Raw genomic sequence first — 57671 nt, forward strand, 5'->3', positions numbered from 1 at the left:
GTTAGAGGGTTTGGCTTTTGGTTTATTTGTATTTGTGCCTGCGTATTTAGTTGAAATTATGATTTCCATAATGCAAGGTGAATTTGAAAATCTTGAATTGTATGTAAGTTCTTATTCTGTTAACGGTACCATTGGCAACCAGACAGGCTTTCTTTTCTTTGCAATCTGTATTGTTGGAAATATTATCAATGTAATTATGGAAGAAGGCATTTTTAGAGGATTATTTCAAAAAATATTGGAAAAGAAATATTCCTTTATTATATCTTCCATTATTGCCGCAGGTCTGTTTGGATTATGGCATATCATGGCTCCCATCAGAAGTTATTATGACGGAACAATGAGTTATAAAGGTTTTGTTTTAAACTCTATATTACTGGTTGTTACATCAAGTTTAGTAGGCTTCGAATTTGCGCTGATGACAAAATTGACTCGCAGCTTGTATATGGCAATGGGACATCATTTCATAAACAATACGATTGTTAATATTCTCCATGTTGTGTCAAGTACAGGTATCGATAAATTTATGGTTGTAAGGATAAGCATTGCGCAGACTCTATCATTTGTAATTATATTGATTTGTTATATTGTTGCTCAACAAAAAGAACATCCGATAGGCAGCTAAAATAACAAAGAAAGCTCGGGGTAATCAAGGGGCGGCAACCTACAATACTGCCGCCCCTGTAAATTATAAATGTAGTCGAGATAAACGGCTCTACAAGCCGCCATTGACAGTTACCATCTGTTTTACTTTATGGCAGTCAAGATGTGGAAGCCTAAAAATGCTTACCCCCATTAGAAAATTTTTAAATCCGACGCTCCCCCCATACATTCGATAAACCTCACTGGCGATTTCGCGCATTTTATTTCGCATAGCAACAGGCTCTATACACTCGCATTTTGTTCCAAAGCCCAGCAAGTAGTTAATTGCAAGTTCGCTGATTGGCATATGTACCTGTGCAATATAATCGTTTTCATTCTCTCTTGTAAGGCAATCCTCTCCAAAACGAGAAATGATTTTGTCAAGAATATCCCCATGAACACGCAGCTTTATAGGCACAAGAGTATTGTCACTGAAACGCGCTTGTTTCATCTGTTCCGATGGAAATTGACGCAACTCAAAAAACTGTTCGTTAATCGTGATATTCTTCATCCGCAAAATTTTGAATGTACGAAAATCCTGCCTTATGAGACAAAAGCCCTGTAAATACCAGTCCTCACCCTTTAGCAATAAACAATAGGGTTCTATTGTTCGGCTTGTATCAGAATTTTTATTATCTTTATACTCAAACTGTAAAAGGAATTGTTGCTCCATTGCCTTTTGAATCAGTTGAATTCTTTTAAGAACACTTTCGGAGTAAAGCCAAGGAGAAAAATCAATTTTAATTTGATTTGCTTTGAAGTTTAGTTGCTCTTGTTTTTCTGGGGGAACCATCCCCTTGACCTTTGCTAAAGCTGTTGTAATTTCTTTGCTGGGCAGATTGCTTTGAATACTGCCCAACGCCATCAACAGGGCTGTAATTTCATTCATAGAAAACAAGTTTTTTTCGATCTTATAGGATTTTAGGATACTGACACCGTTCCCCGGCCCAGATAGCGCAACAATAGGAATACCTGCTTGATTGATGGAATCTAAATCTCTATAAATTGTGCGTGGAGATACCTCAAACATATTTGCCAATTCCTCGGCTTTGATTTTATCGCGCTCCAACAGTATCATAATAATTGCAATGAGCCTATCAATTTTCATAATTCAAATCCATTCGATTTTTTATTTCAATTATAAATTCTTGACATATAACTGTCAAGAATTTTATGCTATGATGGGCAAAAACAAAAAGGAGCGTAAACATGAAAAAATTTGAAGCACAAGTCAGCTTAATGACAGGAAAAAGCGATAAGGAAATATGGGATATCTGGACAGATATTGCGAATTGGACAAAATGGGATGATTCCACAAAAGTTGAAATCGACGGGGCGTTTCAAGTAGGCAGTACCATTCGCTGTCATACAGAGGGAGATGATGAGCCACGCTGCATGACCATTGTTTCTGTAAAGGAAAATGAGGAGTTTACAGACCAGACGGTTTTACCTTTTGGAAAAATCACGACCTCTCACATCATCAAATCCTTTGAAGGCAATATTCAAGTGACACATAAAATAGTGGCTGAGATGAATGATGATATGGCGGCTATGTTCGGAACGGAAATCTTCCCTCATATACAATCCGGCATTTTTGAGGCATTAAATCGTCTCGTTAACCTATAAAAAATCGGCGTTGGGACACTTGCCGTTCCCAACGCCTTTCTACAATAAGGGGAGAAATCATGGATACACCCGATACCACATAAGACAGCGGCTTGCCGCCATCCTGTTTAAGTTCCGTTTTGATGGATAGAAAGTATAAGAAAACGCTTTCATTTTTGGAAAAATAAATGTATAATAAAACAATGGAAAATCGGAATTTAATGGAGGATGTTTCAGATGGACAAAATAGATACGAAAGGACTTATATTAAGAATTTTTATACCCGCAATCGTTTTAAGTTTGATTTATTTGTTATTGGGAAATTTTTGCAACATACCGCACATACTACTATTTTGTATCTTGGGAACGCTTATATTGGTGCCAATGGAGTTAGGCATGATTTTATCTGCAAGCAAAAGGGAAAATGGAGCGTACTCACTTAAAAGTGCATTTGTTGGGCAAGAAAAATTACCGCTATGGAATATACTAATAATTGCACTTGTTTTCTTTGTAGTGACAGGATTGCTGTCGGTATTTGTTGCACCCTTAGAAAATCAGATTTTTGATAAGATGAGATCCACTTTACTTAGTAATTTACCGATCGGTTTTGATTGGACAAATTATGAATATATAAAATTGTTTTCCAAACCAATACTGATTTTAACCTGCATATATTATGGCATTTTTAATGGGCTAATTGCACCAATAACAGAAGAATTGTTTTTCAGAGGATATTTAACTTCACATTATAAAAAGCAATTCTCACTTCTCCCAATACTTATAGGAGTTTTGTTTTCACTCTATCATTTTTGGTTGCCTTTTAATAATATATTTCGTATATTAGCGTTTGCACCAGTTGCATATGTGGCATATAAGAAAAAGAATTTGTATATAAGTATATGTTTTCATTGTTTATGCAACCTATTCTCGGTAGTTGGTTTTGTAGTGACGGTATTGTGATAAGCTCCGATTTATAAAATCAAAGCCAGCTAAAAACTGAATAACTGCTGTACATGCAGAACGGCGCGCCAAGACAGGAAATCGAGGAAAGGGTTTCCTGTCTTTTTACGCCCGTTTTGGCTATCCCCAGCTTTACAGCAGAAGAAAATAGAGCCGCAAAGCTGGCGCAATCCCAGCCCCGCAAGCCGGTGGAAAACGGCAAAAGCCAGCACAGCGCAGCCCGCCACTTTCTTAGAGCAGGATTCTACATAGCCATACTCCGAGCGTTAGAAGCGTCGCTGGCATTTGGTAAGGCTGCCTTAAATGAGCGGAGATGAAACTCCCCTGACCTTGTCCTAACAAGCGTCCGCAATTGCCATTCATTTGAATGATGTTATAATAGTGGACTTGCCGCTGTTCATATAGTATATTAGCCATTCTTGAAAGGGGGTTAATTATGAAAAACAACAAAAAATCCAAGAGCATTTGTAGTAGTGTTTTTAAAAGCGGCGAAAGCACGACTACCACAAGCCAATTCACACAAAAATGGATTGAGCTTATCAATAAAATTGAAAAGAATAAAGGAATAGCCGCAGTACGGCAATAATAACAAGCCTCCTCTTTTATAGTATAACATAAATGAGGCGGCCTGTTCCTATCTCCAAGGAAATATGAACATGAAAGTAGCTATTTACTGCCGCTTATCCGAAGAAGATAGAAACAAGCAATTTGAAACCGACGACAGCAACAGCATACAGAATCAAAAAACGATGCTGCTGCAATACGCTATGGAACAGGGATGGGAACTTTACAACATTTACAGCGACGACGACTATACCGGGTCAGATCGACGGCGTCCAGAATTTAACCGTTTGCTAAAAGACGCTGAACAGCGCAGATTTGACATTATTTTATGTAAGACGCAATCGCGGTTTACCCGCGAATTGGAGCTTGTCGAAAAGTACATACACGGACTTTTTCCTATTTGGGGTATTCGCTTTATCAGCATTGTTGACAACGCAGATACCGCAAACAAGGGAAATAAAAAATCCCGTCAAATCAACGGGCTTGTCAATGAATGGTACTTAGAGGATATGTCCGAAAATATCCGCAGCGTTTTAACCAACAGACGGAAAAACGGATTTCATATCGGCGCATTTGCTCTATACGGTTATAAGAAAGATCCCGACCAAAAGGGGCATTTAATAATTGACGAGGAAGCCGCCGCCGTTGTCAGAGAGGTTTTTACCTTGTTTTCACAGGGTTATGGAAAGACAGCAATCGCCCGTATGCTCAATGATAGGGGCATACCAAATCCAACAGAATATAAGCGTCTGCGTGGTCTGCGATACCAACAGCCGAAAACGAAAAACAGCACTCTTTGGAAATACTTTTCTATTTCCAATATGTTGGTAAATGAAATCTATATCGGCAATATGGTACAAGGAAGGTATGGCAGCGTTTCCTATAAAACAAAGCAAAATAAGCCGCGCCCCAAAAGCGAATGGTATATTGTTAAGGGGACGCACGAACCAATTATTGACCGCGAGTTATGGAACAGAGTGCAAGCATTAGTCGCAGAGAGGGCAAAACCCTTTGACGCTGGCACAATCGGTTTATTTGCAAGAAAAGCCCGTTGCGCCAACTGCGGCTATACAATGCGCTCATCTAAAACTGCGCCGGGGCGTGGAAGCAAGCACTATTTACAATGCTCAAATCGCCATGCAGCGAAAGACGCTTGTATTGGTTCTTTTATTTCTGTCGATAAATTGGAGAGGCTTGTCATTGATGAGTTAAACCGACTATCGGCTGAATACCTTGATAGGGATGCATTGGAACAAAATATTGAGTTTTGCGGAAATTTGCAAGGGCAAAAAAAACGTCTGCTCTCTGACCTTACCATTTATCAAAAAAAGATTGATGAATATTCAAAGGGTATTCGGGAGCTTTACATGGATAAGGTAAAGGGCTTGATTTCCGAAAGTGATTATGTGGATATGTCAAAAGGCTTTATCACAGAGCGCGACCGTATAGAACGTGTGATTGCTGACGGAAAAAAGCGGTTAGCTGAAATCGAAGAAAAACAAGCGGCGGGCGACAATCGCCGCGAACTGATTGAACAATACACCAACCCGGAACATCTTACCCGCGAAATTGTGGAAACGCTGATTGATTATATATCTGTCGGCAAGCGCATTCCGGGAACAAGGGACGTTCCGATTGAAATTCACTGGAACTTTTAAGGCTTGTTTGAAAACAGCCCCTGATCAAAAAGTTGTTCTTATATGATTGCAGCAGAGCAGAAAGCCCGCAAAACGTATGACAATATCCTGCGTCTTGCGGATGACCCCGATGTACGCGATCCGATCAAATTCCTGCGCGAGCGCGAAATTGTACACTTCCAGCGTTTCGGCGACGCTCTGCGCATCACCCAGGAGAACACGAACGCAAAGAACTTCTATGCGTTTAACCCGAGCTTTGATAAAGCCTGCAACCCGCCCGACAAGCTGTTCTCGCCGCCATGTACTGCGTCTGGAGAGGGGAAAACCGTTGTTAACGCGGCCGAATCGGCCTGTGCGTCCACAGCCTGCCGCGACCGCGCCCCGTCAAATGCCCGCGGCCGGTGCGCAGCCCCCGTCTGCGGACGTACAAACACGGCGCAGGCGAACACCTGCGCACGCGCCGCTGCACCCGCCTGCGGCTGTATGTCAACTGCTGCGGCTGCAAATACATGCGACTGCCCCGCTACAGCAGTTGCGGATAACTGCCAGGCCGAGCCCGCCTGCGGCTGCGCCGCTGCAAAGCCTGCACCTGCCTGCGGCTGCGCCGCTGCAAAGCCTGCGCCCGCCTGCGGCTGCGCCGCTGCAAAACCTGCGCCTGCCTGCGATTGTCCGGATACGGCGCCGGCCGCCGCACCGATTTTCCAATCGTGTGAGCCGGAGCCGATCGGCTTCAAAAACTGCGGCTGCGCTCCAATCGCTGCTCCGTATGTAGTGCCCAAGCGCAGCAAACACAGCGATTGCGGCTGCGGCTGACGGTCCGTGCGCTCAATCACGCAAAAAGAGCCTTTGCAAGCGCAAAGGCTCTTTTTATTTGCTGGTTTATGACACTTATTCCGCCGTATGACCTACTGATTCAAGAAGCGCGTTGGCGAGCGCCTCCAGCTCGACTGCTTTATCAGCGTGCAGCGATGAGGCCATCGAAAGCCGTTCGTTGAGAACAGTCATGTCCTTCATTTCCTCGTCGATGAACTTCTGCATCAAATCGCCCGATTTGCAGGCCCAGGAACCATTTTCGATCAGGGCGAAGGTCCTGTTTTGCAGGTTCAGCGCCTTCATATCAATCAGGAAGTTGTGCATAACCGGATAAATGCCCAGATTATACGTCACAGAAGCAAGCACGATGTGACTGTACTTAAACGCCTCGGAGATCAGGGTGGAGACATGCGTATTGGAGACATCGTAAAGGGCCACCTTGGTCAAACCTTTGTCGCACAGCCGTGCGGCCAGAGCCTGCGCAGCGTCCTGAGTGTTTCCATACATGGAGGCGTATGCGATCATAACGCCCTGCTCCTCCGGCGCGTAGCGGCTCCAGTGGTCGTATTTATCGATCAGATAAGTCAGATTATTGCGCCAGACCGGACCATGCAGGGGGCAGAACACCTTGATCTTGTCCAGGATGCCGCCGGCTTTTTTCAAAAGCAATTGGACATGCGGCCCGTACTTTCCAACAATATTGGTAAAATAGCGGCGGGCGTCGTCGAGCCAGTCGCGGTCAAAATCGACCTCGTCGTTAAAAAGCTTTCCATCGAGCGCGCCGAACGAACCGAACGCATCAGCGGAAAAGAGGACGCCGTTTGTCAGATCAAACGTCACCATCGCCTCGGGCCAATGCACCATCGGCGCAGCCACAAAGGTGACGGTATGCTTACCAAAGCACTGCGTATCGCCTTCCTTGACCTCAATCAGCTCATGGTCGTCGATCCTGAAACCAAACTGCCGCATCAGCATAAACGCCTTCTCCGTGCTGATCACCTTGACCTTTGGCCAGCGAAGCAGGATTTCCTCGATGGACGCGCCGTGGTCCGGCTCCATATGGTTGATCAGCAGATAATCGAGCGGGCGGCCGTCGAGCAGGTGCTCGACATTTTCAAGGAGCTGCCGGCAGGCCGACCAATCGACGGTGTCAAAAAGCACGGTGCTTTCATCGAGCAGGAGATAGGCGTTATATGAAACGCCGCGCGGGATGGGATGAATATTTTCAAACAGATGGAGCCGGTGGTCGTTTGCTCCGACCCAGTAAAGATCCTCTGTCACATTACGGACGCAATACATAATTGATTCCTCCTTATGATGGCGGCGCACAGATTCTTACGCCTCGATAAACTGCTCCTTACCTTCCGCGCATTCCGGACAGACCCAATCCTCCGGCAGCTTTTCAAAGAGTGTTCCCGGCGCGGCGTCGCTGTCCGGGTCGCCAAATTCCGGATTGTATTCGTAGCCGCAGCCGCCGCAGACATATGTTTTGCCAATAGGGGCCGGCTTAGGCGGAGTCGGACGCTTCATCTTAACCATCGGGGGCGCGGGCTGTTTCTCGCCCCGGTCAAGCGCGGCCGTCAGCAGCGGCAGAATTTCCGTCAGATCGCCGACGATCCCGTAGTCGCAGTTTTTAAAGATCGGTGCATTGGCGTTTTTATTGATCGCCACAATTGTCGAAGCGTCCTTAATTCCCTTGAGGTGCTGTGTGGCGCCTGAGATACCGCAGGCTATGTAAAGGTTCCCTGTAAATTTCTGGCCGGACATTCCGACATAACGGCCAAGCGGAACGTACTTGAGCGTCTCCGCGACCGGACGGGACGAACCGATTGCCGCGCCCGCCTGGGCGGCCAGCGCCTCTATCAGCTTCATGTTCTTCTTGTCGCCGATGCCTTTGCCCGCCGAAACGACGCGTTCCGCCTGAGCGATAGGAGTATCGAGCGGGATACCGACCGTGAAATCGTGGCCGTCCTTTTCGAGCGCTGCGACAAGCGCCGCAACCCGGTCGGAGGCGTCGCCCTCCTTAAAGATCATCGTCTTGCGCAGACCCGTGACCGGCGCGGGCTTTTTACGCAGCTTGCCGCCATCGGAGGACTCCTTCGGAGGCTTTCCAAGCAGGTGCGATGCGATGACCACGCGCTGAATTTCGTTGGTGCCCTCATAAATGGTGGTGATCTTAGCGTCGCGATAGGCGCGTTCGACCTCCATACCCTTGAGATAGCCGCTGCCGCCGAAAATCTGCAGCGCGTCGTTTGTAACCTCCAGCGCGATATCGGAGGCGTACATTTTGGCCATCGCCGATTCCATACCATAGGGGACATGGTGTTCCTTCAGCTCGGCCGAGCTGTAGATGAGCATACGCGCGCAGCGCAGCTTGGTGGCCATGTCGGCGATCTTAAAGGAAAGCGCCTGCTGGAAAGCGATCGGCTTGCCAAACTGGATGCGCTCCTTGGCATATTCGACCGCGTGCTCAAACGCGCCCTGCGCGATGCCGAGCGCCTGGGCCGCAATACCGATGCGTCCGCCGTCGAGCGTCGCCATCGCAATTTTAAAGCCGTCCCCTTCCTTGCCGAGCAGGTTTTCCTTGGGGACCTTGACATCGTTGAAGATCAGCTCCGCGGTACTGGAGGAGCGGATACCCATCTTGTCGTAGTGATCGCCGAAGGTGAAGCCCTCCCAGCCCTTTTCCACAATAAAGGCCGAGATTCCGCGCGTGCCGATATCCGGCGTTGTCACGGCAAAAACGACATAGATATCCGACTTGGGCGCGTTGGTAATAAAGATCTTGCTGCCGTTGAGCAGATAATAATCGCCCTTGAGCACCGCGGTCGTCTCGGTGCCGCCCGCGTCCGAGCCGGCGTTCTGCTCCGTCAGGCCAAACGACCCGAGCTTTTCGCCGCGCGCCAGCGGGACAAGATACTTCTGCTTCTGCTCCTCCGTTCCAAAGGCGAAAATCGGCCAGGAGCCGAGCGAAACATGTGCGGAGAGGATGACGCCCGTACCGCCGTCGACACGGGAAAGCTCCTCAACCGCGATGGCGTAGCTTAAGACGTCAAGCCCCGCGCCGCCGTACTCCTTGGGATATGGGATGCCCATCAGCCCCATTTCGCCAAAGTGCTTGATCTGCTCGTCGGGAAACTCATTGTTCTGGTCCATGACAAAGGCAATCGGTTTGATTTCGTTTTCCGCAAACTCCCTTACCTTTGCACGCAGCGCCTCGTGCGCCTGGGTGGTTTGAAACAACATAGGGTCGGCCTCCTTTATCTTGCGCAATTTCGTGCTTTGATCATGTGGATATAAACAGCCCGTCACATACAGGACAATTTTCATCCACTTTTCGGCTGAAAAACAATCCCGGCGCCGGATCAATCCAGACCGCTGGAGAGAATGGACGCCAGACTGTGCGACTGCAATTCACGGTCTATCGCCTGCTGGATCGATTCAAGCTTCATATGGATACCGCATTTGCCGCCGTAGCGTTCCCGCCAAGGGCATTGATATCCCAGCGCCATACAAGCATTGACAAATTCAACGGAATCCATGGCGGACAAAAGATCGTAGAGTGTCTTTTCTTTCAGATCGACCACCAGACGGCATCCTCCGTCAGCGCCTCTGGTGATTAAAACGAAGCCCGCCTTTGACAGCTTACGCATAATTTTATATGCGAACGGCTGCGGGATCAATTCCCGCTGACAGAGCTGCGCCGCGCTTACCTGTTCCCCCTCGGACAACGCCCGTAAAATGCGCAGCGCATAATCAATCTCCCGCGTGATCAGCAGGTTCCATCCCTCCTTTTGGATACAATCTCTTGATAGCTTCACTCTACCATTCTAGATAGAAAATGTCAAGAATCCAGAGACAATCCTTACTACTTTTGGAGAATTATCTAGGAAAACCATGGAAATCTTGTGCAGAAAAGCATCTCTATAGCATAGGGCTTGAAAAAATATGGTCGAACCTACCAAAAACGACGGGGTCGCCTTGAGGGCGGCTCCATCGCCGCCGCAGAGTCGCCTGTGGCTCAGTTTATGGTTGCACAAACGGGCAATGCGACGCTGTGCGTAAAATAGCCGTCCTCCAGATAAGCTGTCTGTATCCCTCCATACTTCTCCACAATCTCCGTGACGACCGTCAATCCATGCCCATGCAGTACCACATCCCGCTTCGCGGTCCTTCCCGGCAAATCCCCATGGACCGTATTGCGGATAATCACAGAAAAGCTTCCATTGGCGCACTGAACGCCCACCCAGATCACACGAGCCATCCCCTCCGGCATCCGTTCACATGCTTCCACCGCGTTATCCAACAGATTGGCCAGCAGGCTGCACAGATCAACATCCTCATACGGCAGTTCGGACGGCACACAGGCCACCTCCTGCCGTACATCGATATTGAGCGCGCGTGCCCGCGCCAGCTTAACCGTTAAAATGGCATTGAGCAGCCGGTGCGGCGCATAGACCTGCAAAACGTCCGCCGTTTCGCCGCAGAGCCGTTCCAAAAGACGGGCCAGCTTCTCTGTTTCGCCCTGTGTCTGATAAAACCGCAGCAGCCCATAATTTTGCTGCACCTCATGGTTTCTGCGCGCCGTTGTCTCCAGATATTGGGCCAACAGATCCGCCTCCTCCTTCTGGACTGCCAACGCCGACTGCGCAGCCAGGCCCTCCCGCCAGACGCGGAGATTCTCCCCGATTAAAATCCCGGCAATGACAAAAATCAGCGCCAGTCCGCCCCATTCCAGGGGCCAGCCGGTGACAGCCGGCTCATAAAGCGGCGCGGCCGCACGCGCCAGCAGCGCACACCCAAACACACCTGTCCCACAGAGCAGGGCGCGCGCCCGCTGATTTCCCCGCCATGCGGCCGCTATACACAAAACAATCAAATAAACGGCCGCTGTCCACTGATAGAGATGCAGAAGCGCACTGTAAAGGCGCATGGCCGCCGTATCCCAAGCGCCGGGCAGCAGCGGGAAGCCTATCACCAGCGTACACACCGCCATCCCGGCTGAAAAAGCAGCGGTACGTATATGCAGCGGCGCTTTGCAGAGCTGTCCGGCGACCACTGTGAGCGCGAACAGCATCCCATACAGGCTCAATTTTTCAAAGAGATACCACCAGACACCAGTGATCCCCACCGCATGCGCCACAGGGTATCCGGCATAACCGAAATAACACAGGCAGAGCAGTGCAAATCCGGCCGAACCCGCCCGTCTGCCCTGGCGCAGCCCAAGCAGCAGACAGGCGGCGCCCACAAGCAGCGCGGCGGCGACGGCGGCGCTGTGCAGCGCCAGGCGCAGGGATCGCAGCAAGCCGACAGCTTTTGGCGTTCCAAAGGCAGGCGGATAGATCAACCCGCTGTAAAAGCTGTCAAAATTACTGACCGCAATGACAAGTTCAATCGCGCCTTTTGCCCGGATCGCCACCGGCGCGTCCGCAATAGCGGGGCTGTACCGCTCCGGGTCCGGCTCGCCTGACGAGTAGTACGCTTCTCCGTTTACCCACAGGCGGCAGGCGGAATATGCCTCCGGCATTTCAAGCAGCCAGTCGTTCCCGCCTTCCGTCAGAATGGTCAAACGGTAGGTCGCGCTGCCGCGCGGATCGGCCGCAGGATCGTCCAGTTCATATCCGCCGTACTGTCCGAGATAAAGCACCCGGTCGGGCGACAGACCGTCCAGTTCGTCCGGTGTGTGGTAGCCGCGGTAAAATTCCCACCCGTCGGCCAGGAAAAACAGTGGATACCGCTGCCGGTCGCCCGGCTTCATCCAAAGCACCCCTTGGCGGCCGCGCGGGCCGGGCCAGTTGTATTTATTATCGTACCGGCAGAGAAGCAAAAATCCGGTGAGGCTGCATGCCAGCAGCCCACAAAACAGCACGATGAATAAAACGCGTTGTTTTTTCAAGGCTTTTGCCGCCTCCTTCGCCGGCAAATCCAGCGGTAAAATACACCGCCCACCGCCGCTGCGGTGCAGACCAGTATGGCGATCGGCAATATGGGTTTTAAGCCGCCGCCTGATTCCCATTCCCCTACACTGTCTTGAGACGGCAGGGTTTTTAAAGCCTCCAAGCCGCTTTGTACCTGTGGATGGGAGGAGACGGACGCGTCCGCGCCAGACTCGTTGGGTTGCAGCCCTCCGGGCTTTGCCGGAGGGCTGCAAGCCGGATCACGCCCGTGATCCGGCTTTGCTGATGCAGACTGTGGCGCTTGCGCCTGGCCAGCAAGCTCTGCCGCGGGAAGCGCTTGTGAAGCCGCAGGCGCTCTGTCAGCCGATTCAGTCAGACGTATGCCGTTCAAATCTGAACCGTCGGCCCCACTGTCCTCCGATGGACGCGCGGGGCGGTCGCCCCGGCGGCTGTCGTCACGGTCGCCGCTGAGCGGCCTGCTTTGCGGCAGGCCATTTTCTCCGACCGAGACCTCCATCAGGTTTGTCCGCATGATCCGGCCGCCCATATCCACATCCACCTGAAACCAATAAGTTTTCCCGTTTTCCAATCGCCGGTCCAATTCGATGACACCGTTGTTCGCAATGGGCGACCACTCTCCCCAAGCTGTCCAGGTTTCGCCTCTGTCCTCAGAGCAGTAGACCTGCCCTTTCCATCCCCTTGGTACGGAACCATACAGTTCAAGCACATCCTGATTTGTATTGGCATAATGACAAGCGTGCCACAGATACGGCCGCCCCTCCTCCATCACCGTCAGGGTGATCTCCTCCTCCGGGCAGGCGAGCGGAACCCCCTCAAAAGGGGGCCGCGCTGCCGCTGCGACCTGATAAATACCGGGCTGTGTGATATCCTGGCCGCCGCTCCGCCAATCCACATGCAGGTCGGCATACGTATCGGGGACGTCCCCCCCTCCCTGCGCCGCCAATTCATAAGTCATGGTTTCCAGCAGAATCGGGTCTTCTCCATATGCGGGACGGAACAGCGGGAAATTGAGCGCGCTCCGATACAGGCGGGCGGTGCGCCTGATGATCCGGGCGTTTTCCGGAACTGGCGAGAGGGCGCTCGCGTCAGCCGTCAGCGTCCCGCCCGCCGTGACCGCCCCCGCCGTCACTGAAAGATACAGCCGGACATCGCCTGCGGCTTCAATCGCCTTTGCGCCGTCTTCCGTCCGGATATCGACCCTCTTAAGGAACAGATCGCCGCCGGACCGGACCGCCACCGCATCCGCCCCTCTTGCAATCACGGCGCCGTAACCCGCCGAAAACCCCGCCTGATCAGGATTTTCGCGCGAATCCCCCTCCAATTCCACGGCGCAGCCATCCGTCGTCTCCAACGTTACATCCATATTGAGCTTGAGCAGCCCGCCTGTCTGGATGGTAAACATTGGCGCGCCGCCGTCTCCGATAAACCGGTAGTTTCCAATGACAAGAAGCATCTTCCCTTTTGGGACAAGAATATTGCGGCCGCCCATATGCAGTGTTTTGCCCCTGTTCCCGGCTGCTGGGAACCCGCCTCCGGGCCAGACCACGTCGCCGGTCAGCGTATATTCCGGTTCATCGCTTTCCAGCCAGCCGAGCAGTCCCGCGAGCGCCCCGGCGTCGCCCTGCGGCATGTCGCCTGTGGGCGGCGGCTTTTGAATTCCTCCCAGATTCGTGGGGGGAAGGTTATCCGCCCCCGAATCCAGCACTGCCGCGGGGCCGGGCGCCGCCATGCCGGCCGCAGAGGACGTTTCTTTTGCAGCGGTCCGTTCCTGCGCCTGTACCGGCGCCAATATAGAAAGGATCAACAGAAATGCCGGCAGCAGAGCAGCCACCCTGCGTATGCGGCAATTTTTTATGGATTGATTCAAGGATATCTCCCCTTCAATGATTTTCAGGAGCAGGCAACCCCAATCAAGCGTTGCGATAAACAGCGAAAAAATCGTCGAACATACATCGGCGCCGCCTGGATCTCATTATAACGTGTTGGAAAGGGAACGGCCACTCTTACCAAAAAATTCTCTTTTGGCAAGGGGATTTTTTCCACGCTCGCTCGTATATATAACAAATTCTCTCATGAGCCAGGAGGCGTCCTATGTATCTGCTCCGTTTGTCGCAGCCGCAGCTGTCCGCATTTCTTCCATATATTCCATCCTATCTGCATCCATTTTTACTCACCGGGGAATGCCGGACAATCGGATGTGTTACGCGGGACGGGCTGCTCTGTGCGGCCGCTGTCGTAGAGCCGCCTTTTCCCAGTGAGGAGGACTGGCGTCTGAGCTGGTTTTTTGTTGACGGGCAGGCGCGCGGACAGGGTGCAGGTTCTCTCCTGCTGGCAGGCGCGCAGAAGCTTGCCGCCGAGGGCGGAGCCAAAACGCTGCGTATCCGCTTCACCCTGCCCTTTGCGCAGTCGGATGCCTTTGAGGACTTTTTACATCGACGCGGCTTTTACACCATTGGCATGACGGCTGTCACCTACCGTTCCACAGTCGGGGAGGTGCGCCGTTCCGCCTATTTGCCTCGTCTGGAGCGGATGGCGGGAAATGGGCTGCAGATTCTTCCACTGGCTGCTCTGACTGATGCGCAGGCCGGTCTGATTGATGAAGCGATGAATACATTAAACAATCCCCTGAGCGGCCTTCTCTTGGATGAAGCTACCCTCCTGGACGTTTCTGTGGCCGCTTTCCATGGCGAAACGCTCGCCGGCTGCCTGCTGATGCGGGAGGAAGGCGGCGAGCTTGAGCTTTCCGACTGTATAACAGTCAGGCGCGATCTCGGCGTGATGGCGGCGATGGCAAGCCGCGCCCTCACGCTTGCCCTGCCCGGTTTTCCGGAGGAGCAGCCGATGCGCATCACCGCGATCAACTCCACCTCCGAAGGTCTGGTCAGACACTTTATCTCCAGCATTTCAACCGCTATGGAGCGTGAAAAAACAATGCTCTGTCATTTTCCCAAAACGGCAGAAATACTTCCCCAGGAGGCGAGCCAGTATGTATGAGTCCGAACGGCGGCGCACAGCGCCGTTTTCTTCCCCACATGTACAACAACCATTGGCAGGACGGGCCATGTCCGCGCGTATGGCCCGGACAGATGCCGTCCAGCGACCGGTCGAACCACCCAACCCGCCGATTGTTGAAAGCGCGCAGCCTGTTCTCCCGCTTGGCGGCGCGCCGGTCCAGGCCCGAATCTCCCCTGGCTCCAAGCCGGAGCGCATCGCGCGCCGCCGGGCACAGCGCGATGCGCAGCCGGCTGTACCGGACGGCGAAGCGATTGCCGCTATGGAGTATGAAGTGAATCACCCGATCACCCCGCCGCCCGAACCCACTTTCGGCGAGAATGAAAACAATCCGCCGCCCGAGGCCGCCCTTGGCGAACTCGACAACAATCCGACGCCTGCACTGGAGGCGGCGGAGCCCGCCGCGCGTCGGCCCGGCTTCTGGGACCGGGAATATGCGGAAGGCTCGGTGCTCGGCGGTATCCAGTCTTTCCGCAACCGTTACCTTTCCTTAGAAGGGGCGGCACGGGAGGATTACCGCGACGATATCGCCCACTTTATCGGCCGCGTTCCCACCCGTGACGAAGTGCAGGACAACCGCGCACGTGGCGTCACAGGATTTAACGCGCAGCGCCATCCGCTTTTGCGGCGTATGGGCGCGCGGGCGCTGCGTTCAAACGCCGCGACACGCCTTTTTAGCAGCCGTTGGTTTACAGGGGCGCACTGACAATATCCAAATATCCTTGAAGGGAGCCGTACAGAATGCAAAGCTATGTACAACGCGCTAAAAAACAAGCTGCGTCTCCGGACATTGTCCAGGCCGTCCGTTCTTCAGGCAGGCCCCGCGCCATCCCCCGGCCTGTCCGCGAAAAAATGGGCGCTTCGCTCGGCATGGATTTTTCCTCTGTAAAGATCTATGAAAGCCCGCTGGTCGGCCAACAAGGGGCGCAGGCCGCCGCGATGGGCAATGAAATCGCGTTCGCGCCCGGTAAGTTCAATATGGGTTCCTTTTCCGGCCAGGCGCTGCTTGGCCACGAGCTGGCGCATATCGGCCAGCAATCGCGCGGCGAGGTTTCGGGTAGCGGCCTTGTCCAGAACAGCGCCTTCGAGCGTCAGGCCGACGCGCAGGGCGTGATGGCCGCGCGCGGCGAAACCGCTATCCCCCAGGCGTCGGGCGCTCAGATTGCGCCGATGAGCGCCGCGCCGCTGGCAGGAGCCGCACTCCAGGCCAGCGCAACCGAGGAGTCCAAAAAGGAACGCAAGGCCCGTGAACGGCAAATCGGCGCATGGAAAAAAGATATGACGGCGCGGTTCGCACAACAGAAAGACTATTGGGTGGGCCGCGCTAAAGCCGATCCCGAAGATTCAATCGCCGGTTTCCGCGCAGGTTCATTCACCAACAGCGGTACCGATACCGCCGGGGCCAGAGTCGACGCGATAGCAAAGGCAGATCAGATGGGGCAAGCGATCAAGCAGCGCACCGACGCTTTTAAGGGGACGCATTCCCAATATGATATTGGCAGTACCACAAACCGCGATATGGTGCGTTTTCTGACCTCCCATGACCAGCGCAGCCAGGCGATCGCCAATGGCGACGCAACGCTGGGCGCCAGCGACGACGCGCTTTCGTCCGCTCTGGACGCAGAGCATGCTGTGAAAGGGGCAATGCGTGAGCAGGGCCGCGCGGCGCGCCAGGGGGACTCCGGCGCGGCGAACGGCTATGGGCAGCAGGCTGCGCAGGCGGGCTTACCGTTGGTTGGCATGGTCGGCCGGTCCGTAGCCGATCTTCAAGCGGAAATGGGCCAGTTTGAGGATGTGCACAACAAGCGTATCCTTTCCACCGACGACGCCGCCATGCGCTATGAGCAAACAGCGGAGCTTTATAAAAAAGCGCAGATCACCCGGGACATAGCCAGTATGCTGTTAAAGGCCGGTACCTCGCAGAATTTGCCCGAAGCGCAAGCCGCGCAGCTTCAGGAGCAGTACAACTACGCATCCGATATCTGCGAATATGTAAAGGGCCTGATGGCGTATTCTTCCAGAGGCGAGCGGGGCAAAAAGGATCCGGGCGACCGGGCGGCATTTCTTGACGTCCAAAACAGTTTTGGCGGAAAAGGGAACGAAAATTACGCCAATTTCATGGCGGGACAGGCGGAAATACGCCGCCGCCGCGCCGCCGGCAATTGACTGGCCCATACGGTATAAAGAGCCGCCCATACGGAATAGGAGGGGCGGCTCTTTTCCGTTCAGTCAAAGGCAAGGTCGGCATATTCCCGCAAATCCTCCCGGACGACGACAATCTCATTTTTACGCAGCTCCCCCACCGCTGACCGGACAAGATGCCTCATACAGATCGGCGCGTCCTCCTCGGCGGCAAGAAACGCCGCGTGCAGGACAATATTTTTAATCCCGCCGCCTGACACCCTAAACCGTTCGGCCAGAAAGGCAAAGTCGACGTCATCCGCGACAGGGGCGGCCGCCGGCAGCATTCCGCGGTAAAGGCGTTCGCGCATCTCCTTCTCTGGGAAGGGAAAGTGAACGACAAACCCGATACGCCGCATGAATGCCGGATCGATATTCTGGAGCAGGTTGGTCGCCATAATGGCAACGCCGTCGTGATCCTCCACCTGCTGGAGCAGATAGGCGGTTTCCATGTTGGCGTTTCGGTCGTTTGAATCCTTGACTTCCGAAGCGCGTTTTCCAAACAGCGCGTCGCACTCGTCAAAAAACAGGATGCTGTTCGATTTACGCGCCTCGGTAAAGACCTCCCGCAGGTTCTTTTCCGTTTCGCCGATGTATTTGCTCACCACCTGCGAAATCTGAATCTTATAAAGCTCCATGTGAAGCTGATTGGCGATCACCTGCGCGCCCATCGTCTTTCCGGTTCCTGGCGGCCCTGCAAAAAGCATGGAAACGCCGCGCCCATACTGCACGCGGCCTCCAAAGCCCCATTGGCCATAGACCTTGTAGCTCTGGCGCACATGCGAACATGCCTCCCTGAGCAGCCGCACCTGTCCGGGCGGCAGGATCAGATCGTCCCAATCGTAAGCTGGCCGCACCTTCGCGGCCAGCGCGTCCAGGCGGTGAACCGCCTGTCCATAGCAGCAGCGGTGGATCTCCTCCGCTCCAATCATCCGGCGTGCAGATTCAGCCGCAGTGCCCTTGGCCTGTCTCACGGCATTGTAAATCTGCATGGGGGTAAACCGGAATTTGGCCGAAAGCTCCCGCGTATCGATTCCCGCCCCCAGCGTCCATCCATCCAAAAAGGCTTCAAACAGGGCCGCGCGCTCCTCCTGGGTTGTTTCGGGCAGTTCGTAAGTGAATATCACCCGCCGGTTTGAAAGTCCACAGGCCCGGTAATTGTTTTCCGTCAGCAAAAAGACCGGCGCGCATCCATCCGGAAGGGCGCCGACGGCCTCCTCAAAAACTGGTTCCAAAGGCTTTTCCGGTGTATCCAACGCTTCCCCATGCAGAAAACAGGGGCAGGCTCCGGCAAGCAGGGCCGCTGCCGCCGCGTGACGTACCATCCCTGGAATATCATCCAAACCGTCGCGCAGATCGGCAAATAACGCGCCCTTCCCGGCCTGTGCAAGGGCGTGACGGCACAGCAGGCGCTTGCCGCTGCCGGATTCCCCCCGGAGCACCAGCATTCCAACCGGCCCGCAGGCCAGACGGCCCAATTCCGCAGCCATCTCCCCATGAATCACCAACGGTTCACGCGGCGCGCTGGCCGTCGCGAGCGTCATTCCCGGCGCGAGCCGGAACGCGCCGCCAATCAGATAATCCATCACAAACGGGCGCAGTTCCAAATCGGCGTTTTCCCATCCGCGCGGTTCAAACAGGGCGGAAAACAGCCCGCCAGCCCGAAAGCCGGACATACTGCCAGCGATCAATTCACCGGGCTTTGTAAAAAGCTGACAGCACAACGCCATCCCGGGCAGCTTGCGCGCCGCGTCGTCCTGCAAGTATGAAAATATCTTTTCATACTTCAAATCTGTAGCCGCCACAAAGCCGAGTAGCACGCAGTCCCGCTCAAACCGGCTCAGTCCCAGCGTTTGTGCCAGAGCGAGGGCGGGCAGCGCGCCGCCTGTACAGTCAATGCGGTTTTCCACCAGCGCGCCGGCTGCCTCGAGATCGCGCACCTCCTCGTCTGACAGACCTTGATACGCCCGCTCCTGTGCACAGCGGGCGAGATTATATTCAAACTCCTCGCGGGATACCACAAGCCCCATCATATTTTGGAGCCTGTTTTCCGGCCCGAGCCAGGCGTGGTTTTGATAGACCAGGTAGATACGCCAATCGAGCAGCGCCTTCCAGTCCTCCAGAAAGGATTTCTGATCCGTATAAGGCTTGCCCGCGTTTATAAAATCAAGGCTCATAACCGCTCCTTTCCCGCTTTTTTGAAAAAAAGCTTGGCAAAAAACTTTAATCGGCTGCGCTCCAGCCTTTTTGAAAAAAGGCTTCGGCGAAAAACTTAGTTCGGCTGCGCTCCAGCCTTTTTGAAAAAAGGCTTCGGCGAAAAACTTAGTTCGGCTGCGCCGCGAACAGTGGGGCGGGCGCTGCGCTGTTTCAGGCCGCGCCCCAGCCTGTGGGACGCCGGTTTCTAATAAATTTTTTCACAGGAGATAAGCAGTTCAAATGGAAGCTGAATATTTAACGCGCGCGCTGCCCGCTGATTGACAACGATATACGGGGTGCAGGTGTAGGGCTGCATGATATTCCCGGGCTGCTCTCCACAAAGCACTCGCGCCGTTACATCCGCGGCGAGCTGTCCGATCTCCTCGTCAACAAGGCTTTCCTGCATAATCAGGCCGCCCGCCTCGACCAACGGTTCGCCGGTCTGGATAAAAACGGGCACGCCCGCGTCATGAAACCTTTGGATAAACGATTTAGCACGCTCCTGTGGACGGACAATCTGTGTCGTCAGCATAAATGCATCGATGCTTTCCTGTTCCAGCAGGTTGTCGCAGGCAGCCTCCAAACTGTCCCAGTAAGCGGCTAGCGCCGCCTCACTATCTGCGCTGTCGGACATGGGCGGCGGATCGATCCGCCGTTCCACAAGCTCGATTCCCATCTGCGCAGCCGCCTTTAGATAACCGGTGCGGCCGCCAAGCCCCTCGTCATAGTAGATCAGCCCAAGCTTTTTAAAGGGAATCAGGTCGTGATAGAGCACAAGCTGGCGCTGATACCGCTCCGGGTCAGTGTGCGCCCATACGTTCGGAATCCCTGAGTATTGCTCCCCTTTCACAATCCCGCTGCCGACGGCGTCCGCGAGCGGGAAAGCGATCAGCGGTACGCGGCCGCGCGCGCACTGCTTACCAAGCTGCGCCGCCTCCGTGCCCAGCGCTAAAATCACATCGGCTTCACCGGCGTCCACATGCTCCTGAATCGCCTGATTCACAGCCTGTTGCCCATCGGCTGCAATGTCATAGATCTTTCCTCCGCAAACCTCCAGATAAGGTCCCAGGTCACATCCGTCAAACAGCCCGTCGTACCGTACAGCCTGACCGTCCTCCAACGGATTTTCCAATATCCATCCAGACTGCTTGAGTTCACGCAGGTAACAATCGGCTACAGACACGGTGGCGTCAAACGAAATTGCCACTATCAGCATTCTGTACGGTTTCCCGTCCGCTCGCAGCTCCGGCGTGCGGACCGTGCTTTCTATTTCGGATATTTCCAGCGCAAGCCGGGATGGTATCATCTGTGTTTCCTGTGCAGCCGGAACACAGCCGTGCAAAAACAACAGAAGAACGGCACAGAGCAGGGCTGCCAGTCGTATTCGCCGCCTCATGCCATCACCTTCTTTTTTCCATAGCGATAGCGCCGTATGGCGGCAGGCGCCAACCAGGCAGTCAGGCAAACGGCCGTACAGCATCCAAGCACAGCACCGGCTGCTGCCAACGCCCTGGCAGTGTAGCCCCATGTGCGCCGGCTGACGTATTCGGAGGAATGCTGTCCATATATCACCGCATTCTGATCGCTGTAAAGCGTGCGGATCACGTCGATGCTTCCTTCAGTCTTGCGCAGGTAGCTGTTGAGATCGGCGAGGCTGTCCGGCTGCGCTCCCTTTGCGATCACGCCGTTCACCTCCTCCTGGATGGTCTGGACGACCTGATGGACGCTGCGCCGGGCCATCGATTCTGTCCGCCATCCGGCCTGCACGGTTTCCAATCCCAGGTCAACTGTCTGTGCCGCAAGGATAAACACGCAAAGTAAAACACAAAATCGAAACGCAGCGTGGGGACGGCGCTTCTCCTTCGCGCGCATAATCACAAGCGCAACAACCGAGGCCGCCTCCAACCAGATCACCAGCGATTGCAACGCTGCCGATTGTTTTTCCTGTTTGGCCTCCGCGTTGAGGGCGGCGCGGTTGAGCCGCAGCAGCATCCGGCCCGCAAGCCCTTCCTTCCCCTCGATATCCAGCCAGAGCCACGCTTCATCCGCTGTATCCAGGCTTCCATACAACCCGGTCGCCTCAGGCAGCGGCGCGGGATTCAAAATCTGTTTGTCAAACCGGCCCGCCTGTCCGCACAGCTTTCCTTCTGCGGACACCACACAGACCCCCTCCATATAGGAGGAGGTCTGACGCATCTGCTCCAGCAGGCTGTCCATATTATAATATGCCTCCAGTTGTTTGCCGTAATGAATGGAATATTCAATCCGGCTCACATATTGCCCTGCGGAAAAAGCAAGCTGTAAGCGGTTATTTTCGGCATAAACCGCGTCGATCATCGACCGCTTGACCGAGAGGGTAAACAACATCCCGGTCAGAAATACTGCAAACACAGCCAAAATCGCCAGTATTTTTTTTGCTCTCAGCCCCATCCGTGACGCTCCTTTTACAGCTTCATACGGAACGCCTCCCGGCGGCCCTTCATGGCACATTGACCGTGGAGGCGGGACTCATCGTCACGCTGATCACCCCGCCATAAGCGCACATCAGCTTGGAGGTGTTGTTAAGCGCCGGTTTCCCGCCTACCAGTACGGTCGGAGAGCCGGGCGCCCACACGCCGGCCGGGACAGGCGTACACGGCATCGGCGTCAAAACGCCTAATGCGGCTGCTGTCGCGCTGGCAACCGTGGGATTTGCCATGGACGAACACATCCCAAAGGTGGCCAACGTCACATCGGAAATAGTCGCCATCGGCATGTTGACCGCCAATGCCTGCTGCTGGCTCGTCGCCATAAGCGGGCACGGCGCGGCGCCAAACGTACAATTGCACATCGCGCCGTTTACAACGGGTATCGCCATTTAACCGCCCCCTTCAAAGCTCAAAGGTCTGTTCACCGCTGGCCGCGTCGACAGAAAAACGCCGGTATGTTCCATCCGTCTCAAGATAGAGTTCCGCCTGCGCCTCCTCCATCAGCGCGGCAAAAAAGCGGCCGTCTGCCCCTGTCTGGTAACGGCGTACCGGATAGAGCGCGGTCCCGCGCTTATGCGCAGCCTTCAGCGGCGCTGCCAGCAAGAACAGCCCGTCGCGTTCCTCCAAAAGCATCACCGCCTCACTGGCCTTGCCATCCGGCAAAAAGAATTCCCCCGGCACCGCCTGCATCAGATTTCTTGAGGAGAGGAACAGGCGCAGCCGCTTCCGTCCGGCCTGGACGCCATCCTCTGCGAGCTTGATCTGCCCCCGCCCGGGCTGCATCAGCAGCGCCTGCCGCCCTGCGGCGGGCGCGCCTGAGGCAAGCACGGTTCCATAAAAACGAATCGCTGCGCCGCCAAACGGATAATCCTCCGCGGGATTGAGTTCCCGGTAATATTCCAAAAAGCCCGTACCATCCGGCAGGACGGCTGTCCATTCCAGCGGACAAAAACCCGGGCCGGCCACGCGTACTGTGTATTCTCCCGGCGGCAGGTCGATCAAAACAAACCATCCGCCCGGCTTATAGAGCGGCTTCACAACCTGCCCATTGAGCCAGAAACACACCGCCGCCGCGCTTGCGACCGGTTGGCCGCGAAAGCCGTCCGTCAGCCGCAGCACCAGAGAAGCTCTGTGTATCACCGCGTATCCCTCCCCGTGCTCTTTTCATCGAGCACAACGCTGATTTGACCGACGCGTCCAGCTGTACGGGTCCTGGTGGATTCAATCAAGACGGTACAGTTCACCGCAAAGGACGCTTTATATGGCTTGGAATTGGAATTCCACATGTGCTGGAGCGCCTCCATCGTCAGCTTCGGGATGGAGACGAGCAACGCCTCCCCGCTTTGTGCGAGCGAACCGCTCAACACCCCGCTGTCAATGGCAGGATTGTCGCGCAGCGCCTGTACGGCCCGTCCAAGGATACGGTATTCGTCCTCCGCGCGGTTTGTGACCGGCGCTTTGGAGTGGGCGGTGATCAGATACGTCAGCTTGAGCTGCAAAGGAGCCATCCTCTGCGTATTGCGCCCCTCCTGTATAAATCCCTGCCGTCCCTCCGCGTTCTCCTCCAGATGCAGCAGATGGACCGTGAGCTGGAAGTCCTCCGGCTCAAACGGGCTGCCCAAGCCGATCAGCTCCGGTTTGCTCACCGGCTCCGGCGTCATTTCCCGGCGCAGCAGCGCCACAATGGCCTGTCCAGCCTCTGCGATCGCCGTATAACCAGCCATATCCGATTCCTCCTTACAGTTGTTGCCTGTGCACAGGGCTTATTTAAAAATATTTGCAGAAACAGGCGGGGATTTTGATTTTTCAAACAGCCCCCAGGGCTTGTTTGAAAATAGAGGAATTGCCGGATTTTTCGCAGACAGCAGGAGAACGCAAGGCAAAAAACGCAGGAATCCTTTCGGATTCCGAGGCTTTTTAACACGGCGTCCGCCGCTGTTTGCAGAAAAAGGCGGGGATTTTATTTTTTCAAACAGCCCCTGGCCCGCCGCGTTTATTCCTTTGTTTTTGGCGGCTTCAGCCGGCCCTGCTTTTCCTCCGCCGCTTTAGAGGAGGCTTGATCGTCCCGTATATTGTCCGCCGCTTCCTCCTTGTCCGCCGGTTGTTCGGCCGGCGCCGGTATCTGTTCATGGGAACGCAGCGCCAGAAATACCATCGGTACCTTTGGAAGATGCTCCCGCGCTTCCTGTTCCCGTGCCGGATCGGGTGAATCCTCCGTTTCGGAGGACGCCTGCATTTGCGATGAGTCCTTAGCTTCAGAGGCTCCACCGGCCGATTTCGCCTGCTGCGCAGCGTCCGGATTTGTCCATCCCCAGGCGGTTATGGTATATCCGTCATATTCAAACCAACGGGACTGGTCGGGCGCTTTGGCCGAGGCGGCCGCCGCGTCCGCCGCGCCGCCAAGCATCTGCGAAAGCCCCTGTCCGCCGGCAAAAACCGGCAGAGCCAACAGCTCCGATCCGGTCGAAACAGGTTCGTCCAGCGTGCCAAACTGTTCCAGGCCGCATGCCAAAAGCAGCTCCTCATTATAGACATAAACCTCATATACCTTGGCGGGCGTGTCTTCTGCGGCGGGCAGATCGGTCACAAGCGCGATCCCGGCGTCCCGGTTGATCACCAGGCCATAACCGGACTCCTCACGCGTTTCAGTGCGCGCCTGTGCAAATGCTTCAACGGCGTTGTCCGCCGTTTGGCCGAGCAGCTCAATCGGGCATGGAACCGCGCTTTCAAAGTTGCCCTGATAGATCGCCTTGCCGCGCGTATTATAGAGGGTCCCTCCGCCCGAAAGCAGTCCATTGGTAAAAGAACCTTCCAGATAAAGCTTGCCGTTTCTATAGACGGTTCCGGAGCCTTGGGCAACGCCCTGTTCAAAGCTACATTCAAGCACATCGCCCGAGGAAAGCAAGAGCCGGCCCGCGCCCTGGTAAACGCCGTCGAACAGCTCCCCTTCATAAAGGAGCTTACCGCCCTCGTCATAGAGCTTTCCGGAGCCGGTGCGCTGCCCCATCACATAACTGCCTGTATAGAGGATTGCGCCATCCTTAAAATATTCGCTTCCTTCGCCGTCATACTTTCCCAGCAGGAAACCGCCCTTATAGGAAAGCGACCCGTCCGGCCAAAAAAGCGCCCCGGCCCCGCTGTATACGCCCTGTTCAAAATCCCCCTGGTATTTGACGGTTCCATCGGGGTAAAACTCGGCGCCGGCGCCGGAGAGCAGTCCGCCGGAAAAGGTCCCGGTGAACTGCGCGGCTCCATCCGCAAAGAGCGTGCCCTTGCCCTCATACTGCCCGGAGACAAAGCCGCCTTCATACAGCTTTCGTCCATCCGCATTATAAAGCGTGCCGGTCCCGCTGTAGCTTCCCTGGTCGAAGCTCCCCTCATAGAGCACGGTTTTCCCGTCCTCCCAAAAGAGCCTGCCCGCTCCCTGATAGACGCCCTGCTCCAAATTTCCTTCATACTGCGGCAGCCCGTTTTCATAAATGATTCCATGTCCCTGTGGGACTCCCGCCAGAAAATCACCCTCATAAAGGCGGTGGTTCTGTTCGTCATAAAGCGTCCCCTTGCCTTCATACAGGCCGCCGGCAAACATACCCTCATATTGAAGCTGGCCGTTCTCATAATACTCCTTGCCCCTGCCGGTTTTTGCCCCCTCCTCCAGCTTCCCATGGAACAGGAGCGCCGTTTTGCCATCGTCCGCATAGAGCTTCACCCGGCCGGTATATGTCTCCACACGCGCGTCGGATACCGGCAGGCGGGCGGTCAGAAAGCGGCTCTGCACAAATGGCCAGCCAATATAATAAATGAACAGCCCGCCCGCGATCAATACCAGGGCAATCACCACAAACAGGCTCTTGGCGATGAATACAGGCCCGGCGTTGATATAATCGGCGCGCGTCTCGGGCTTAAGTTTCACCTTTGTCACGCCCTTGGTGACCGCCGGCACCACCTTGGAGAACTGCCGGCCTAAATTGGTTGCGCGGCGCAGCCTGAACCAGACGGCGCGAAACGGGCGTGTAACCGCTGTCCGAAGCATACGCAGCCCCATCCGCAGGGAGCTTGTCAGTTGTCTAAATAACATTTTTCCAATTTCCTCCGTGAGCGTGTCCAATGGGACGAGCCGAAACCCTCCGAAAGCCCCGCGCCTGGCTTTCAGCCCTCGAAAATGCGGTATACCGGATCGCTGCACCCCTGGGTGCAGTACCGGTCGGCCCAGTACATATAGTTGCGGGAGACGCCATCCTCCAACGAGGCTTGTAAAATCTGCATAAACAGCGCCCGCGCCGGTTCATACCGCTGCTGGTAGAAGGCGTCCACCGCCCGGCGGTAAACCTTTGCATAGGACTGCTTATGCTTGAGCAATGAATAGGGATCGCCGTCGTAAAGATCAAACAGCCGTTCCCTGTGGTCGCCCAGGTCCACCAGCCCGACAAAGCGGCTGCGATAGCCTTCGATCCGTTCAAATACCTGTCCGGTACAAATGATGTAGAGGCTGCTGTCCCAGCACAGCTCCATCATGCGGCGGGCAGTGTCCATGGCATCTGAAACCGCGGTGGGCGACATGCGCTGTTCATCTCCAATAATTCCGAGCAGCACCTCGCCTGAAACGATTGCCGCGCGGATATCCACCCGGCCTGTGATATCTAAAGCCGCGTTCAGAGCGGATTGCGCCTCACGAATCTGAATGGCGCAGCGCACGGCGTCCGCCGGTTCGCCGCTGAAAACGGCATGGAAGCCGTCGTGCCTGAAGTCATAAACCGTTCCGCCGTTGGCGCTCACAAGCGGCGCAATACGCTCGATCACCCGATTGATTGCAGAGAACAGGGCGTCGGCTGTCTGCGGCGCGCCGTCTGGAAATGCGAAGCGCACCAGCAGGGTTGTCATGTCGGCCTTAACAAAGGCCGTCTTGTCGATCTCCTCCAGCGAATGCGCGCCGATCAGCCGAAGCAGATTTTCCGGTACAAACCGGAGAACTGTTTTGTTGACGCCTGCCAAACTTGCCACCTGCCGCCGGATAATGCCTGTCATCGTGTTGAAAGCACGCGACAGGTCCTCCACCTCGTCGCCAGAGCAAATCTCCGTATGTACAGCGTAGTTGCCCGCGCTCACCGCGTCAACCCCACGCTTGAGTCTGCGCAGCCCGCGCACCACAAACCACTGCACGACAAGCAGCACCAGCAGCATCACTGCGCCGCCGACACTCAAAACAAGCGCAATGTCGCGCAAAAACAGATCGATCGTGCGCTGCATACCGACTGCGCTGGAGGATACGCTCAAAAGCCGCCCCTCCGGCAGCCGGGCAAACAGATAGAACTGCGGGCCGAGCTGTTCATAGGTATCGACATAGACCACGCCGCCCTCTGCAAGCGCGGCGACCTCCGGGACGCTCACGGCAATCGCCGCCTGCTTATCCCTCAGAGGAAGGTGCTGGAGCAAAACGCCCTCCATCCCGTGAGCGCTTGAAAGCTCCACCCGCCAGCTTCCGTTCGCCTCGCGCAGCAAATCATACCTCAGAGGGATCTCGGCGGATCCGCCCCCTTCGTGCAGGACGCTGCCTTTTTCAAGTTCATCCCAAAGCGCCTGCCCCTGCCCGGCCCGGATAGCGGCCTCGGCTGTCTGCGCAGCCGCGAACAGGCGTTCACGGTAATGCCAGGTCAGTGTTTGTTCCAGGCTTTGAGCAAACACAAGCTGAATCAGCAGTCCGGTCATGGCGGCCATGCTCAATATAATCGTAATCGTCTGTTTAAAGACAATCGACACGCGCATTTTTAAAAAGTCTACGTACACATCCCAAAGGAAAGTCGTCACAAGCAGTACCCCAAGGATGATCGCTGCGACCCAGAAAATTTGCAGGTTAAAGCCGCGCTGCTCGGCGCTGCCTGTGTAATCCATATAGCTGCTGCCGCCGGTATACAAATCACCGCCCATGGGCGTGCGTATTACGCCCACAATGCGCAGGGACGGATTGACCGACACCAGATCGAACTGCCGCAGCCGCAGGCCGCTCTCCTCATAAACGACGGTTTCTCCCCGCGCGCAGGGATATGCGGTCATATTCACCGGGTCCGCCAGATAAAGATCCCCACTGGCCATATCCTGGAAAACGGTTCCGCCGTCGCCCTGCCGCCAGAACCGGCCCGGCAGCAGCCTGTCATCAACCGCGATTTCGCGCGCGTTGTCCGCGGATAAAAGCGATAACCGCCCCGGGGACGCCGCGATCGCGGTGCGGCTGTCCAGGGCCAAAAAACCGGTGTAGCCGTTATCCTGATATTCCGCTACCTTGCGGGCCGTCTCAAAAGAGCCTTCCGCCGCCGTGTACAGCTCGATCACCCGCCGGCCGGCCGCGCCGCCTGTAAAGAGTCCAAACAGGATTTCACCGCCCGCCTCGCTCACAGAGGAAAACCGCACGCCGCCGGAGAGCGCCTGTTCGGCGCTCTGATCGCAGGCAAGCTCAAAGAGCCGCCCCGCATGGGTTCCGTTTTCATAAAAGGCGTCCATAGCGATGGAGCAAATACGCTCGGTCAGGGGGTCGACAGCGGCGCTGGCCACCAGCAGGGAGCCGGTTTCAGCCGCATAAAGATCCATGGCAAGCCGCTCCTGCTCGTCCTCCTCAAAGAGCGCCTTTTCCAGAAAACGCTGTCCGGTGTCGTCCACGCCGATCAGCAGAAGCCTGCCGCCGGTATTTTGTAGGCAGTAGACATTGCCCCTGGGGTCGAGGCAGACCGCGCCAAGCGACTGCCTGCGGCTGACGGCGTCCGGGTTGAGCACCTGGATGATATATCCGCCAAAGACACTCCAAGCCGCTGCGGCCGTCACAAAAAGAATCAGCAGATAGGACAGTATTTTTTTCGCCACAGCTGGCCGCGCCTCCTCTTCTCAGTGGTTTTCCCTCAGGATAATCATCAATATCTGTATCGCGCGCGCAGCGCGCGTGCCCCTTTACGCCGCCGCAGCCAGGTAAGCAAACCATACAGCAGCCGCGCAGGCGCGCTTTTCAGGTTGTAAGCCTTCCATTCCTCCTGGCGGTCGCACAGCGTGCGCCAGGCCGCATAGGCGGCTCCCACTGTCCGACAGGAACCTGTGCGCAGCGCGTCGAGAAACTCCAGTTCGGCCCGCATAGAGCAAAATCCGCGCCCCAACAGGCATTCGCTTAATTTCCCAAGCTCCAGCACAGCCGTATCTCCGGGCTGAACCCGTTCCGGCCGCGCCTGCATCTGCACCGATACGCGGCGGCTGTCAAGCTCTACCAGAATATTTTCCTCGCACAGCAGGCTGTTTTGAAGCTCCAAAGGCAGTTGGGAAAGGGCGATCGCCTGAAGGAACATCCGCTCCTCCAGCTCGCGCCGCAGCTCGTGTGAAAGACCGCGTTTGACGGCCGCGCGCAGCGGAATGCCGCGCGCAGCGCGAAAGACCGCGGCGAAGCGGCCGTAGTCGGTGAACAGCTCCACCAGGCCGGGACATCCGCGCTCGCGCGCTTCATAAAAGAGCGGCAGCAGGCGCCGCACCGTCTCCGGGTCGCCATAGCGGTTGACAAGCACCTCGGCGCGTTCCCGCGCCTCGATATCCACAGCGGTAAACGCCTCATAGCCGCCGCCGGACTCCAGACAGTCGATCACCTTATATTTTCCCCTGTTCGCCAGTGCCTCCATCGCCGCCTCATTCCTTTAGAACCTGTATTCACAGCCGCCAAGCGCCGGGCAGGTCTTTTGTCCCCTCGCCTGTCCGGCATCCTCCGGCTGTGGATACAGGTTCTTATTCTTCTACAATCACAAAGGTGCTCGCCGCCGTTTCCGGGTCGGCGGCGCTGCGCGCCACAACCTCGTAGGTGCCGCACATATCCGGCGCCTGATAAAGTCCATTCTGATCGACGCTGCCGCCGTTCAGATCCCGCACCTCCCAAAGTACCTGTTTATCCTCTGTGCCGGTGACAAGCGCCTTCAAACGCAGCCGTTCGCGCACATGCACGCGCTGGACCTCCGGGAGCACCTGGATCGCCACATGGTCATGGAGCCTGAGGCTTTCTACATCGCGGCTGACCTTGGAGGCAAAATACCGCACCCGCAGCACTGTGCCGGGCACCGTATCCTGAAGCCAGACGCCCACCTGGAAGGTTCCCTTTTCAGGATACAGGATGACGCCCGTCTCCACCTGCGGGACAGCGCGGTTGCCGTTCCTGGTGCGAAAGACCTCGCCGTTGCCGAAGAAAAGGCGGGGCTGGTCGTCCTCTGTGAATTCCACCGCAAGCTGGATGCTCACATTTCCCGGGCCCAGGTTATGGGGCACCTCATCCGAATAGTATCGCGCGTTCACGCGCATACCGCTGCTCATCGGGATCTCCACCACACCGGAGGATGTGTCGTAATCGTATGCCTGCGCTGTCGGGATCCCGAACTGAAAATCGAGCGAGCCGGTCGAGCGGTTATAGCTGACCCCGACCTCCGGCTTCTGCCAGTATTTGAGCGAGCGCACCTGGCTGGCAACCTTCTCCAGCCCATATCCGCCCGCTGCGCCGCCCTCCTGCGGACGGCGCAGCCGCTGCCCGAACGGCAGCGGCGCAACGCTGCTTATGATGCTCGACGAGCCGGCCGGGACAAGATCGAGCCGCGCCAGATAGATAGGCAGGTCGTTTTGCTCCAGGCGGCGCGCAAGCGTGTCGCGCCGGGCCAGATATTGTTCTGTCTCCGGGCGGCTGGCGGCAAGATAAATGCTGTTATCCAACACCACCTGCACCTCATCCTGCAAATCCCCCATCGAAATCCGCAGCCGCGCCTGACCGGAAGCTATCGGCACGGTCATGCGCATGAGGGACGAGGCCCGCAGCTTCATTGCATGGCGATAAAGGCCCTTCTGCTCCAGCGCGTTTTCTGTGAATTCGAGATGGATCTCGCCGCTTCCTTCCTCCGACACACAGGCGTCCGACGGAAAATCGAGGGTGAAATGCATCGGAAGGCCGCCCGCCTCCTTCATCACAATGCATTCGGCGGCGAACTCCTCCCCGGCTGTCACACAGACCGGAAAACTCAGCGCTATACGCACCCCGTTCGCGCTGTAGGTCAGGCATGTATGCGTCATGCCTGAGGCGTCGAAAATCGCTCCGATATCCGGTTCGCCTGTTTCAAGCGAAAGGGCGTATCCTTCGACGAATTTATTGTACTGGACATTTTCACCGCTCTGTGCGCCGACCGCGTTCACCTGTTCCGCAGCCTGTTCGCAGTAGCGCAGACAGACAAACGCCTCCCGTTTGCCGATGGTTTCCTCAAATCCATCGAGCATCTGAAGCTTTTTAATCACCGGCGCATCCACCACGATCTCGCGGCCCAGGCAGTCGAGCGCCAACCCGCTCTCGAGCATCAGCGTCATGTCGTCGCTTTTGCTGACTGTCAGTCCGCAGACCACCCCGGATCCGGCGATCGCCAGGTTGAGCAGCCGCCGCTTATCGTTGAGATATTTCTGTTCAAGCTCAAAATCCCGCACCGTCAGCAGCTTTCCATAAAAATAGCGGTTGCGTTCAATCGGAAACAGGCTCAGATTTGTCATGGTCATCCCCTCCAATCATGGTATCATACCGGATGGCCGCGCTCTCATTGATCAAGGCCGGCGCATATCCGCCGATCCCGGAGTTGATGCCGAGGTAGGTGTGCCAATCCAGATAAGTACTCTTACGAAGCAGAACCAGCTTCGCGGTTACATTGGCCGGCAGCGCCCGCTCCAGGCGCTCCAGCAGGCGGTCGGCCTCGCCAGGGTCGCGGAAGGCTGTCTCCTCCATCAGCAAAAAGAACTGATTGGGGTTGGAGCCGTAAAGCTGGCTGTAAAGCGCACGGTCGCGGCCCTTTTTAATCATCTCCTCCACCTGCCAGTGCTCCAGCAGAATCGGCTCGCTTTTGGTCCACAGCTTTACCAGCGCCCGAATTCCCCAGGGCGTCTGCGCCAGGCTGCCTGCACGGACCGTCCGGGAAATTTCCTCCCGCAGCTGGCTGTCTGTAAGGCCCTGTACGTCGGCGTCCACCCAGGACGCGAGAAAACGCAACATTTCCCCTTGTGCCCGCTCGACATCAAACAGGCCGGCAGTGTGATAAACCGCCTCCTCCAAATCGAGCGACAGGCTATCGAAGATGCTTAAAAACCGCCAGCCGAAGCTTTCCCGCCCGCCAAGACGGTAACAGGCGGGCAGATAGTCCGCCATATGATCGCCCTGATACTGCGCGCGGACAGCGCGCACCATCAGCGGCGCGGATTCAGCAAAAACAAGCTCCAGGCGCACCCACAGATACCGGCCCCGGCAGGAAAGCAGCAGATCTGCGCCCTCATACCGTTCCTCAAAGAGCGCGTCAAGCTCCCGCACCCGCCCTTCCCTCAGCAGCCGCTTTACCGGCACGCCGCCGGGGTCGGATGCGTTTGAAGCGCACACGCCCACCGAAATCAGCGTATTTTCAGGCAGCTGTCCCTCCAGAGTCAGGCGGGTCCATTCAAAATCACGCTCCCGGCTGTCAAAGGCGGGGCTGTACCAGACGCCGCGCGCCACACCGCCGCCGGCCCCGGGCGTGAGACAACCGCCGGCAATCTCCATTTTGTCACAGAAGCCTGCGCGCCAGTGCGCTTCGCTGTTCATCGTGATGAAGCTCCTGCGCTGCATTTCGTTCCCCCCGTTCATCCGGTCCGCTTAGGGGCTGTTTGAAAAATCAAAATTCCCCTCTTTTTTCAAACAAGCCCTAATGTTCCGATACATGTAGTTCCAATTTCTCCAGATAGGCGACGGCATGTTTTGGGATCAGCACATCCCCCTGTTCACTGTGCCGGCACTGAGGGCCTTTATAGGACAGGGCCGCGCGCCGCACGCCGATGACGCTTTCCGCCGCGCCCAGCACGCCCAACAGATCGTTGAGCAGCACCGGGGCGCCCGGCTCGCATTGCCTGAAATAAAGCTCCAGACGTTCCTGCGCCTGGCGAGCCGTCTCCTCCACCCCATTTTTGGAGAGCACCTCCGCCCGCACCAGTATAGGCACATAGACCGGCGCCGTGACAACGACGCGCGTACAGACAGTGCGGTGCCGCTCCATCTGCGCCGCCACACAGTCCAGAAAACGCTGGTCCGGCAGCGGCCGCGGACGGCCGCTGTAAGGCGCAGCCACCAAAGTCAGCGTGTTCGGCTCCATCTGTGAAAAAAGATTCTCCGGCTGGTAATGCGGGATGGCTTTCACAAGGCCCACACGCCGTCCCGGCGTGCGGCGCGCAACTTGCTCATAGTCCCGCGCCGTGGCCGCGCGCGAATCGCAGAGCCACTGCTCCCGCAGCCGCGCCGCCGCATCCTCCGGCGTCTCGGCATCCCGGCCCGGCCGCACGTAAAAGGCGGCGCCAACCTGCGGCTGTTCATCGCCGCCGCGCCCCGGAGCCAACAGGGCCTGTCCGTGCGGCAATGCGCCCCGCGCGCCGTCCGTCAGCGCAAAACCGGCCAGATAGACTGCCTCTTCGCCGCCTTCCGGCGCGGCTCCGTGCAGGTTATCCCCAAACAACAGCCCATCCCCATCCAGGGTGTAGACCCGGTCAAACGGCCCCGCCTGCTCCAGCGTATCGATATATGCCCAATCCTCGTAACGCACGCTCCCATCTGGGAAAGTACGCGCGCACATCAGCCTGAGACGGCCCGTCGCTACCGTTTCCTCGCCGTCGAGCAAACCTATTCGGCCGCCGGGCAGGCCGGTAAGCGCGCGCCGCACGACGAAATCACGCTCCCGGCAACACAGGCGGACATTCGGCGCGCCGTCCTGCGCCACATCCTGTGCGGCAAAGCTACAGCGCACACCGGCAATCCCATCGCGCACAACCGGTTCCATCCCGGCGCTTACCGGATGCCAGCCGCGTTCGTCGCGTACAAACAAATCCCGCTCACCGCTGGCAGCAAGACGCGTATACCGCTCAACCGAAGCTGTCTCGCCGCGGGACACTGTGAAATCACTGTTTTCAGCGCGTGTCTGCCGCTGTACCAGCCGGCCGCATCCGGCGGCGGCACCCAGGATGGCGGGGTCCTCCTCGCAGCCCGGATCTGTGATGCGCAGCCGCAGCCAACACAATTTTGGCAGACCCGCCCCGGCGTCTGAAGCTTCTAACGGCTCCTTGAGCCGCAGCGACAAACCGCCCGAGAAGGAAAGCGCAAAGGTTTCATCCCGCAGCACCTGTACCGGGACGGCGCGCGCGCCGTCCATCGCCTCGATCACAAAGGCGCGCGGCGGCGGGTCGTCCGGCCCGGCCGGGCGGTTGCGGGGCGCCGGATGGCGGTCACTTACCTCCATCCACAGTTCAAACTCCGTTTCTTCCCCGGAAAGGGTAAAGCCGAGGTAAAGCGTCTCCTCGCGCGTCAGCGTATAAAACACCTTCCACTGGTTCAAAAGGCCCGTGATGTCGTCGGGGCGTTCTTTTCTCCCTGCATAGGCGGCGCACAGGCGCACGCGCCCCGGGTTCCATGCTTCCTCCAGTTCAAAGGCGACGCCGCCCGCCGAATAAAGGCGCTCTCCGCACGCGAACGGACCCCGTATGTCCCGCCCGGCTGCAAGCAGGTTGGCGCGCGTCTCCCGGACCCGCTCGGGCACTATCCCCATCAGCTTTAAAAATATCCGCAAATGATCGGCTGTGATCTGGTCCAGATGGTACTGCTGCATCTGCTTATACCAGGCAAACAGCTCGATCAGGGTGACGCCCGGATCGTGCTCATTAAAATCGGTCCATTCCGCGCACAGCTGCGGGATGTGGTTTTTCGCCCCGGTTACAATATCTTCAAACCTCTGGTCGTCCAGAACCGGCAGGTTCAGCAAGTCCTTTCACCTCGTCTTTCTATCTGTACTACTCAGAACTTGTATCCATAACCAATGAACGCCATCCGGCCGGGTTTTTGGGGCCGTGAATATAGGTTCCTACATCCGGACCCTGTGGATTCCGCCCTGAACCACCGTAAACGGTACTGATACCGACCCATCCAGGCTGACAAGCCGGCGGCGGCCATCCTCATAATAATCGCCCTCCAAAAACACATCGCGCACCGCCGCCACATGCTCTACATACTTAAGCCTGCTGTAAAAATCAGCGGCGGCCGGCAGCTCCCCGATGCCGTGGATGAGGCCGCGTCCATCCGACGGTTCAAGCAGCAGACCGATTGCAGTGATTGCATCGCGCTCAACCTGCGCGGCATTGTCGAGATCGTCCGGTATCAGATGAACAGTGGCGTTCACCGTCATAACCACTGCCGGGATCACCGAAAGACGCGTCAGCGCCATGCAGTCGCAGCAATCCTCCAGCATCGCGCGGATCCGTCTGCACAGGCGCAGCACATAATCTCGGTTGCCGAAATCGCGCGCCATCACCACAACCGTGACAGCTCCCGGATCGGGCCGGCCGTCTACACCGGTATTTGAAAAGCACTTGACCTGCATCACTTCGCCGAACTGCTCGCCGATCAAATCCTCGTAATCGCGGGCGCAGATTGCCCGGTAGCGGTGGCGGATACGGCGCGGACCCAGGCGCTCGACCGCCTCCATCGTTTGCAAATCGCTGCCTCCGCAGGTAGGCGTTATATTTGTCACGCCGGTTATATAAGCAATCGAACCGACCATACCGCCAATCCGCCCCGCGGGCAGATTCCCACGGCTGCCTCCGCCTGACGAATACTGCACAAGGATGCTTTCCTCCCCGGCGGCCGGTACTTTGCCGCGCCGTCCGTCTCCAAAGGTGAGCCGCCCCCCGATCCGGTCGAGCTGATAAACACGGCTTTCCGGCCCGGTCCCCGAAAAGCTGTTGGTTTCTTCCCAGCGCACCCGCAAACGAATCAGCGCGCCCTCCTCGTCGTACTCGGGACGTATGGGCGTTTTGGGATCGCCCAGCAGGCGGTCGCGCTCCTGCTGTGACAGCTCGGGCAGCTCGTCCACCCAGACCTCGCAGGAGAGCACGGATTTGTGCGGCAGAACAATTTCGCGCCCGGCCTCATGGATGTCGGCCGCAAAGAGCTGGTCCAGTTCCCGGTGCGACTGTGTAATGCCCGCCACGTTGGTCAGAACGCGCGCCAAACGAGGCAGCGCCCCTTTACGCGCGCGGCGTTCCCCCAGGATGCGCAGAAAATATCCCTCGCGCCCAAACAGGCGGCCGCGGGCGGGCGGTTCGCCCAGATAGGCGCTCAAAATACCGCTGCCCGAAAGCCCGCCGGTCCGGTCGGCGGCGTTTATTTTTTGAAAGCCGTTCAAATAGAACGCCTGCACCTCCAGACTGTCAAGCCCTTCGCACTGGCCCTCCAGATCAAAAAACAGATTGACCGGATAGCCGCAGAACGGACGGTCAAAGCAAAGGTAAACAGCCGGCGGCGTCTGTTCCGGCTTTTGGAATGCATCCAGTGCGAGATTGTCCAGCCGGTGCGCGTTGGGTAGTCTTTGGCTTTCACAGTTGTTGTCCGCCCGCACATAATGGGCCGGCTGCATCTCGTCGTAGGCATATTGCAGCCGGACCCCCTGTACAAACGGAAGGAGCCGGTCGCCGGTCGTGCTGAAATTGTTTTCCACAAAACCCACGCGGGCGCGCAGCCAGTAGTTTTCCACCGCTCCCACAGCCACTGGCTCCATGTCTGCAGGACAGACGGCGCTAAGCTCCATCCGTCCCTCTCTGCGGCAGGCGAACGGGTTGGCGTCGCCCTCCACTAAAAGCCGTTTCCAGCCCGTGCCGTTCCAGTATTCCCAGATCACCTGTGAAATGTAGATTTCCGGCACCGATGCGAGCCGGTCGTTTTTATCAATGATATATTTTTTGTTGAATTCATACCGCTGATCCGGCGTCATCTGCTGCACGACTATGGTGCGCATCTCCAGCTCAATTTTCAGCCGCGCCCCGCGTTTGGAAAACACCTCGCCGCTGGCCAGATAAAAACAGTCATAGGGCACTGGCTCCCGCCCGAAACAGTAGCCGCCCAGCGCGCGGTCGATCGGCAGGTCGTTGTAAAAAAGTTCCTCCGCTTCGAGCGGGGCGCCCTCAAGCGGGCTTGTACGCAGCCGCGCCGCGCGCAGGCGAATCTCCGGCTGCGTCCCCTGCATCACGCAGCGGATACAGGCCGGGGCGTCCGCTTCTTCCGCCTCCATCGCACCGTAAGCGGCCTTTTGCAGCAAAATGCTTTTCTGCCGCGCCTGCACATGGTCAAAAGCGTTCCAGCGCGCGCCGTCATAATACTCCCATTTGGCGGATTCCGGCTGTGCGAGCTGCGCCGCGGCCTGCTCGCTCAAAAGCTCCACATCTGTATGCAGCTCCACCTCCACCAGGCACGGCGTGTGTAGTAAAAACAGATCCGGATGCCCCAGATAGAGGGTATGGCTTTGCAAATTGCGTTCGGGATGCGCCCCGAACAGCTCGGCCGCCTCGCTGGAAAGATCGTCGTACCATTCGATACAATCCGCCTGCGGCTGCACCAGAAACAGGCCGTTCAGCACGGCGGCCGACGCGTCGAAGCCGCTGTCGGTTTCATAGAGGATATCCTCCCCACTGCCGCTCTGTGCATAAAGCTGTGTGCCTTTCTCCACGCGTGCTCCGCGCGCGTCGGGCGCCTCCCAGGAAAAGCGCGCATATCCCATAGCCGGCGTGGCCGGGGTACGGCGGGTATCCAGCATATTCAGAAAATAAAGGAACTGCTTATATGGAATCCGGTTGTACCGGCAGATCGTCTCATAAAGCATACCGCCAAAGAGCTCGGCAAGCGCCGTCCCTGCGTCCGGCTGGTCAAAATCCAGGCGCCATTCGGGCGTATACCGGCGCGCCCGCGCGGCAATCTGGACGAGCAGATCCTCTTTGGTCCGGCTGTCGAGCACTGGAAACTGTTTCACGCTTCGACCCCCTCAAGCATATGGAACGGATAGACCAGATTGAAGTAGTTGTTGGTACTGCGGACCGTGTAGCTGATCTCCACCACAGCGGTTGTGTGATCTTTGCCCTCCATACGGGCAGCAACCTTCACATCCCGAATGCGCGGCTCGCAGCGGGTGAGCGCGCCCTCCAGCTCGCTGGAAACCGACAGCGCAAAGTCCTGGGCGTCCGATTCAAAAACGTAATCCGCCGCACGGGAACCGAACGACGGCCGCATGACCCGCTCGCCCCGATAGGTGCGCAGAATCAGACCGACCGATTGCTTGATATCCTCCTCATGGGAAACCATTGCAATCCGCCCTGTCCGCGGGTCTACCGCGATGGGAAAGCTCCATCCGCGGCCCAGAAAATCCCTGCTGTCCATAACCTTGCCCCCATCCTTCCCGATCTTCGGGATATCAGTTAATCTTGACCATCGAGCCTTTGAGATTCGCCAACCCGCTCGCCTGGAGCGTCAGTTGGCCGCTTGCCTTGATTTCACACTGGCCCGACGCTTCCATGCCGATCTGGGCGCTTTTCAGCTCCAGCTTTGTCTTGCCCTCGGCTGAAACCTTCCCGCCCGTTCCATCAAGCACAACGGTCGCGTTCGTTCCCGCCTTGAACGTAATTTTTTTCTCGGCCTGGATGGTGATCTCGCCGTTTTTCAAAGCAACCGTTATCCCGTTTTTGCCATCCTTGTCCGCAAAGGCAAGCGTCTCTCCTCCATCGTCAAGCACAAGGCTGCTGCCCTTTTTGGTGGTGATGCTGATTTTCTCCTTGTCCTTGGTGTCGTCCAAAAGAAGCTCCGCTCCCGACGGCGTCCTGATGCTGCGAATTTCGTTCTTGCCATCCTGATAGTGGTAAGGGCCGGCGGATTCCTTTGTCCAAACGCTGCCCAGCACAACCGGGCTGTGCAGGTCGCCGCCCAGAAAGCCAAGCACCACCACATCTCCCACATCCGGGAAAAAGGTCGCCCCATAGCTCTTGCCGCCCATAAAGTTCATGACCCAGGCCCAGTTTGTTTCCTTGACCTCGGGATTTTTTGTAAGCAGTTGACAGCGCACCCGGTCAAGCTTGTCCGGGTCCTGGGTGTTTGTGACCTTTGCCAGCGCCACCCCGGGGACGGCTGCGAGCTGTGTCATTTCACTGCGGTTCGCGTCAAGCTGGTCCAGAATGCTCAATTGGTGCGCGCCCCCTTCAATTCAAAGTCGGTGGTAAAGCCCTGTTCCGAATAACGGTGCACCACCCGCGAGATAAAATAAAGCCCGTTTGTATGCTTGTCCATACCACCGATTTTCAGATAGCGGCCGGGCACCAGCTCCGGCAGTCCGATACAGGAGCCGCGGCCGCTGACAAATTCCATCGACCGCTCGTTAAAAATGGCCTGCGCTACCCTTTTTAAGCCTGCGGCTGTAAACTCCAGCGGGTCCTGATAATCGAGCTGGCGCGTCTTGAGGGCCGGCATCATCGTAAGCGCCGTCTTGGAGCCTGTGCCGGAAATATCTGTCGCAGTGATTTCAGCCATCTCCGGGGCAAGCCCCACGCCCACGGAGCAGACCGTCACCTTGCCGATCTGACGGCTGCTGTCAAGCTCCTTTTCAAAGCTTTTAAGGTGCCTGCCATATTCCAGCGTCATCAGGGCGTCGGTTTTTTTATAAAGCTCCGTAAAAATTACCTGCCCATGGATAATCGCAAAGCAATATCCTGCGCGGCGCGCCAGATGTGTGATGAATTCACTGTCATCCATACCTGATTGAATCAACCGGATCTTATTTTGGCCGATCTTGCTGACCTTTCCCAGCTTGGCATAGCCGTTGACTGTGCACTGCTCCAACAGCTTCTGAATCACCGCGTCCTGATCCTCCTGCTCATAAGCCACCGATTTTTTGATATTGCGCAGCAGGACAGATGCGTCCATGGCCTCCACCGTGATGCTGATCCCCTCCGGGCTGTAGGTGTGGCGCACATGGACGATCAGCCCCACAAAGAGCGTGATCCGCGTGTTATATCCGCCGTTGACCTCGACCTTTTTCCCAACCTCCAGCTTGGCGAGCAAATCCCCAGTGAACGCGCTTTTATCCAGATCGAACTGGCCGGAAAGCTGAAAGGTACAGGAGCTGGCCTCGCTGCGCCGGGCGCCATCCCCGGCTCCGACCGGAATGTTGATCTCAATCGATTGCAGCTGGCACATCTGGCCGGCGAGCTTCACGCCTCCCACTAGGATTTCAAACGACGGGGCGGCGAAGCCCTTATATTTCTGTTCAAGCTGGTCATAGTCATAGCTGCTGCTTGTGCTGAATGTGATGGCCGCCATCCGCCGCCCTCCTTTGTCCGGCCGCGGCGTTTACAGCCACGCCGGTATTTTGATTACCTGTCCGGTTTTCAGCAGCCTTGGATTATCGATCCGGTTGACTCGGGCGATCTCGCGCCACAGCTCCGGATCGCCGTACTCCTGCGCTGCGATGGCGGTGAGGGTATCCCCCGCCTGTACGGTCCAATATTTTGTGCGGTCCGGCGAGTTGCGCGGCTCCCCCGTAAGCTGATCCTGCGGGGAAATATGTCGCTGGAATGTGACCTCCAGTCTGGCGCGCACAGGTTTGCCGGTAAAGGTGAACATCAAAAACTCCTGCCGCACCGAAACGACATACCCCTGAAACGAAAGCCCGCCCCATCGAAATTCCACCAGCGGCGGTGCATGCCGGTCACCCGCCACATCCATCAGCGCGTAAATCCGGCTCGTGTACTCAGTTACATTGATCTTCCCGACCTCGGGCAGCAGGCTGGTTGCCGCCAGCTTCACTGAATCGACGATGCTCCCGGCGCTCGAACCCGCTTCATATGTATCAAAAAACAGGTTCATGGTGAGCCGTTCGGCGCTGCCGTTGACAAACTGCGCAATGGGCAGGTCAAGCCCCTGGATCACATGCTCCGCGTAGTTCACCGTGCGTTCAATCACATATTCAGACGGATTGAACAGGACGGTGATGGGCGATTGCAGAAGGGTTGGCGGCGGGTCGATCTGATAGATTTTCGCCTTTTGCAGCAATAACGGCATATCTTGTTTTCACCTGCGCTTTTCTGTGTATTACAGCCCGAACCGTCTGCGTTCGGCGCTGATCCTGCTTTCCAGCTTCCGATAGATCTGATCCGCCATCCGGCTTAATTCCGCTTCGCTCACCTGCCCGGACTGCCGGACCACCTGCGTTTCCCGTATGGCCCGCACAGGTGTGTTGAGCGAACGCGGCCGTCCCGCCGCTTGAGAAGACAAGCGCCCTGCGGCGGCCATCCCACGCTCTTTATAAGCGATATCCGGCATCCTCAAGCGCGGCGGCACGCCGGCCGGCACAATGCCGCCCTCCTCACGTTCGCGCCGGGCCAGCTCGGCCCGTGCACGGAAAAAGGACTGCGCCTGCCGCGCCCGTTCGCCGGATGTCTGCGCGGGAAGCGGGCCGCCTGGCTGCGCTTCGGCCGCGCCCTGCCCTCCTGCGGGGAACGTCCCGCGCGGAGCATCCGACCAGCCGACCTTTTTCCAGTCCTGCCGTCCAACCGGCCTGGAGGAGCCTTCACCGAACCGCCCCAGATAGGCGGGCGGATTGAGCATCACAATTTCCGAGGGATTGAATACCTGGCGCATCGGTCCCTGACGGCCCGAGAGCGCCATTTCAAGCGACAACGGCGTCTGCTCCGCCCGCTGCTGTTCCAGTGTCAAAAGAGCGATCCGCCCCCGCCGTTCAATCGCTCCGGCCAGATCAGGGGTTTGCCCGGCAAGGCGCGCGGACATCCGCGCAGGCCCTCCCCGCGCCTGCATGAGCAGGCTGCGGTTTTGCCGCAGGCTGCGGCTGGCGTGCAGCTCATCCCAGCCGCGGTCTGCGGACTGCGCACGGCTCCCGTCTATGGCAGCCTGCGTCCGCCCGTCCCGGCGCTCACGCGCATCGGTTCTTATCACACGGCCGGCCGGCTGGCCGCCAAACGGCGGCCAATGCTCCCCGCCCAGCCGCGGGCCGCCGCCATCCGCCGCTTCCGGCGCATAAAGCACAAGCTCCGCTGCGGAAAATATGCGGCCATCCTCCCGGCTCGGCCCGGAAAGAAGCTCCATAAGCGTGGCGGGCGTCTGCGGCGCACGTCCGGCAAGCAGCGCGATACGTCGTGTGCCCGCCGTAGATTCCACAGTCGTTTCCTGTCCGGGCAGCGCGCCTTCCACAAGCTTTGTCAGACGTTCTGAAAGCCGGATGCGTACCGGCGCACGGCGCGTGTCCGGCAAAACCTTAGCGCCGGGCCGTTTATACGCGCGCCGCGCACTCCGGCTGTGCCCCCCTGCCACCGGAAGCCTTTGCGCCTCCGGCTCTAAACCTTCCGGTACATTCGTCAGGCGCTCCAGGCGTTTTGAAAGCAAACGATAAAACAACGCCGGCGGTTGCAGCCCGGACATCGTCCCTTCCGGCAAAAACGTGGTTGGCTGCACCCGTGCTTTCTCGGCAAGCAGAATGAGCGGTCCGGCGTCTGTGCCATTCGTCCACAGTGAAAACAGCCTGTCCCGGCTTTGCGCAAACCCGGCTTTGCGGCTTCCTGTCGCTGTCCGGGCAGTCGCCTGTGAATACCGGCTTGAAAACCAGCGCTTTTCAAGCCGGCCGGACGCGTTTGCGCCGGCGCTGTCTGTATATGTTCCATATCGATATCGAGCCAGCGGGGCTGCAAGGCCCGCCTCCCACGCAAAGAGCGCAGGGGCGATTTGTCCCGATGCGCTTTCCCCGAACGCCGGACGCCGCGGCCAGGGCATCCATTGCGCACGCGGCACATGCTGGTTCCCCCTATCCGCTCCGTGGCCAAAGAGGCCGCCGCATATTGGGCGCACCGGGCCGGGCGTTCTTCCCAGGCCGCTTAAAAGCCGCGTCAGCCCCATACGCAGCGCCTGTGCGGACCCGTTCAGGGAAACCGCATCGCGCGGCTCTCCTACAGCGGCGGGAGCATCCATCCAGGCCGGGGAAAACGCCTCCTCGCGGTCGATCAGCCACACCGGATCGCGTCCAGGACGCCATCCGTCCGACATACCGCTCTGCGGCCGCAAACCACTGCTGCCTGTCTTCTGACTGAACAGGGCGCGGCCCGCAATACCACAGTACGCCAACCGGCCGGTTAAAGACACGCCGCCTGTCGGGATGCCTTCGAATCCGGGGGGAATACCAGTGTCGTGAAAGCTCTTGCTGAAAGGACTGTCCAGTCCGGGCGTCAAAACAGCCGGAACCCGCATTCGCCCCCGAACGGCCGCCTGCGGGCCGCCGTCCGACTCAATCTGTTCAAAGGGCGGCGTTCCTGTTATATTACCCGACAGAACCGGCAGCGGCGCTTTCGCGCCGTATACGGCCCGGGGAAGCCGGCTTCGCACCCTCGAGCTTCCCCCCGCCGCTTTGAGCGGCGGCGCAGACAGGCGGCGGGGATTCGCATTCTGCGCAAACGCTGCTCCCCACCCGGCTTGCGGTAGAAAAACAGACGGATGGCGAACATGAGCGCCTGCCCTCTGCGCGGATTCCCCCGCCCGCCCCATCCGCAGGGGGGCGGGCGGCGGGCGATGGCCGTTTGCCGCCTGTATGAAAGCAGCCACATCCCGCCCGGAGGCTTTCGCCCATGCGGTTGATGGTCTCAGAAGCTTCGGGACGCAAGCCAGAAGCAGCCGTTGCAGCATCGCATACGGCCCCGTGGAAAAAAGCTTCCGGATATGCCTGCCGTCATCCGGCTGCATCGGCACGCCAGCCTGTGCCGGCAGGGCTCCCACTTGCTCGGGCTGTTCAAAAAGAAGCGTGGGATACCTCTGTCCATTTAAGCCGCCGGCGCGCGCCCATGCCGACCCAAAAGGCGCACTGCCGCGACCGGGATACAGCATCCCGCCCGGTAAGTTTTTCTGTGCTTCGGCGATACCAAAAAGACGCTCCAAAGATCCGCGGGCATTTTGAGGCGGCAGCGCCGCTGCGGACGCAGCGGCCAAAGTCCAAGACGGGAGCCTGCTTCCAGACACGCCGCCCATATCAGCCTCTCGATACAGCGCCGGCGCCGCGCCGCCAACCGTCATCCCCCCAGCCTGCCATTCCGGCCGCCAGGGCGCTGGAGCATCCATGCGGCCAGGACAGGCCAGGCCAGACCAATCGCCCGCCATATGGGGGCGCATTGGGCCAGCCGTTTTACGGTTCGCCTGTTCTTCCCCTGGCGCGGACTGCGCTGCATGGGAGGTTGTCCACACGGTCCGGATAGGCGTACACAGCAGACGATGCTGCGGTTCCTTCTTTTCCAACGACGCTTTTCTCTCATAAAGCAGCGCCCTGTCTGTTTCCATCGCGAAAGCGTGCGTCCATGCTGTTTTCCACAGCAGCGCGTGCGTGCGTCCGGACAGCCCGGCCGGCTGCCGCAGTGTCCGCGTCAGCGGCGGCGGATAGGCTGCACCGCTTATACGCCGACCGCTGAGTCCATCCGGAGACAAGGCACAGTCCGCCCGCGCGGCCCGGCGTTCCAAAAACTGCTCCATCCAGTGCAGATAAAACGCCGGCGGCTCATGGTCCGGACCATAAATCCGAAAGAGCATACGGATATGGACAGGCGGGAAGGGCTGGCTCTGTACTTGCTGTCCCGGCGTTTCCTGCGCGCCCTCCTCCAGATCAACCATGGAAAATCTTCGCCATCCGTCGGGGGCGCGCCGTACCGCCCGCTCGGCTATTCTGCATGCAAAATTGCCCGCACCCGCCGTCCGGAGCGTCCATCCAGCTTCCAGGCGGCCTGTCCGTGCGGTAAGCCGGCCGAAGCTCGGAGTGACCGCTCTGACGGCTGTATGCAATTTTCCGCTCAGGCATTTCATCGGTCTGTATCCTCCATGATGAAATAAGAGTACCCCGCCCATATTCCAATGTCTTTGGTCAACGGGCAGGGGAGGGGGACGCCTGTTAATAACCGCTGCGGCAAGCCCCCGGAGAGCAATGGAAGCCCTCAAAAAGGCTCTTAAAATAGCTGCAGCAGCCCGGTATGCATCAGCTCGATCCGGGAAACGGCAACCTGCCCCTCCAAAGCGTTGAGAATCGGGCCTTCATATTTGACCGGATACGCGCCGGTGATCGTCCAGCCGTGCATGGGAACGCCCTTTTCATTGCAAAGCTGGATCAGCCCCAAAACCGGAACCGTTGTGCCGAGTACGGCTGCGCGCATCCACAGCTCCATCTGGAAACTCGACATAATCCCACCCTCCAGGACGAGCCGCTGTGGGACAGTGTTGCGCCGGAAGAATAGCGGGCCGTCGTTGCGGCCGCCCTCCGCATAGGTTTCCATCTCAAATTCAAAACCGATACCCTGTACCGATGAAAAATTTCCGTCGAGATCCGCACCGATCGCCACATGGAAATAACAGTTTAGATTTTCATCAAACACACCCATACCGACCTTCCCCTTTCACATCGCTTCATCCGCCGGCCGGCGCGGCCAGATAGGAGAGAATGGAACCGATGCTCTTATCGGAGGTCCCGGTGGAATCGGGCGGGTCCAACCTGGTGAACCCTTCATGCGCAAGTTCCAACACTTCCAGAGCCACCTCGCTGGAAGCGGCGTTAAGGCCGGACACACGATAGGAAACCGGCCAGGCATTGACCAGCTCCCAACGCGGCCCGTCGTTGCCGGCGTCGTCCAGCAGGGTAATGGTCACCAGCCTGCGCTGGATTCCGGTCGGCCCGCTGGTGCCGTCCGCCGCCGCGGAATGCAGCCAGGCAAGCGTATCCAGCTCCCCGATGATTCCACGCGAAAGCCGCACGTTGCCATACCGTGTCAGCCCTGGAAGCTTCTGTACGGTTGGGCGGCTGGCATTTCCTGTGCGGTATTCCACCACGTCGACCGTGGCCTCCAGGCCGGACACCTCGGAAAAGGCGCCCGCTGTGATCGATTCGATCTCGACCTTGTATCGAAAGACGCGATATGGATGGGTTAAAATCTCGGTCGTTGCGCCAGATACCATCGTTCATTCCGCCGCGTCCCGCGGCAGCGCCTCCTCCCGTTGATTTTATAAGCCGTCTGAAAGCGGCCGTTCAGGCTTCAAATACATTTTTAGGAGTCCCGTTGAGCCGCTTGTTGATCTTGGAAAGCTCCGCGCACCACCGCCTGCGTTCCCGGTGGTCGAGGCTCATGACCTCATCGTGCCCCCAGTGCAGGTAATAGGCCAAAAACGCCATCTCCTCGTAGAGCCTGTCAGAGGGATACAGGACAAGCCCTACTCGATCAAAAAATCCAGCGGCAGCTCTATCTCCTCGCCGCATTTGGGACAGACCGCCTTGTAAACCGGCGTATCAGCCAGGTTGATCCTTTGATAGAGGTCCTGAAGATAGGCGATGTCCACCGTAAACAGGTTTTCGATCACCTTGGTGCTGATGGCGGGCAGTGTGCCCAGCTTTGTGATCACCCGCGAAAGCAGGATGATCGAAAGATATCCCCCGTTTTGCTGAACCCGCGGGTCGCGCAGCGGCAGGATTTCATCTGCCGCCGTGGCCAGACGCATAGTCCCGCTGCGATGGACCTCGCCGTTTTCATCCACATAGCCGCGCGGCAGCATAAATTCAAACGTCGTCTGCATAGTAACCTCCGGTATCATCATAAGCGCCCGCGCGCCGCCCTTTTAAGGCGGGCGCGGGCCGTCAGGATCTGATTGGTCAGACCGCGGAGGGCGTTCCGGCGTCACCGGAGCTTACCCTGGTGAGTCCCTCGTGGCAAATTTCGATCGACTCGATGGCCACCTCGCTGCCGAGAGCGTTTAAGTCGGGGATCGAGTAGCGGACCGGCCAGGCGTTGATGATGGTCCACTGCGGGCCGTCCGCGCCTGTATCGTCGATCAGCGTGACTGTGATATTCTTGCGCTCGACGCCGGTCGGCGGCGCCTGGTCGCTGGAGGCGACAGTATAAAGCCAGTCGAGCATCTCCATGTCGCCGACAACGCCCCATTTAAAGGTGATGTTGCCGTATTTGGTCAGTCCGGGCAGCTTGCGCGGGGTGTTGCGCAAATCGTCGCCCTCCCGGTATTCCACCACGTCTACATTGAGGTCAAAGCCGGAAACCTCGCTGAAGCCGCCGCGGGCGATACCGTCAATCTCGACGGTGTATCGGAACGTTCTGTATGGGTACCTGATGGTTGAGTCAGCCATAGTTGCCTATCCTTTCTATCAGATTCACATCCACTGCCGTGATCAGCCAGCGGATTCGACCGTATGCTGCGTGATGCGGAAGATCACAAATTCGGCGGGCCTGACCGGCGCAATGCCGATGTTGCAGATCAGCCGGCCGTTATCAATATCGTCCTGAGTCATGGTACTGCGGCCGATATTGACAAAGAACGCCTCGCCCGGCGAGGCGCCGGCCAGCGCACCTGAGCGCCACATGGAGGAGAGGAACAGCTCGATTGTGCGCTGCACGCGGCTCCAGAGGGCTTCGCTGTTCGGTTCAAAGACCACCCAGTTGGTGTTCGCCTTGAGCGATTCCTCCACAAAGATAAAGAGGCGGCGGACGTTGATGTATTTCCACAGCGGGTTGGACGAGGCGGTACGCGCGCCCCAGACGCGGATACCGCGCCCGGTAAAGCTGCGGATCAGGTTGACGCCCTGCGGATTCAGGATATCCTGCTCGCCCTCATTATATGGGCAGGAAAGCCCTGTGCAGCCCCGGACAACCTCGTTCGCGGGGGCCTTCTGGACGCCGCGTTCCGTATCGGTGCGGGCGTAGATGCCGACCATCGCGCCGGAGGGCGGCATATAGGAGCTTTTGCGCGCCAGCGGGTCAAATACCTCGAGCCACGGATGATAGAGCGCCGCATAGCTGGTATCGAACATGTTGCGATGGTCGAGCACATCGCCGACCTTCTTCTTATCCAGCGGGATGTCGAGAACCGCAAAGCGGCTCTTTGTGTTCTCACAGTGCGCAACCAGCGCAAGCTGAACGTCGGAATCGGTGACGCCCGGAACCGCCATGATGCTGACCTGTGCGTTCTCCAAAAACGCCTGGATGCCGGTGCGCTTGCCAGGCCCGTTGTCCGAACCCATATAGTCAGACGCCTTGGTTCCTTCAATATTGCCGTCGCTGCCGCCAAAGAAACCAAGCGAGAGGCTTTCGCCCACGCCGCCGACCGCCTTATACGGCGGCATCACGCCCGCAGTTTTTGCCGCCGGGACCAAGGCCGGAGCTTTATCGTCTTTCTTGTCGTCCTTTTTCTCCGCGGAGGCCGGGGCAGCGGCGGGCTGTGCCGGAACCTTGCCCACCTCGACGGTGACAAGTTCGGATTTCTGCATACGGGCTGCGATGTAGCTTGACGCAGACTCATTGAGTGAAACGTTCAGATATGTTTCCTCGGCGTCCTCAAAGCGGACCGAGACATTGAATTCACAAGTCTTGATGACCTTTTTCGGCAACAGGTTGGTATCGACAATATCGCAGCCGATCGGCTCCTCAAAGGAGAGCACACCGTCGATGGCCGACTTGACCCTGTTGTGGGAGAGCGTTCTGCCGTCGTAAAATTCAACGACATCGCCGGCCGTAAAGCCATCGCAGCTCTTGACGCGCACGCTGCGGTCGTCGATCGCCTCAAGCGCCTGCGTCTTGGCCTTGCTGGCTGGGGTGACGATCACGCGCAGGCGGTCGCCCCATTCGCCGGGATTAGCGGCTGTGAACTTTAAAACCGCAGAGCCGCTGGTGGCGCTGCACTTCGCCCCCTGCGGCACAACGCGCATGATAAACGCACGGGAACCGCCATTGAGGAAAAACTGCTCCACCGCATAGGGCAGAAAGCGGTAATCGCCGTACTTCGCCTCGGACAAGTAGGAGCCATACATCCGCTGGTAATCGGCGAAATTGGTCACAAGCTGCGGACGCCCGATCACGGGTCCGCGCTCCGCCATTCCAATAAAGCCGGCTGTGCTGGTGCTGACCCCTTCCATTGGGACCGCACCGGATTCAACTTCCTCGACATAGACGCCCGGTGATAAGTATTCTGCCATAACAACGTTCCGATTTCCCTGCGAAATCGGATGCCTCCTCTCGTTTTGATCGCTTCGGTTGGATGAGTGAATTTTAAAATTATCGTAAATTGGCGCTTTGGCCAGCTTTACTAACCAGTGATTTGAAAATGCGGCGGATTTTTGCCGGCGCAGGCAAACAGCTCCCGCCAATGGCCGGATACCGACGCGCAATGCGCGCCCGCGCCGCGTAAAAACAATTCCCGCGCATAAAACGCGTCTGTCAGGTCCACACGGGTGCGGACGATCACGCCGCCGTCCTCCAAATAGAAATGCGCCCAGGGATCGGCGGCGTTCAGCTGATTGCAGGCGCGCAGCGCCCGCGTCTCGTCCTCCATCCGGAAAGGGTATTTGGAGTAGATCAAAACGGCTTCTGCTTGTTCCACACAGACGGCATGCCAGCGCACCCGTCCATCTGTAAAGATCAGGTGGGCTTCCTCCCCCCTGACAAGGAAATCATAGCCCGCCTGCTCCAGCAGGGATGCCAGCGTATCCATCGCAGCCTCCTTTTGCCGCCCATGGCGCCGGCGACGGTGTAAGCGCCGTCAGCTCCATCCCGTCGAACCGGGCGGCGGACGCCCAGGGCGCTTCGCCAGGGGAAATCCTGTTTTCCGGGACTGCCTGCGCCGCCCCTTTCAGTCCCGACGGCGTCCGCGCGCATATGGGATCGGGCGGACGGTCCGGCGCGGCGTTGATGAGCCGCAGCATCCGGCTGTTGCCAAGTGTGGCGCACAACCGCCGCAGCGTCTCCCGGCCTGTTCCACGCGCGCCTGCGGCGGCCCGCAGGACCTCCGCCGCCTGGAAAGACCGGCTTTGGATGGGTTCAGACGTCTGAATTGGCGGCGTCCTCTCCTGCCGCGTCCTCTGGCTTTGGTTGTTCGCCGGCGACGCTCTCTGGTTCATCCCCATCCTCCTTTTGGCTGTACCTTCGGGCCACACCGCGGCGGCGGCCATCCTCCGGCGGCATGGCGGCCGCTGTCAATTCCGCAGCCAGCTCCTCCGCAAAGCCCTTGGCGGAAAAAAGCCGCTCCGCCTGCCCGGCATTGTCGCGCAGTACGCTCAACCGGCTGATAAACTGTATTTTCTGAGACTGTTTTCTCTGGATCAACGCCTCAAGGCTGGAGATGCTGCGGCGGAGCAAATCAGCTGGCCCGCGCTCCGACTCCACACCCTCAAGCTCCTTGAGGCGCAGCCGCCAGACATTCAGCGTTTTCTGGTCATCGCGTATGGATAAAAACGGATACATTCTGAGCAGGACCTCGTTATCGGCCTGCGCAAGAGGACTCTGCGGTCCTTCAGCGGCCTCGGCCATCGTCTGAAACAGGCGGCCCGCGCTGCGCAGGCTGCTCACCACCAGGCCGACGGCGCTTTTAACGTCCTGCCGGTTGTAAACGGTCTGTCCCTCGTTTCCCGGCAGATTCTTCTGAACGGACGAGCTCCCCTTTAGGATTTGCTGGCGTTCATTGACCGGTTCGGGCTGGCCAAGCGTCCTTTTTAGGCTGCTTACCAGCATCATACGTCCCTGCCCGCCGAGAATCCCGGCCGCAAGCGTCCCCTTTGAAAAAGCGGCGTCCGCGAATTTTTGCAGCCGCAGCCCGCTTTGCCGCTGTGCCTCCGACACCTGATAAGGCATCTGTTCCGCCGGACGGGCCGTTCCTCCTTCAAGCGGTTGTCCGTTCTGCTCCAGCATCTGCCCGGTCAGCCTTTGCCCTTCCAGGGTAAAACGCGTGGAAAAGGCCTCTGTGATCGAGTAAACCGGATCGCGCGTTCTGTATCCAATATCTGGCAGATACGCGAGCCTGCAGAGCTGATCGTGCAGCTCCCGGCGCAGGAAATTCGCTCCGGAAAGCTGTTCTTCAAAGCGCCCGGAGCGTTTCCTCCTGGATTCACGGTACACGGGCCTCCCCCTTTACGCATAGGGTTTTAAAATCAGCAAAGGCCGCCCTTGGGGTAGCTCCCGCCGGCCACATCGGACAGGACGTCGTCAGAAAGCGGGGCAAAACCGCCGTCCCGCCAATCCCGCCAGGCCTCCTGCGTTTCCTGCAGGTTCAGCCCGGCGGCCTGTGCGGCCTGCTCAAAACCGGTTTGGTCGGACAGCCTGTCGGATAAGGTATGAGCCAACAATCTGCGCAAAGCATCGCTCATTACTGATTCCTCCTGTGTATTTATCGCAGTGTTTCTTTGCTTGGTTTCTTATACGAACAGACGTTAAAAAAATCCCATACTTTTTCTGATTAATAAAAACAAATTGTTGCGGCATTCTGTTAAAAGCGCGTCCATTTGGCCAGGGGCTGTTTGAAAAATCAAATTCAGGAAACAAATAAGCACTCTAACAAATCATGCGAATTCTTCATTGCTTCACTATGATCCTGTTTGAACAACCTGTTTGTATGTTTGTATGCATTTGCGGCATACCAGTTGGAAAGCCTGCCCAGTTTGGAACCACCCCGGACGCGGGCAGTTGCTTTGGACATAAGAAAAGGCCCAGAGCACGAAATGGCTCCAGGCCCTTGCCTGGTGGCAAGCCTGCCCAGTTTGGAACCACCCCGGACGCGGGCATTTGCTTTGGACATAAGAAAAGGCCCAGAGCGCGAAATGGTTCCAGGCCCTTGCCTGGTGCAGGAGGCGATGCGATTTGTACCCATATCACAACCAGATCAAGCGGCGTATTCGCGCCGGGGAGCTGTGCGGATACGACTTTGTCAGCGACTATCCGCGCATCGGCGAGGCATTGGTGCTGTATTTTACAACATCTCCGCCGGTGCGGCCTATCCGTCCGCACCGTTACGCGGAATACGCTGCGCTTCTGGCCGCCTGGGAACAGGGGGCTTTCCGGCGCTCCTGAAAAAAACGCACAAGACTTCCATTGCACGCGCCGCGAACAGCAGCGGGGCCGCCGCATAAAAACAAGCCGCGCGGCAATGATGGGAAACGCTTTGACGGCCTGTCTTTATGCGTCTACGATTTTAGGACTTGACAAACCGCGAATATGTGATATCATGATAGTAACTAAGAGATATTATCTAACTAAACATAAGACCAGGAAGGCGATTCTATGCAGTTACGGGATCGGAACGGATTGACCGAACAGGAATTTTTGGAGCAATATCGTCCGGGTGATTACACGCGTCCATCAGTGGCGTGCGATATGGTCATTTTCACGGTTATGCAAACAGACGCCGGCAATTACCGCCGCCTGCCGGAAAAGGAACTGCGCGTGTTGCTGATCGAACGCGGCGGCCATCCATATCTCGGATGCTGGGCGCTGCCCGGCGGCTTTGTGCGCCCGACTGAAACCGTGGGCCAGGCCGCCGCGCGCGAGCTGCGGGAGGAAGCAGGCGTTGAAAACGTCTATCTGGAGCAGCTCGGCGTTTTCAGCGATCCCGGCCGCGACCCGCGCACCTGGGTCATGAGCTGCGCGCACATGGCGCTGATCGACGGCGGCAAGGTCCGGCTCCGGGCCGGAGACGACGCGCAGAACGCCGCGTGGTTTCTGGCGTCGTGCACCGCGCAGCCGGACGCGCCGTCGCGCTTTACACTTCGGCTAACCAACGGCGGCATCCATCTCAGCGCGCTGGTAGAGCGCCGGCTGGAAGGCCCCACCGGCGCGGAGGAATACACAGTCGTTGAAAACGACGGGCTTGCCTTTGATCATGCAAAAATCATCGTCTGCGCGTTGGAGCGCCTGCGCGCGCAGACAGCGTCCGGCGGCGCGGCTTTTCATCTGCTGCCGGAACGCTTTACGCTGACTGAGCTTCAGCAGGTGCACGAGGTCCTGCTTGGCCGCCCGCTTCTCAAGGCGGCGTTTAGACGCAAAATCGCCCCGCTTGTGCAGGAGACGGACCAGATGACACAGAATGCCGGGCACAGGCCCTCGCGTCTGTACCGGCGAAAACAGGAGGAAAAAACATGATTTGTTACGATCTGAAAACGCTTCGGGAGGCATATTGTTCGGGCGAGAGCTGCCGCTTCCTCTTTTTTTGGGGGCATACCCCTCCGGCTGACGGGCATGTGAATGAAAGCTGCCTGAGCCAATGGTGGATGTGCCGTTTCACAGCGGACGGGGTGGAATACAATTGCGCCGAACAATACATGATGGCGGAAAAGGCCCGGATGTTCGGCGACAGCGAGATGCTGGAAAAAATCATGGCGTCCAATTTCCCCAAGGAAATGAAAGCTTACGGACGCGCTGTGCGGAATTTTGATCAGGCGGTGTGGGACAGCCGATGTTATGAGCGGGTGCTCGCCGGGAATCTGGCGAAGTTCGAGCAAAACGCCGACCTGCGGGAATTTCTGGCTGGGACAAGGGGGCGTATCCTGGTGGAGGCAAGCCCGCGCGACCGGATTTGGGGCATCGGTATGGGAAAGCAAAATCCCAACGCCCAAAATCCGACGCTTTGGCGCGGCAAAAATCTTTTAGGGTTCGCACTGACCGAAGCGCGCGAGCTTTTACAGCGGCGATAGGAGGGTGCTTTTATGAACGGGGAGCTTTATCAGGCGTGCGCCCTTGTGGCCGCGGTGCGCCAGGCGCTACGTGCCGGCTCTTTTTCCTATGAGGGCGCGGACTATGAAAAATCCCTGCATTTCACTTTCCAAAACGGCGCACAGGCGGACAGCGCGGCCGACTGGTACCACGAACTGGCGGCGCGCCGCCTTCACGATATCAAGCTGCTTGCGCCCACAGCGGCCGAAGACCGCGGACTGCTCGCCTTTTCGGGCGGCGCGCCTTTTGTGGCCGCCTGCTTTTACAAGGACAAAGCCGTTACCGGCTGGCGCGCTGATTGGGAGTTCGACCAGTCTGCGCGCGGCTGGAATATCAAGTGGAACGAAGCGCCGTTCAAAGACGCGCCCGCTGTACCGCCCCGCTTTCAGGAATACCGCGACGATTTCTCCGCGGTGCTCGCACAGATTTCAAAGCTGGCCGGGCGCATCGGGGAGAAGCAGTTCGCCGCCCAGTTTGACAGCGCGCGGCATTATCTGACAGATCCATGTGCAGCGCTGCCGGATTGGATGCATATCCATCTGCCGGAAAAAAACAAGGCCCTGTTCGCAGCCGCCTCGCGCGCGTGGGTATTCGGCGGCATGGGCAGCTGGAACGACAGCCCGCCGTATCTGGCGCACGAACAGGGTCTTGACGGCGACTATGAACGATTATCCGCCGCGCTGCACCGGCAGATCATGTTGGCGGTGCTGTACGCCGTCAACGAATGGTGACACGGCGGACCAGACTTTATTGAAAGAGGATTCGTTATGAATCGAAAGGCAATTGCAAATGAAACCCTGCGTATTTTAGAGCAGGGTTGGTATGAATACGCTGGCGAGCGCATTGAAATCGCCGACATGCATCAGGCGTCCCTGGCAGGCAGCCGCCTGATTACGCCGGAAACACAGCCTGCGCTGCCTCCCATGCCTGCCGCGCACGAGAAGGCAACGGCGCTTTCCCTTCGGAACTGTTCGGCTGTGCGCGCGGTCATCGACCTTCGCGCGCAGGGAGCCGGGCGCATCGGCGTGCTCAACTTCGCCAGCGCCAAGAACCCGGGCGGCGGCTTTTTAAACGGCGCAATGGCGCAGGAGGAAAGTATCGCCGCGTCCAGCGGACTTTACCGCACGCAGACAATCCATCCGGAGTATTACGCGCGCAACCGCGCCTGCGGCACCATGTGCTATACCGACTGCGCCATCTATTCGCCCGATGTGGTATTTTTCCGCGATGAATGGTTCGCGCTGCTTGAGCGCCCGGTCACAGCGTCAGTGCTGACGCTGCCGGCTGTAAACTTTGGGCAGGCGCTCATAAAGGGCGAAGACACCGCGCACGCAAAACGCGTGATGAAAACGCGTATGCGGCTGGCGCTCACGCTCTTTGCGGCGATGGGCGATGAAAACCTGGTGCTTGGCGCGTATGGCTGCGGAGTGTTCCGCAACGATCCGGAGGATATCGCCGCCTGGTGGGTCTCGCTTTTGACGGATACGGACTTTAAAAACCGTTTTTCCTCTGTCACCTTCGCTGTGCTCGACCGGTCCAAAAGCCAGACCTGCTATCGCGCGTTTGAACGCCGCTTCGGCACACAGGAGGCATTCTGATGGGACAATCAAAAAGTGATGAGAAGCTCGGCCGGTTCCTGAGCCTTGTGCTGCGGCACAACCCCGCGGCGGCGCAGATCACGCTCGACGAACACGGCTGGGCCGATGTAAAAGCGCTGCTTGCGGGCTGCGCCCGCGCGGGACGGCGCATTGACCGGGATACGCTCGAGCGCATTGTGCGCGAAAACAACAAGCAGCGCTACAGCTTTAATGACGACCATACAAAAATCCGGGCCAACCAGGGCCATTCCATCGCGGTCGACGTGGAACTGCGGCAGGCGCAGCCGCCCGCGCACAGGGAATCACGCGCCAGTCGCGGCAGCATGTACATCTGTCCGCCGACTGTCAAACGGCGCTGGCTGTCGGCAGCCGCCACGGTCCCCCTGTGGTCCTTGCCATCGACGCGGCCGCTATGGCGCGGGACGGCTATGCGTTTTACCGCTCCGAAAACGGCGTCTGGCTCTGTGAGCAGGTACCGTGGGGCTATGTCCTGGAGGATGGGGTGGGCCTTGCTCCATAGCTGACGGCTGATAACAAAAACCATCGCCGTGCGGCTGTTGCCGCGCGGCGATGGTTAAGGTATGATTGTCCGGCACATGTCCGGACAATCATAAATTTTTACGGCGACAGCATAACGCTGCGTCTGCCAGGCTTTTTTGACAGTCTGAAACGGGGCGGCACCGTCCTGTTTTATGTATCGTCCCCTGCGGCCGCCCCGGCCTTCGTCGTGGGCATCAGACGGTTGTCCGCACCGATGCGCAGGGCTGGGGCGTATGCAATCTCCCATACATAGCCGTCTGGGTCCATGATGAAACCGGAGTATCCGGGCTTTCCGTCCCAGTCCTTCCAGACTGGCTTCTGCTGCACAGTTGCGCCTGCGGCGACAGCCCGCTCAAAGATCGCGTCCACCTCCTCGGCGCTCGCGCCGTTGATCGCCAAAAGCAGGCCGTTGTAGCGCGGAATCGGTTCGACCGGCAAGCCAATTTCCCTTGCCAAGAAATCGTGCGGCAACAACCCGATGGCGATATTCGAACTGAGCACATATGTACAGGCCCCGTCGGAATCGGGGGAATACTCCCACCCCATCGCCTCATAAAAGGCAACGGACCGCTGTACATCCTTCACGCCTAATGTCAGCATGGACACGCTTTTCGCAGCCGCGCCGGGTAGTTTCACTTGCATATTGTTTCTCCTTTTTCGTCGTATGTCAGCACTCCTGTTTAAACGCCTGAATCATTTTCGTCATGGCCGCAGGGTCGTCATGAAGCTTGAGCACTGCGCTGCCTACAAAGACGCCGTCTGCACCGGCCTCTTTGGCCATTTTCGCATCCGCAGGCGTGTGGATGCCGACGCCACAGTAAATCGGCCGTGTAATCCCCTGGCCGCGCAGATGATCGATGCAGTCCTTGAGCGCAGGAAAAGCGGGGTTGGTCTGGCCTTCGCCCGGCTTACCCTGCATGTAGACGAAGCCGTTGGACTGTTTGGCCGATTCCACCTCGCCGGGCAGCATCTGAAACTGCACATAGCAGCTCACCCGCATGCCGTCCGCGATAAACCGGTTTTTAACTGCGTCGCCCTGCTGCCCCACCAGAATGATATCCTCAAAACCCTGTGCTTTGCAGAAAACGATGAACCGCTCATAACCGATTTCCGTCACAGTCGATTCATACGTCATCAGGATAAAACGCGTGTCAGGCAGACGCTTTTTCATCTCCGCCATGCCGTCCATATAGGCGGTATAGTCGTTACAGGCTTCCAGCGCCGCCGCCATGCGGCCGGCGATGTATTCGCTTTCCAGATAGGGGGCGCGGGCGGGAAAATCAATTTCAATGATGTCGCAGCCGGCGCCGACATAACGCTGCGCCGTCTCCTTACTGCTGTCAATGGAGGGGTAGCCGTTGCTCAGATAACAGATTAAATCCATCGGTCACGCCTCCCTTCCGTCAAATACAAGCGTGAACAGCGCCTCCATCTGTCCCGCCGTCGGGATGATGGGGTTCGTCTTTGTGCAGCCGTCCGCCAGCGCCATAGCCGCCATCTCGCCCAGCCTGCCGCGGTAGCCGCCAGCGTCCTTGATCACGTCGGACAGCGCGGCGGGAATATACAGTTTTTTATTCAGCCCCTGTACGACGGCCGCCATATCATCTGTACCGAGGGGCGCGGCAACGCTTTCATACAGCGCCCTGGCCCGTTCGTCCCCGCTGTTGAAACGGATAATATAAGGCAGGATAATTGCGTCGGCCAGGCCATGGGCAATGTGGAACAGACTGCCCACTGTATGCGCCATGCTGTGTACAATCCCCAATGAGACGTTCGTAAACGCCATGCCGGCGATCATGGAGGCGTTGAGCATCGTCTCGCGGGCGGCGATGTCCTGCCCGTTGTCAAAGGCTTTGGGTAGGGCGCTGTGGATATCTGCGATTGCGCGCCGGGCAAACGTGTCAGAAACGTAATTGGCCCGGTTGCTGACAAGCGCCTCCAACGCGTGCGTCATGGCGTCCATGCCGGTTTCAGCCGTGATATGTGCGGGCATGGAAAGCGTCGCCCGCGGATCGCAGATCGCGATATCCGGCATCATCTCCATATTGCCAAGCCCACGCTTGATCCCCTGTCCGTCGGAGATCACAAAGGACCGCGACACCTCGGAGGCGGTGCCCGCTGTGGAGGGGATACAGCAGAACCGCGCCTTGCCGCGCAGCTTTGGGAAGGGGTTTGCTGTCA

The 57671-nt window shown here is 57.6% G+C and carries 51 protein-coding genes and 1 pseudogene (1 of these 52 running past the window's edge); 15 read left to right on the top strand and 37 right to left on the bottom strand.

The features are described 5' to 3' along the window. The coding region (locus FMM72_RS01030) for a CPBP family intramembrane glutamic endopeptidase (protein ID WP_162220315.1) at window positions 1-622 on the top strand (622 nt) is incomplete at its 5' end. 90 nt (window positions 623-712) lie between these two features. On the opposite strand, the gene FMM72_RS01035 is transcribed toward FMM72_RS01030, so the two are convergent. Further along, window positions 713-1747, bottom strand: a complete 1035-nt coding sequence (locus FMM72_RS01035; RefSeq protein WP_162220316.1) for a helix-turn-helix transcriptional regulator — start codon at window positions 1745-1747, stop codon at window positions 713-715. A 101-nt stretch (window positions 1748-1848) separates the two neighbouring features. Here FMM72_RS01035 and FMM72_RS01040 point away from each other — a divergent pair, with 101 nt between their 5' ends. The 5 genes from FMM72_RS01040 (at window position 1849) to FMM72_RS17570 (ending at window position 6218) form a co-directional block, all read left to right on the top strand. Further along, window positions 1849-2265, top strand: coding sequence for a hypothetical protein (locus tag FMM72_RS01040; protein WP_162220317.1), 417 nt, complete (start codon window positions 1849-1851; stop codon window positions 2263-2265). A gap of 216 nt (window positions 2266-2481) precedes the next feature. After that, window positions 2482-3204: a CPBP family intramembrane glutamic endopeptidase gene (locus tag FMM72_RS01045; RefSeq protein ID WP_162220318.1), complete on the top strand. Its 723-nt coding sequence runs from the start codon at window positions 2482-2484 to the stop codon at window positions 3202-3204. A gap of 436 nt (window positions 3205-3640) precedes the next feature. Continuing rightward, complete coding sequence (locus tag FMM72_RS16930) at window positions 3641-3790, top strand: hypothetical protein (protein ID WP_180322862.1); 150 nt, start codon at window positions 3641-3643, stop codon at window positions 3788-3790. A 70-nt stretch (window positions 3791-3860) separates the two neighbouring features. Beyond that, window positions 3861-5426, top strand: coding sequence for a recombinase family protein (locus FMM72_RS01050; protein ID WP_347561212.1), 1566 nt, complete (start codon window positions 3861-3863; stop codon window positions 5424-5426). A gap of 42 nt (window positions 5427-5468) precedes the next feature. After that, entirely contained in the window at window positions 5469-6218 is a 750-nt protein-coding gene (locus FMM72_RS17570; protein WP_373925760.1) for a manganese catalase family protein, read from the top strand. A 75-nt stretch (window positions 6219-6293) separates the two neighbouring features. On the opposite strand, the gene FMM72_RS01060 is transcribed toward FMM72_RS17570, so the two are convergent. The 5 genes from FMM72_RS01060 to FMM72_RS01080 form a co-directional block, all read right to left on the bottom strand. Next, window positions 6294-7517 (bottom strand): FprA family A-type flavoprotein, encoded by a 1224-nt coding sequence (locus FMM72_RS01060; protein WP_160209116.1) that lies wholly within the window; start codon window positions 7515-7517, stop codon window positions 6294-6296. A 36-nt stretch (window positions 7518-7553) separates the two neighbouring features. Beyond that, complete coding sequence (locus FMM72_RS01065; RefSeq protein ID WP_162220320.1) at window positions 7554-9464, bottom strand: acyl-CoA dehydrogenase family protein; 1911 nt, start codon at window positions 9462-9464, stop codon at window positions 7554-7556. A 119-nt stretch (window positions 9465-9583) separates the two neighbouring features. After that, entirely contained in the window at window positions 9584-10039 is a 456-nt protein-coding gene (locus FMM72_RS01070) for an RrF2 family transcriptional regulator (protein WP_257431675.1), read from the bottom strand. Between the two features lie 200 nt (window positions 10040-10239). Beyond that, a complete protein-coding gene (locus FMM72_RS01075) occupies window positions 10240-12114 on the bottom strand; it encodes an ATP-binding protein (protein ID WP_162220321.1) in 1875 nt (624 codons plus the stop codon). Beyond that, on the bottom strand, window positions 12111-14003 hold the full coding sequence (locus FMM72_RS01080; protein ID WP_162220322.1) for a hypothetical protein: 1893 nt from the start codon (window positions 14001-14003) through the stop codon (window positions 12111-12113). The genes FMM72_RS01075 and FMM72_RS01080 overlap by 4 nt, the downstream gene beginning before the upstream one ends. Window positions 14004-14227: 224 nt before the next feature. Between FMM72_RS01080 and FMM72_RS01085 the strand changes: the two genes are divergently transcribed. Genes FMM72_RS01085 through FMM72_RS01095 form a run of 3 tightly spaced genes read left to right on the top strand, consistent with a single transcriptional unit; the run spans window position 14228 to window position 17314 of the window. Further along, complete coding sequence (locus FMM72_RS01085; RefSeq protein WP_162220323.1) at window positions 14228-15130, top strand: GNAT family N-acetyltransferase; 903 nt, start codon at window positions 14228-14230, stop codon at window positions 15128-15130. Continuing rightward, window positions 15123-15854 (top strand): hypothetical protein, encoded by a 732-nt coding sequence (locus FMM72_RS01090; RefSeq protein WP_162220324.1) that lies wholly within the window; start codon window positions 15123-15125, stop codon window positions 15852-15854. Before FMM72_RS01085 ends, FMM72_RS01090 begins: the two co-directional genes overlap by 8 nt. 35 nt (window positions 15855-15889) lie before the next feature. After that, window positions 15890-17314: an eCIS core domain-containing protein gene (locus tag FMM72_RS01095; protein ID WP_162220325.1), complete on the top strand. Its 1425-nt coding sequence runs from the start codon at window positions 15890-15892 to the stop codon at window positions 17312-17314. A gap of 59 nt (window positions 17315-17373) precedes the next feature. On the opposite strand, the gene FMM72_RS17085 is transcribed toward FMM72_RS01095, so the two are convergent. The 28 genes from FMM72_RS17085 to FMM72_RS01235 form a co-directional block, all read right to left on the bottom strand. Continuing rightward, window positions 17374-19506 carry an ATP-binding protein gene (locus FMM72_RS17085; protein ID WP_162220326.1) on the bottom strand — a complete coding sequence of 711 codons (2133 nt, stop codon included), beginning with the start codon at window positions 19504-19506 and terminating at the stop codon, window positions 17374-17376. A gap of 224 nt (window positions 19507-19730) precedes the next feature. Next, complete coding sequence (locus tag FMM72_RS01105; protein ID WP_160209124.1) at window positions 19731-20921, bottom strand: ABC transporter substrate binding protein; 1191 nt, start codon at window positions 20919-20921, stop codon at window positions 19731-19733. Further along, entirely contained in the window at window positions 20918-21955 is a 1038-nt protein-coding gene (locus FMM72_RS01110; protein WP_162220327.1) for a hypothetical protein, read from the bottom strand. The genes FMM72_RS01105 and FMM72_RS01110 overlap by 4 nt, the downstream gene beginning before the upstream one ends. A gap of 49 nt (window positions 21956-22004) precedes the next feature. Beyond that, window positions 22005-22382 (bottom strand): DUF4280 domain-containing protein, encoded by a 378-nt coding sequence (locus tag FMM72_RS01115; protein ID WP_162220328.1) that lies wholly within the window; start codon window positions 22380-22382, stop codon window positions 22005-22007. Between the two features lie 13 nt (window positions 22383-22395). Continuing rightward, window positions 22396-23133, bottom strand: coding sequence for a carboxypeptidase-like regulatory domain-containing protein (locus tag FMM72_RS01120; protein WP_162220329.1), 738 nt, complete (start codon window positions 23131-23133; stop codon window positions 22396-22398). Then, window positions 23130-23717 carry a DUF4255 domain-containing protein gene (locus FMM72_RS01125; protein WP_160209128.1) on the bottom strand — a complete coding sequence of 196 codons (588 nt, stop codon included), beginning with the start codon at window positions 23715-23717 and terminating at the stop codon, window positions 23130-23132. The genes FMM72_RS01120 and FMM72_RS01125 overlap by 4 nt, the downstream gene beginning before the upstream one ends. A gap of 269 nt (window positions 23718-23986) precedes the next feature. Further along, window positions 23987-26071 carry a hypothetical protein gene (locus FMM72_RS01130; protein WP_162220330.1) on the bottom strand — a complete coding sequence of 695 codons (2085 nt, stop codon included), beginning with the start codon at window positions 26069-26071 and terminating at the stop codon, window positions 23987-23989. A gap of 71 nt (window positions 26072-26142) precedes the next feature. After that, window positions 26143-28845 (bottom strand): adenylate/guanylate cyclase domain-containing protein, encoded by a 2703-nt coding sequence (locus FMM72_RS17470; RefSeq protein WP_162220331.1) that lies wholly within the window; start codon window positions 28843-28845, stop codon window positions 26143-26145. A 47-nt stretch (window positions 28846-28892) separates the two neighbouring features. Further along, window positions 28893-29639 (bottom strand): hypothetical protein, encoded by a 747-nt coding sequence (locus FMM72_RS01140; protein WP_160209131.1) that lies wholly within the window; start codon window positions 29637-29639, stop codon window positions 28893-28895. Window positions 29640-29742: 103 nt separating this feature from the next. Continuing rightward, complete coding sequence (locus tag FMM72_RS01145; protein WP_162220332.1) at window positions 29743-31527, bottom strand: hypothetical protein; 1785 nt, start codon at window positions 31525-31527, stop codon at window positions 29743-29745. Continuing rightward, window positions 31499-32623: a hypothetical protein gene (locus tag FMM72_RS01150; RefSeq protein WP_162220333.1), complete on the bottom strand. Its 1125-nt coding sequence runs from the start codon at window positions 32621-32623 to the stop codon at window positions 31499-31501. Before FMM72_RS01150 ends, FMM72_RS01145 begins: the two co-directional genes overlap by 29 nt. Before the next feature lie 76 nt (window positions 32624-32699). Next, window positions 32700-34796 (bottom strand): baseplate J/gp47 family protein, encoded by a 2097-nt coding sequence (locus tag FMM72_RS01155; RefSeq protein WP_162220334.1) that lies wholly within the window; start codon window positions 34794-34796, stop codon window positions 32700-32702. A 99-nt stretch (window positions 34797-34895) separates the two neighbouring features. Then, window positions 34896-37832: a hypothetical protein gene (locus tag FMM72_RS01160; protein WP_162220335.1), complete on the bottom strand. Its 2937-nt coding sequence runs from the start codon at window positions 37830-37832 to the stop codon at window positions 34896-34898. Beyond that, window positions 37829-38236: a GPW/gp25 family protein gene (locus FMM72_RS01165; protein ID WP_162220336.1), complete on the bottom strand. Its 408-nt coding sequence runs from the start codon at window positions 38234-38236 to the stop codon at window positions 37829-37831. Before FMM72_RS01165 ends, FMM72_RS01160 begins: the two co-directional genes overlap by 4 nt. 34 nt (window positions 38237-38270) lie before the next feature. Continuing rightward, window positions 38271-39032, bottom strand: coding sequence for a phage baseplate assembly protein V (locus FMM72_RS01170; RefSeq protein WP_162220337.1), 762 nt, complete (start codon window positions 39030-39032; stop codon window positions 38271-38273). Beyond that, the gene (locus FMM72_RS01175) at window positions 39029-40165 is read right to left on the bottom strand and encodes a phage late control D family protein (protein WP_160209138.1); all 1137 of its coding nucleotides are present in this window, start codon (window positions 40163-40165) and stop codon (window positions 39029-39031) included. Before FMM72_RS01175 ends, FMM72_RS01170 begins: the two co-directional genes overlap by 4 nt. A 30-nt stretch (window positions 40166-40195) precedes the next feature. Next, a complete protein-coding gene (locus tag FMM72_RS01180) occupies window positions 40196-40906 on the bottom strand; it encodes a LysM peptidoglycan-binding domain-containing protein (protein ID WP_162220338.1) in 711 nt (236 codons plus the stop codon). A gap of 30 nt (window positions 40907-40936) precedes the next feature. Then, window positions 40937-44692, bottom strand: coding sequence for a hypothetical protein (locus FMM72_RS01185; RefSeq protein ID WP_162220339.1), 3756 nt, complete (start codon window positions 44690-44692; stop codon window positions 40937-40939). A 140-nt stretch (window positions 44693-44832) separates the two neighbouring features. Continuing rightward, on the bottom strand, window positions 44833-45261 hold the full coding sequence (locus tag FMM72_RS01190; protein ID WP_162220340.1) for a phage tail protein: 429 nt from the start codon (window positions 45259-45261) through the stop codon (window positions 44833-44835). A gap of 25 nt (window positions 45262-45286) precedes the next feature. After that, the gene (locus tag FMM72_RS01195; RefSeq protein ID WP_162220341.1) at window positions 45287-45832 is read right to left on the bottom strand and encodes a phage tail protein; all 546 of its coding nucleotides are present in this window, start codon (window positions 45830-45832) and stop codon (window positions 45287-45289) included. Window positions 45833-45902: 70 nt separating this feature from the next. Then, a complete protein-coding gene (locus FMM72_RS01200; RefSeq protein ID WP_160209143.1) occupies window positions 45903-46130 on the bottom strand; it encodes a DUF6760 family protein in 228 nt (75 codons plus the stop codon). Beyond that, complete coding sequence (locus tag FMM72_RS01205; protein ID WP_024729702.1) at window positions 46085-46444, bottom strand: hypothetical protein; 360 nt, start codon at window positions 46442-46444, stop codon at window positions 46085-46087. Before FMM72_RS01205 ends, FMM72_RS01200 begins: the two co-directional genes overlap by 46 nt. Before the next feature lie 76 nt (window positions 46445-46520). Next, window positions 46521-47009, bottom strand: a complete 489-nt coding sequence (locus FMM72_RS01210) for a phage tail protein (RefSeq protein ID WP_006874538.1) — start codon at window positions 47007-47009, stop codon at window positions 46521-46523. A 42-nt stretch (window positions 47010-47051) separates the two neighbouring features. Then, entirely contained in the window at window positions 47052-48851 is a 1800-nt protein-coding gene (locus FMM72_RS01215; protein WP_162220342.1) for a phage tail sheath family protein, read from the bottom strand. Window positions 48852-48961: 110 nt separating this feature from the next. Beyond that, entirely contained in the window at window positions 48962-49366 is a 405-nt protein-coding gene (locus tag FMM72_RS01220; RefSeq protein WP_160209145.1) for a YbjN domain-containing protein, read from the bottom strand. Further along, a complete protein-coding gene (locus tag FMM72_RS01225) occupies window positions 49326-49772 on the bottom strand; it encodes a hypothetical protein (protein ID WP_162220343.1) in 447 nt (148 codons plus the stop codon). Before FMM72_RS01225 ends, FMM72_RS01220 begins: the two co-directional genes overlap by 41 nt. After that, window positions 49693-50766 carry a hypothetical protein gene (locus FMM72_RS01230; RefSeq protein ID WP_162220344.1) on the bottom strand — a complete coding sequence of 358 codons (1074 nt, stop codon included), beginning with the start codon at window positions 50764-50766 and terminating at the stop codon, window positions 49693-49695. Before FMM72_RS01230 ends, FMM72_RS01225 begins: the two co-directional genes overlap by 80 nt. A gap of 32 nt (window positions 50767-50798) precedes the next feature. Beyond that, window positions 50799-51014, bottom strand: a complete 216-nt coding sequence (locus tag FMM72_RS01235; protein ID WP_162220345.1) for a hypothetical protein — start codon at window positions 51012-51014, stop codon at window positions 50799-50801. A 490-nt stretch (window positions 51015-51504) separates the two neighbouring features. On the opposite strand from FMM72_RS01235, the gene FMM72_RS01240 reads away from it, so the two are divergent. The 6 genes and pseudogenes from FMM72_RS01240 to FMM72_RS01265 all read left to right on the top strand — a co-directional run bounded on the left by FMM72_RS01240 (window position 51505) and on the right by FMM72_RS01265 (window position 55470). Further along, complete coding sequence (locus FMM72_RS01240; RefSeq protein WP_160209149.1) at window positions 51505-51714, top strand: hypothetical protein; 210 nt, start codon at window positions 51505-51507, stop codon at window positions 51712-51714. A gap of 210 nt (window positions 51715-51924) precedes the next feature. Beyond that, complete coding sequence (locus FMM72_RS01245) at window positions 51925-52782, top strand: NUDIX hydrolase (RefSeq protein ID WP_160209150.1); 858 nt, start codon at window positions 51925-51927, stop codon at window positions 52780-52782. Then, complete coding sequence (locus FMM72_RS01250) at window positions 52779-53333, top strand: NADAR family protein (RefSeq protein WP_201758496.1); 555 nt, start codon at window positions 52779-52781, stop codon at window positions 53331-53333. The genes FMM72_RS01245 and FMM72_RS01250 overlap by 4 nt, the downstream gene beginning before the upstream one ends. A 12-nt stretch (window positions 53334-53345) precedes the next feature. Next, the gene (locus FMM72_RS17095) at window positions 53346-54083 is read left to right on the top strand and encodes a hypothetical protein (protein WP_160209151.1); all 738 of its coding nucleotides are present in this window, start codon (window positions 53346-53348) and stop codon (window positions 54081-54083) included. Between the two features lie 36 nt (window positions 54084-54119). Continuing rightward, window positions 54120-54950, top strand: a complete 831-nt coding sequence (locus tag FMM72_RS01260) for a TIGR02452 family protein (RefSeq protein WP_162220346.1) — start codon at window positions 54120-54122, stop codon at window positions 54948-54950. Beyond that, window positions 54950-55470 (top strand): annotated as a pseudogene (locus FMM72_RS01265) (RNA 2'-phosphotransferase). The gene FMM72_RS01260 and the pseudogene FMM72_RS01265 overlap by 1 nt, the downstream one beginning before the upstream one ends. 170 nt (window positions 55471-55640) lie before the next feature. Here FMM72_RS01265 and FMM72_RS01270 read toward each other — a convergent pair. The 3 genes in view from FMM72_RS01270 to FMM72_RS01280 are tightly spaced (at most 25 nt apart) and all read right to left on the bottom strand, a layout consistent with a single transcriptional unit that may run on beyond the window. Further along, entirely contained in the window at window positions 55641-56132 is a 492-nt protein-coding gene (locus tag FMM72_RS01270; protein WP_162220347.1) for a VOC family protein, read from the bottom strand. Window positions 56133-56157: 25 nt separating this feature from the next. Continuing rightward, window positions 56158-56874 carry a tryptophan synthase subunit alpha gene (locus tag FMM72_RS01275; protein WP_162220348.1) on the bottom strand — a complete coding sequence of 239 codons (717 nt, stop codon included), beginning with the start codon at window positions 56872-56874 and terminating at the stop codon, window positions 56158-56160. Window positions 56875-56877: 3 nt separating this feature from the next. Beyond that, window positions 56878-57671, bottom strand: the 3' portion of a protein-coding gene (locus FMM72_RS01280) for an iron-containing alcohol dehydrogenase (protein WP_162220437.1). Its footprint extends 358 nt past the window's final position; only the last 794 of its 1152 coding nucleotides appear in the window; the start codon falls outside the window, past its right edge; it ends in the stop codon at window positions 56878-56880.

The organism is Anaerotruncus colihominis (assembly GCF_010206195.1).
Taxonomy (GTDB): domain Bacteria; phylum Bacillota; class Clostridia; order Oscillospirales; family Ruminococcaceae; genus Anaerotruncus; species Anaerotruncus colihominis_A.

Excerpts from the sequence above, each read along its gene's own strand:
- FMM72_RS01035 (WP_162220316.1), bottom strand. The coding sequence starts at position 1,747 with ATGAAAATTGATAGGCTCATTGCAATTATTATGATACTGTTGGAGCGC.
- FMM72_RS01040 (WP_162220317.1), top strand. The coding sequence starts at position 1,849 with ATGAAAAAATTTGAAGCACAAGTCAGCTTAATGACAGGAAAAAGCGAT.
- FMM72_RS01045 (WP_162220318.1), top strand. The coding sequence starts at position 2,482 with ATGGACAAAATAGATACGAAAGGACTTATATTAAGAATTTTTATACCC.
- FMM72_RS16930 (WP_180322862.1), top strand. The coding sequence starts at position 3,641 with ATGAAAAACAACAAAAAATCCAAGAGCATTTGTAGTAGTGTTTTTAAA.
- FMM72_RS01050 (WP_347561212.1), top strand. The coding sequence starts at position 3,861 with ATGAAAGTAGCTATTTACTGCCGCTTATCCGAAGAAGATAGAAACAAG.
- FMM72_RS17570 (WP_373925760.1), top strand. The coding sequence starts at position 5,469 with ATGATTGCAGCAGAGCAGAAAGCCCGCAAAACGTATGACAATATCCTG.
- FMM72_RS01060 (WP_160209116.1), bottom strand. The coding sequence starts at position 7,517 with ATGTATTGCGTCCGTAATGTGACAGAGGATCTTTACTGGGTCGGAGCA.
- FMM72_RS01065 (WP_162220320.1), bottom strand. The coding sequence starts at position 9,464 with ATGTTGTTTCAAACCACCCAGGCGCACGAGGCGCTGCGTGCAAAGGTA.
- FMM72_RS01085 (WP_162220323.1), top strand. The coding sequence starts at position 14,228 with ATGTATCTGCTCCGTTTGTCGCAGCCGCAGCTGTCCGCATTTCTTCCA.
- FMM72_RS01090 (WP_162220324.1), top strand. The coding sequence starts at position 15,123 with ATGTATGAGTCCGAACGGCGGCGCACAGCGCCGTTTTCTTCCCCACAT.
- FMM72_RS01095 (WP_162220325.1), top strand. The coding sequence starts at position 15,890 with ATGCAAAGCTATGTACAACGCGCTAAAAAACAAGCTGCGTCTCCGGAC.
- FMM72_RS17085 (WP_162220326.1), bottom strand. The coding sequence starts at position 19,506 with ATGAGCCTTGATTTTATAAACGCGGGCAAGCCTTATACGGATCAGAAA.
- FMM72_RS01105 (WP_160209124.1), bottom strand. The coding sequence starts at position 20,921 with ATGAGGCGGCGAATACGACTGGCAGCCCTGCTCTGTGCCGTTCTTCTG.
- FMM72_RS01110 (WP_162220327.1), bottom strand. The coding sequence starts at position 21,955 with ATGGGGCTGAGAGCAAAAAAAATACTGGCGATTTTGGCTGTGTTTGCA.
- FMM72_RS01115 (WP_162220328.1), bottom strand. The coding sequence starts at position 22,382 with ATGGCGATACCCGTTGTAAACGGCGCGATGTGCAATTGTACGTTTGGC.
- FMM72_RS01125 (WP_160209128.1), bottom strand. The coding sequence starts at position 23,717 with ATGGCTGGTTATACGGCGATCGCAGAGGCTGGACAGGCCATTGTGGCG.
- FMM72_RS01130 (WP_162220330.1), bottom strand. The coding sequence starts at position 26,071 with ATGTTATTTAGACAACTGACAAGCTCCCTGCGGATGGGGCTGCGTATG.
- FMM72_RS01140 (WP_160209131.1), bottom strand. The coding sequence starts at position 29,639 with ATGGAGGCACTGGCGAACAGGGGAAAATATAAGGTGATCGACTGTCTG.
- FMM72_RS01145 (WP_162220332.1), bottom strand. The coding sequence starts at position 31,527 with ATGACAAATCTGAGCCTGTTTCCGATTGAACGCAACCGCTATTTTTAT.
- FMM72_RS01150 (WP_162220333.1), bottom strand. The coding sequence starts at position 32,623 with ATGCAGCGCAGGAGCTTCATCACGATGAACAGCGAAGCGCACTGGCGC.
- FMM72_RS01165 (WP_162220336.1), bottom strand. The coding sequence starts at position 38,236 with ATGGACAGCAGGGATTTTCTGGGCCGCGGATGGAGCTTTCCCATCGCG.
- FMM72_RS01175 (WP_160209138.1), bottom strand. The coding sequence starts at position 40,165 with ATGGCGGCCATCACATTCAGCACAAGCAGCAGCTATGACTATGACCAG.
- FMM72_RS01180 (WP_162220338.1), bottom strand. The coding sequence starts at position 40,906 with ATGCCGTTATTGCTGCAAAAGGCGAAAATCTATCAGATCGACCCGCCG.
- FMM72_RS01185 (WP_162220339.1), bottom strand. The coding sequence starts at position 44,692 with ATGAAATGCCTGAGCGGAAAATTGCATACAGCCGTCAGAGCGGTCACT.
- FMM72_RS01190 (WP_162220340.1), bottom strand. The coding sequence starts at position 45,261 with ATGGGTGTGTTTGATGAAAATCTAAACTGTTATTTCCATGTGGCGATC.
- FMM72_RS01195 (WP_162220341.1), bottom strand. The coding sequence starts at position 45,832 with ATGGTATCTGGCGCAACGACCGAGATTTTAACCCATCCATATCGCGTC.
- FMM72_RS01200 (WP_160209143.1), bottom strand. The coding sequence starts at position 46,130 with ATGCGGCGAGGAGATAGAGCTGCCGCTGGATTTTTTGATCGAGTAGGG.
- FMM72_RS01205 (WP_024729702.1), bottom strand. The coding sequence starts at position 46,444 with ATGCAGACGACGTTTGAATTTATGCTGCCGCGCGGCTATGTGGATGAA.
- FMM72_RS01210 (WP_006874538.1), bottom strand. The coding sequence starts at position 47,009 with ATGGCTGACTCAACCATCAGGTACCCATACAGAACGTTCCGATACACC.
- FMM72_RS01215 (WP_162220342.1), bottom strand. The coding sequence starts at position 48,851 with ATGGCAGAATACTTATCACCGGGCGTCTATGTCGAGGAAGTTGAATCC.
- FMM72_RS01220 (WP_160209145.1), bottom strand. The coding sequence starts at position 49,366 with ATGGATACGCTGGCATCCCTGCTGGAGCAGGCGGGCTATGATTTCCTT.
- FMM72_RS01225 (WP_162220343.1), bottom strand. The coding sequence starts at position 49,772 with ATGAACCAGAGAGCGTCGCCGGCGAACAACCAAAGCCAGAGGACGCGG.
- FMM72_RS01235 (WP_162220345.1), bottom strand. The coding sequence starts at position 51,014 with ATGAGCGATGCTTTGCGCAGATTGTTGGCTCATACCTTATCCGACAGG.
- FMM72_RS01245 (WP_160209150.1), top strand. The coding sequence starts at position 51,925 with ATGCAGTTACGGGATCGGAACGGATTGACCGAACAGGAATTTTTGGAG.
- FMM72_RS01250 (WP_201758496.1), top strand. The coding sequence starts at position 52,779 with ATGATTTGTTACGATCTGAAAACGCTTCGGGAGGCATATTGTTCGGGC.
- FMM72_RS17095 (WP_160209151.1), top strand. The coding sequence starts at position 53,346 with ATGAACGGGGAGCTTTATCAGGCGTGCGCCCTTGTGGCCGCGGTGCGC.
- FMM72_RS01260 (WP_162220346.1), top strand. The coding sequence starts at position 54,120 with ATGAATCGAAAGGCAATTGCAAATGAAACCCTGCGTATTTTAGAGCAG.
- FMM72_RS01270 (WP_162220347.1), bottom strand. The coding sequence starts at position 56,132 with ATGCAAGTGAAACTACCCGGCGCGGCTGCGAAAAGCGTGTCCATGCTG.
- FMM72_RS01275 (WP_162220348.1), bottom strand. The coding sequence starts at position 56,874 with ATGGATTTAATCTGTTATCTGAGCAACGGCTACCCCTCCATTGACAGC.